Annotated in this window: 39 protein-coding genes and 4 pseudogenes; 5 read left to right on the top strand and 38 right to left on the bottom strand. The window is 39.6% G+C overall.

Going from position 1 to position 41,205, the window contains the following annotated elements:
- Positions 1 to 148: 148 nt before the first annotated feature.
- Complete coding sequence (locus ACFSR0_RS00695) at positions 149 to 1,435, bottom strand: hypothetical protein (RefSeq protein WP_379978896.1); 1,287 nt, start codon at positions 1,433 to 1,435, stop codon at positions 149 to 151.
- A 272-nt stretch (positions 1,436 to 1,707) separates the two neighbouring features.
- On the opposite strand from ACFSR0_RS00695, the gene ACFSR0_RS00690 reads away from it, so the two are divergent.
- The 3 genes from ACFSR0_RS00690 to ACFSR0_RS00680 all read left to right on the top strand — a co-directional run bounded on the left by ACFSR0_RS00690 (position 1,708) and on the right by ACFSR0_RS00680 (position 4,185).
- Complete coding sequence (locus ACFSR0_RS00690) at positions 1,708 to 1,986, top strand: PTS sugar transporter subunit IIB (RefSeq protein WP_007207934.1); 279 nt, start codon at positions 1,708 to 1,710, stop codon at positions 1,984 to 1,986.
- A gap of 22 nt (positions 1,987 to 2,008) precedes the next feature.
- Positions 2,009 to 3,277 carry a PTS ascorbate transporter subunit IIC gene (locus ACFSR0_RS00685; protein WP_379978894.1) on the top strand — a complete coding sequence of 423 codons (1,269 nt, stop codon included), beginning with the start codon at positions 2,009 to 2,011 and terminating at the stop codon, positions 3,275 to 3,277.
- 80 nt (positions 3,278 to 3,357) lie between these two features.
- Positions 3,358 to 4,185, top strand: coding sequence for an alpha/beta hydrolase (locus tag ACFSR0_RS00680; protein WP_379978892.1), 828 nt, complete (start codon positions 3,358 to 3,360; stop codon positions 4,183 to 4,185).
- Between the two features lie 125 nt (positions 4,186 to 4,310).
- Here the strand turns inward: ACFSR0_RS00680 and ACFSR0_RS00675 are convergent.
- The 29 genes and pseudogenes from ACFSR0_RS00675 to ACFSR0_RS00535 form a co-directional block, all read right to left on the bottom strand.
- A pseudogene (locus ACFSR0_RS00675) lies at positions 4,311 to 5,261 on the bottom strand (CehA/McbA family metallohydrolase).
- 12 nt (positions 5,262 to 5,273) lie between these two features.
- Entirely contained in the window at positions 5,274 to 5,717 is a 444-nt protein-coding gene (locus tag ACFSR0_RS00670) for a hypothetical protein (RefSeq protein ID WP_379978890.1), read from the bottom strand.
- A 57-nt stretch (positions 5,718 to 5,774) separates the two neighbouring features.
- On the bottom strand, positions 5,775 to 6,638 hold the full coding sequence (locus ACFSR0_RS00665; RefSeq protein ID WP_379978888.1) for an ABC transporter permease: 864 nt from the start codon (positions 6,636 to 6,638) through the stop codon (positions 5,775 to 5,777).
- A 23-nt stretch (positions 6,639 to 6,661) separates the two neighbouring features.
- Positions 6,662 to 7,831, bottom strand: coding sequence for an extracellular solute-binding protein (locus ACFSR0_RS00660; protein WP_379978886.1), 1,170 nt, complete (start codon positions 7,829 to 7,831; stop codon positions 6,662 to 6,664).
- A 9-nt stretch (positions 7,832 to 7,840) separates the two neighbouring features.
- Positions 7,841 to 8,800, bottom strand: a complete 960-nt coding sequence (locus ACFSR0_RS00655) for an ABC transporter ATP-binding protein (RefSeq protein WP_379978884.1) — start codon at positions 8,798 to 8,800, stop codon at positions 7,841 to 7,843.
- Positions 8,801 to 8,823: 23 nt separating this feature from the next.
- A complete protein-coding gene (locus ACFSR0_RS00650; RefSeq protein WP_379978882.1) occupies positions 8,824 to 9,660 on the bottom strand; it encodes an ABC transporter permease in 837 nt (278 codons plus the stop codon).
- Positions 9,657 to 10,307: a glycerophosphodiester phosphodiesterase gene (locus ACFSR0_RS00645; protein ID WP_379978880.1), complete on the bottom strand. Its 651-nt coding sequence runs from the start codon at positions 10,305 to 10,307 to the stop codon at positions 9,657 to 9,659. The genes ACFSR0_RS00650 and ACFSR0_RS00645 overlap by 4 nt, the downstream gene beginning before the upstream one ends.
- A gap of 195 nt (positions 10,308 to 10,502) precedes the next feature.
- Positions 10,503 to 11,147, bottom strand: coding sequence for an HAD family hydrolase (locus ACFSR0_RS00640; RefSeq protein ID WP_379978878.1), 645 nt, complete (start codon positions 11,145 to 11,147; stop codon positions 10,503 to 10,505).
- Entirely contained in the window at positions 11,144 to 13,228 is a 2,085-nt protein-coding gene (locus tag ACFSR0_RS00635) for a BglG family transcription antiterminator (RefSeq protein WP_379978876.1), read from the bottom strand. Before ACFSR0_RS00635 ends, ACFSR0_RS00640 begins: the two co-directional genes overlap by 4 nt.
- 25 nt (positions 13,229 to 13,253) lie before the next feature.
- Entirely contained in the window at positions 13,254 to 13,880 is a 627-nt protein-coding gene (locus ACFSR0_RS00630; protein WP_379978874.1) for a bifunctional 2-keto-4-hydroxyglutarate aldolase/2-keto-3-deoxy-6-phosphogluconate aldolase, read from the bottom strand.
- On the bottom strand, positions 13,868 to 14,785 hold the full coding sequence (gene dapA, locus ACFSR0_RS00625) for a 4-hydroxy-tetrahydrodipicolinate synthase (RefSeq protein WP_379978872.1): 918 nt from the start codon (positions 14,783 to 14,785) through the stop codon (positions 13,868 to 13,870). The genes ACFSR0_RS00630 and dapA overlap by 13 nt, the downstream gene beginning before the upstream one ends.
- Before the next feature lie 13 nt (positions 14,786 to 14,798).
- A complete protein-coding gene (locus ACFSR0_RS00620; RefSeq protein ID WP_379978870.1) occupies positions 14,799 to 15,410 on the bottom strand; it encodes an SIS domain-containing protein in 612 nt (203 codons plus the stop codon).
- Between the two features lie 516 nt (positions 15,411 to 15,926).
- Positions 15,927 to 16,208, bottom strand: a complete 282-nt coding sequence (locus tag ACFSR0_RS00615; protein WP_379978868.1) for a PTS sugar transporter subunit IIB — start codon at positions 16,206 to 16,208, stop codon at positions 15,927 to 15,929.
- The gene (locus ACFSR0_RS00610; RefSeq protein ID WP_379978898.1) at positions 16,198 to 16,665 is read right to left on the bottom strand and encodes a PTS sugar transporter subunit IIA; all 468 of its coding nucleotides are present in this window, start codon (positions 16,663 to 16,665) and stop codon (positions 16,198 to 16,200) included. Before ACFSR0_RS00610 ends, ACFSR0_RS00615 begins: the two co-directional genes overlap by 11 nt.
- Before the next feature lie 250 nt (positions 16,666 to 16,915).
- On the bottom strand, positions 16,916 to 17,809 hold the full coding sequence (locus tag ACFSR0_RS00605) for a DUF3114 domain-containing protein (protein ID WP_379978866.1): 894 nt from the start codon (positions 17,807 to 17,809) through the stop codon (positions 16,916 to 16,918).
- 115 nt (positions 17,810 to 17,924) lie between these two features.
- A complete protein-coding gene (locus ACFSR0_RS00600) occupies positions 17,925 to 18,569 on the bottom strand; it encodes a FusB/FusC family EF-G-binding protein (protein ID WP_379978864.1) in 645 nt (214 codons plus the stop codon).
- A 172-nt stretch (positions 18,570 to 18,741) separates the two neighbouring features.
- Positions 18,742 to 19,008: pseudogene (locus ACFSR0_RS00595) on the bottom strand (YccF domain-containing protein); the annotation flags it as partial.
- A gap of 7 nt (positions 19,009 to 19,015) precedes the next feature.
- A complete protein-coding gene (locus ACFSR0_RS00590; protein WP_379978862.1) occupies positions 19,016 to 19,369 on the bottom strand; it encodes a type II toxin-antitoxin system PemK/MazF family toxin in 354 nt (117 codons plus the stop codon).
- Entirely contained in the window at positions 19,369 to 19,626 is a 258-nt protein-coding gene (locus ACFSR0_RS00585; RefSeq protein ID WP_379978860.1) for an AbrB/MazE/SpoVT family DNA-binding domain-containing protein, read from the bottom strand. Before ACFSR0_RS00585 ends, ACFSR0_RS00590 begins: the two co-directional genes overlap by 1 nt.
- A gap of 116 nt (positions 19,627 to 19,742) precedes the next feature.
- Positions 19,743 to 19,970, bottom strand: a pseudogene (locus ACFSR0_RS00580) (hypothetical protein); the annotation flags it as partial.
- Between the two features lie 13 nt (positions 19,971 to 19,983).
- On the bottom strand, positions 19,984 to 20,553 hold the full coding sequence (locus ACFSR0_RS00575; RefSeq protein ID WP_379978858.1) for a DUF3991 domain-containing protein: 570 nt from the start codon (positions 20,551 to 20,553) through the stop codon (positions 19,984 to 19,986).
- A gap of 260 nt (positions 20,554 to 20,813) precedes the next feature.
- Positions 20,814 to 21,032 carry a hypothetical protein gene (locus tag ACFSR0_RS00570; protein ID WP_379978856.1) on the bottom strand — a complete coding sequence of 73 codons (219 nt, stop codon included), beginning with the start codon at positions 21,030 to 21,032 and terminating at the stop codon, positions 20,814 to 20,816.
- 34 nt (positions 21,033 to 21,066) lie between these two features.
- Complete coding sequence (locus tag ACFSR0_RS00565; protein ID WP_379978854.1) at positions 21,067 to 21,588, bottom strand: GNAT family N-acetyltransferase; 522 nt, start codon at positions 21,586 to 21,588, stop codon at positions 21,067 to 21,069.
- A gap of 261 nt (positions 21,589 to 21,849) precedes the next feature.
- Positions 21,850 to 23,226 (bottom strand): sensor histidine kinase, encoded by a 1,377-nt coding sequence (locus ACFSR0_RS00560; protein WP_379978852.1) that lies wholly within the window; start codon positions 23,224 to 23,226, stop codon positions 21,850 to 21,852.
- Positions 23,202 to 23,876, bottom strand: a complete 675-nt coding sequence (locus ACFSR0_RS00555; RefSeq protein ID WP_379978850.1) for a response regulator transcription factor — start codon at positions 23,874 to 23,876, stop codon at positions 23,202 to 23,204. The genes ACFSR0_RS00560 and ACFSR0_RS00555 overlap by 25 nt, the downstream gene beginning before the upstream one ends.
- Positions 23,877 to 23,912: 36 nt before the next feature.
- Positions 23,913 to 24,656, bottom strand: a complete 744-nt coding sequence (locus ACFSR0_RS00550; RefSeq protein ID WP_379978848.1) for a lantibiotic immunity ABC transporter MutG family permease subunit — start codon at positions 24,654 to 24,656, stop codon at positions 23,913 to 23,915.
- On the bottom strand, positions 24,653 to 25,387 hold the full coding sequence (locus ACFSR0_RS00545) for a lantibiotic immunity ABC transporter MutE/EpiE family permease subunit (protein ID WP_379978846.1): 735 nt from the start codon (positions 25,385 to 25,387) through the stop codon (positions 24,653 to 24,655). Before ACFSR0_RS00545 ends, ACFSR0_RS00550 begins: the two co-directional genes overlap by 4 nt.
- Positions 25,388 to 26,110 (bottom strand): lantibiotic protection ABC transporter ATP-binding protein, encoded by a 723-nt coding sequence (locus ACFSR0_RS00540; protein ID WP_379978844.1) that lies wholly within the window; start codon positions 26,108 to 26,110, stop codon positions 25,388 to 25,390.
- Between the two features lie 137 nt (positions 26,111 to 26,247).
- Positions 26,248 to 26,613, bottom strand: a complete 366-nt coding sequence (locus tag ACFSR0_RS00535; RefSeq protein ID WP_379978842.1) for a YccF domain-containing protein — start codon at positions 26,611 to 26,613, stop codon at positions 26,248 to 26,250.
- A 434-nt stretch (positions 26,614 to 27,047) separates the two neighbouring features.
- Here ACFSR0_RS00535 and ACFSR0_RS00530 point away from each other — a divergent pair.
- A pseudogene (locus tag ACFSR0_RS00530) lies at positions 27,048 to 28,434 on the top strand (L-lactate permease).
- A 124-nt stretch (positions 28,435 to 28,558) separates the two neighbouring features.
- Here the strand turns inward: ACFSR0_RS00530 and ACFSR0_RS00525 are convergent.
- From ACFSR0_RS00525 to ACFSR0_RS00490, 8 genes are all read right to left on the bottom strand, one after another.
- On the bottom strand, positions 28,559 to 29,794 hold the full coding sequence (locus ACFSR0_RS00525; RefSeq protein ID WP_379978840.1) for a TIGR02679 domain-containing protein: 1,236 nt from the start codon (positions 29,792 to 29,794) through the stop codon (positions 28,559 to 28,561).
- Positions 29,781 to 33,845 carry a TIGR02680 family protein gene (locus tag ACFSR0_RS00520; RefSeq protein WP_379978838.1) on the bottom strand — a complete coding sequence of 1,355 codons (4,065 nt, stop codon included), beginning with the start codon at positions 33,843 to 33,845 and terminating at the stop codon, positions 29,781 to 29,783. Before ACFSR0_RS00520 ends, ACFSR0_RS00525 begins: the two co-directional genes overlap by 14 nt.
- Positions 33,838 to 34,941, bottom strand: a complete 1,104-nt coding sequence (locus tag ACFSR0_RS00515; protein WP_379978836.1) for a TIGR02678 family protein — start codon at positions 34,939 to 34,941, stop codon at positions 33,838 to 33,840. The genes ACFSR0_RS00520 and ACFSR0_RS00515 overlap by 8 nt, the downstream gene beginning before the upstream one ends.
- A 14-nt stretch (positions 34,942 to 34,955) precedes the next feature.
- Positions 34,956 to 36,425, bottom strand: coding sequence for a TIGR02677 family protein (locus ACFSR0_RS00510; protein ID WP_379978834.1), 1,470 nt, complete (start codon positions 36,423 to 36,425; stop codon positions 34,956 to 34,958).
- A gap of 128 nt (positions 36,426 to 36,553) precedes the next feature.
- On the bottom strand, positions 36,554 to 36,988 hold the full coding sequence (locus ACFSR0_RS00505; protein ID WP_379978832.1) for a hypothetical protein: 435 nt from the start codon (positions 36,986 to 36,988) through the stop codon (positions 36,554 to 36,556).
- Between the two features lie 231 nt (positions 36,989 to 37,219).
- Positions 37,220 to 38,221, bottom strand: coding sequence for a 2-hydroxyacid dehydrogenase (locus tag ACFSR0_RS00500; protein ID WP_379978830.1), 1,002 nt, complete (start codon positions 38,219 to 38,221; stop codon positions 37,220 to 37,222).
- 26 nt (positions 38,222 to 38,247) lie between these two features.
- The gene (locus ACFSR0_RS00495) at positions 38,248 to 39,102 is read right to left on the bottom strand and encodes a class II fructose-bisphosphate aldolase (protein ID WP_379978828.1); all 855 of its coding nucleotides are present in this window, start codon (positions 39,100 to 39,102) and stop codon (positions 38,248 to 38,250) included.
- 18 nt (positions 39,103 to 39,120) lie between these two features.
- Positions 39,121 to 40,617, bottom strand: a complete 1,497-nt coding sequence (locus ACFSR0_RS00490; protein ID WP_379978826.1) for an FGGY-family carbohydrate kinase — start codon at positions 40,615 to 40,617, stop codon at positions 39,121 to 39,123.
- A 302-nt stretch (positions 40,618 to 40,919) separates the two neighbouring features.
- On the opposite strand from ACFSR0_RS00490, the gene ACFSR0_RS00485 reads away from it, so the two are divergent.
- The coding region (locus ACFSR0_RS00485) for a helix-turn-helix domain-containing protein (protein ID WP_379978824.1) at positions 40,920 to 41,205 on the top strand (286 nt) is incomplete at its 3' end.

Below are 41,205 nucleotides of genomic sequence, written 5' to 3'. Positions count from 1 at the left end.
GGATGTCAGAAAGGTGCTTAAAGTGACGCTTTTCTGTGGTATAATTGGTTTGAGTCATGTAGATACCTCTTTCATACTTATGGTTTTGACGCTTTTAAGTATAATGTATCTACATGATTTTTTTGTTTATTTCTTTATGCATTTCATTTTACAACTTACCAACCAAATTTTTTGTTAATTCTCGAATAAATTTCTTTGCTTCTTTCTTCTGCTTATTGTCTCGTATTGCATCAGCGGATAAATCTGTATGTGCCTCATTTTCTAATTTTTTCAGGTATTCATCTTCTACTGCTCCGCCCATCAAGACGCCATTAAATGGTTTTCTCACATAATTCTTTAACTTGAAATCTACAATTTTCATCCCTATGCTACGAATAATACCAATTCTTGCTAGCTTAATTTCTTCATCTATTTGATAAAAAAACTTAAAATGATAGTTTTTATCATTTACGGTCATTTCAATATCTATAGGCTCTTTCTCTATAAAAGATTGTACATATAAAGGCGTAAAGACTTTCTTTACTTCACTCTTATTAGCGCAGTTTTCAGGATAAAATTGTTTATCGTTTATAATTTCTAGGATTGTTTCACCATTAATTTTTTGGGAGTACTCTTGTTCGCTCACGATTACTTCCACTTTTTTTTCTAATATAGAAACAAAAAAATTGTCACATACTGCACGAATAATTTTTTTTCTATCTGCATATTCTTCTTTTAAAAATGGAATAATAATTTTTAATCCTCTTGTATCTTTTTGAAAAATTTGAGTATGGTTAGTATTTTCATATGCCCGATACCCATCTTGTTCCCATTGCGCATAATAACCTGTCGATCGAAAATAAGCATCGTTGCAGTGATGCTCAATTAATTGAATGGTTCCACCAATATTTTTACGGTTGTATTCATCACAATTGGCAAAAAACATCAAGTGAATATCAGATGCTGCATTATTCGCAATTTTTCCAACTCCATGAGACCCCCCTCGAACAATCTCACGTTGATCATCTTCTTCAGAAATATGAATACCTTTCGTATAAGCAAATGTTTCATAGGTTGAGTATTCACTATTTTGCTTCTTTTCTATTGATAATCCTTTTGTGCATTCATCCTCAAAAGTCAGCACTCGCACTGTTTCCATTGACAGAGCTTCCTTCATATGAGCAATTGTCTCTCTTGTATAAAGATTTCCTCCAATTAATGAGTTAACATGTTCTTCAATTTGATCTATGCTGGGAATTTTATTTTTTTCTAACTCGTCTAAATGAATATGGATACGTGCAATTTCATCTGTATCGAGTAATCTGGCATCAATTGAATTCTGTAAATTCTCTCTGACCGTTCCTTCAGTTCCCATTAAGTGAAAATGTTCCAAAGTATTATCAAATGTTTGTGTCTCAATATTCGTTAACTCAGCAAAATGAAAGCTATTATCCATCTAATCATCCCCCACAATCATTCCATTTCTACGTACTTTTTTACTTATAATAATTAGATCACACATATGGATTTGCTTCAAGATTTTCGTTACTATCATTTTGCTTTAGGCATCTCTTTTTCATTCGCTACCCCTTAAGTTCACTTTTTGTTTTTCTCTTTTCAAAATAAGCACCAAATATCCATTGAGAATTGAAAACGTATTCTCTAGAATAAAGGTGTGAGGAGGAAGCTGAATCCTCTACTGAAAATTAAAGAAAGGAGGAAGAAGAAATGCACAAAGCATTGGTAGCCTGCCGAGCAGGAGTGGGATCAAGTTTGATGCTCAAGATTAAAGTAAATGAAGTCGTGAAAGAAAATCAATATCCTATTCAAGTGGAACATTCATCATTGGATGGATTAAATGGATTCGACGGGGATATGGTGATTACATTAATTGATGTCGCAGAAGAACTAGAACAAAAAGGGATTCCACAAAAAATTATTGGCATTCGTAATATAATGGACAAAAAAGAAATCAAAGAAAAACTAGATGCAGCATTACAAGGTTAATCAAAGAAAGGAGTAATTATTCATGGCTTTTACAATTAGTTTTTTAAGCACTCCCGCAGTCTTACTCGGGTTGGTTGCCTTCATTGGGTTAGTAGCTCAAAAGAAAAAAGGCACTGAAGTAATGACTGGGACATTTAAAACAATCATCGGTTTCATGATTTTTAGTTCTGGTGGATCCATCATGACTGGCGCACTACAAAACTTCAACACGATGTTCCAAAAAGGGTTCCATATTGTTGGGGTTGTTGCTTCACCTGAAGCAGCGACGGCCTTAGCTCAATCGCAATTTGCATTTGTTACAAGTTGTACCTTAATTTTAGGGTTCGTGATGAACTTGGTATTTGCCCGTATTACACCATTTAAAAATATTTTCTTCACAACAGGTCATAGTTTATTCTTTGCTTGTGTTCTTGCATTGATTTTAAAAGCACACAAAATCGCAGATATTCCTGCAATAATCATTGGTGGTTTAATCTTAGGGTTTGTCTCTGCCGCTCTTCCACAACTTTGTCAACCATTTATGCGTGAAATGACTGGTGGCGATGCCCAAGCAATTGGACACTTCAACATGATTGGGTATGCACTAGCTGGTTACATTGGCAAAATTTTCAAAAAACACAAAGACAAAACAACAGAACATATTAATTTCCCTGGTTGGTTGTCTGTTTTCCGTGACTTCTTAATGGGCGTAGCCATTGTTATGTTATTCTTATTCTATTTATCAGCATTCAAAGCTGGTCCTGCTGAAGTTCAAAAGCTTGCAGGTAGCACTCATTGGTTAGTGTTCCCTCTAATTCAAGCCTTCACGTTCACAGCCGGCATGTCTATCTTGATGACAGGGGTTCGGATGTTCTTATCAGAAATTACTGCTGCATTCGTTGCCGTTTCTGAAAAATTCATTCCAAATTCTCGTCCAGCTCTAGATGTACCAACTGTATTCCCTTACGCTCCAACTGCTGTTATTGTTGGCTTCATTTCATCTTATGTTGCTGGCTTGTTGGGCGTACTAGTAATGGTTCTTTTAAAATTCCCAGTAGTCATCATTCCAGCAGCCCACATTTGCTTCTTCTCAGGTGGTACAGCGGGCGTATTTGGTAATTCAACTGGTGGTTGGCGTGGTGCTATCGCAGGATCGTTTGTTGCTGGTTTATTATTAGCATTCTTACCAGTGCTTCTTTACCCAGTGTATGGTTCACTTGGTATCCAAGGCTCAACCTTCCCGAATATCGACTACAACGTCATCGGTAACTTATTAAACGGTATTCTAACTATATTCCATATTGGCGGTTAATTTTTTCCAACAATGGATTCTAGGAAAAGAAGTGCACCCCGCTTCTTTTCCTTTTTTTCTTTAAAAAGGAGATAACTACAATGAAAATTTTACCTATCACTATCGAAGATACCCAAAATAAACTCATCGTTCAGGCGGTGGGGTATGTGATGGATACCATCCCAGAAATTGATCCTGATCGCAGGCGACCAGCTGTTATTATTTGTCCTGGAGGTGGCTACCATCGTCTCTCTCCTCGTGAATCGGAACCCGTCGCTATACAGATGCTTGCATTAGGGTACCAAGTATTTCTTTTGGAATATAGCGTTGATGACGAGTCATTTTATCCAAAACAACTTTTTCAATTGGCTCATTTGGTCCGTTACGTGCGCAAACATGCAAAAGAATTTGCGATTGATCCAAATAAAATCATTGTTGCTGGCTTTTCAGCTGGTGGTCATTTGGCTGCGCATCTAGGTACGTGTTGGCACAAACAACTGTTGACCACTCATCTAGGAGGATCGCCTGAAGCCTGGCGCCCAAATGGTCTATTGTTGTCCTATGCGGTCTTGACAACAGGACCATTTACCCATCAGCATTCAATGGAACATCTTTTAGGTGAGCATCAGGAATGGCGTCCTTTGGTTTCACCTGCAGAGCAAGTAACTGCCAATGTTCCACCTTGCTTTATTTGGCATACTGTAGAAGACTCTGTTGTGCCAGTTGAGAATGCCCTTCTTTTCGCAGTGGCTTTGCGGCAAAAAAACGTTCCTTTTGAGTTGCATATTTACCCGCACGGTCCACATGGTCTTTCATTGGCAACCGAGGAGACCAAACATCACGAGATGAATCGGGTTCAACCGGAAGATGCCTCATGGTTGGCATTATTTGCAACATGGATGCAGACATCCATTCTCAAAAATACCTGAGTGCTTCGTTTCTCTAAAATCCAAACTAAGACCCCAAAAAGTTAGACCAAAAATCTAACTTTTTGAGGTCACTATAAAGAACGTAGCATGCTCTCTTTCTCTTGGGGGGCTTTTTGTAGACCATTTTAGCGAATATAAATTGGATTCAATATGCACAAGCGTTGGTTTGCTTGCTTTTTTCCACTTCCCCAGAGTTCGATTCGTAAGTAGCCAGGCTTGGTCATGATGCGTTGGGTTTCCTGTTGGTTGAATGTGATCGACCGTTCAAAAACCAATGTCTCATTTAAAAAGGCCTTGATTTTTCGAGGAATAAAGCCAAATTGTTTTAATTTTGCTTGTTCCGTTGGCATAATTTTATAAACGATCTGTAATTCTCCGACTTTGACAGTGTCGCCCATTGTATATTGCTTGCCAAATTGTTCAAATCTTGCTTCGATCCTAGGGCCTAATGTGAGGTAATAATTTCCTTTCTTGATATTTCGCAATGCACAGTCACGTGTTCGTTCCTCGATGCCTAAGTACGTAATTGCTGTATTTTCATCTATTTTTTCAGGACGATGCCAATCCCTACCCGCGCTTGCAGCGAGCTGGTAGCCTTGTTGCAACAACTCAATCCACCAATTATAGGCTTGTTCACTGCGAAAGCTTTCATCGGGTGCGACACGATTCCACACTTCAATAAAGTCAATCAAGGTGTAATCTTCGATAACAAAATCCCAATGACAGCCTGTTCAGATTGGGTTTCCTATCGAAAAAGGATGCGCAATTCCCGCGATACCATTCGCCTGTTTGATTTTTTTTAAAGACGCATCAATCGTTTCAATCTGTGCCTCACGCCAATCAACCATCTCACTAAGCCCCATTGTTAATAAATGACCAAAAAAGGTGGTCCACTCCATTCCCGGTAGAATGGTCAGTTGCGTTTGGTGAATTTTATCGGCTTCAATAACTGGCGCCATGGTATTATGGTCGGTGATTGCTAAGACCTCATAACCAAATGCGCTTGCTTCTTTTACTAGCTCGCTAGTCGAAAAATCCCCATCGCTGTGTTTGGTATGGGCATGAAATTCTGTCAAAACATACTCCACTTACTTCACCCCACTTATAACGATTTCTGCACAAACATTATCAGATTGAATACAATGCGCATTCAATTGAATTTCCCATTCACCTGGAAGAACTGGTTGTGCTAAAAAGCCAAATGAACTCACTTCATGGCTGATTGTGATTAATTGATGCGCTTGTTTATGATGATAACACCCTAAATACATATTTTGATAACTTAACGATAGTGTTAGTAGATTGAACAGTGGCAAAAAAGTCCGTACTGGAGGTTGCTCTCCGACCGGAAAATAAATAGCTAGAGCAGCCAAAATAGCTTGACTTGCCAGATTTTCCGCAACAACTTGTGGTTCATAGTCAAATTGAATCTGAAGCTGGGTGTAGGTTTTGGTTACTAGAAAGGGAACTTTAATATGTGTTTGATGATTTTTCTCGCTCAACTTTAAGGTTTGTCGTAAAATTTCTTCCATTCCTATTGCTCCTATCAGAAAAGGAGTGACTCGCTACCCCGATCCACTCCCTCCTTCTTATTTTGCTTTTTTCATATTTGTGCGAATATAAACGGCAGCAGACAGGGAACAGAGTAAAAACATGATGACGGAGAGTGCCGCTGTTTTCTCATAGTCCATATAGCTGTTAAATTGATCGTACAAGGCAATTCCTAACATTTTTGGATAGTTGCCCCCCATCAAAAATGGCGTTGTAAATGAGCCAACATTGCCCATAAAGACAAATGTCATTGCCACAATCACTTCTTTGGCAGTCTGGGGAAGAATAATTTTTCTTAAAATTTGCCAAGAATTGGCTCCAATATCTTTGGCCGCTTCAATCGCCGCTGGTTTGACTGTAGCTAAACTAGCTAAGATTAATAAAGCAACAAACGGAATATTAAACCACAGATTCATCAAGATAATCCCAGATGCATGGTACATCAATCCAGGCTTGTAATCGTAGCCGAACAAACGACTGATGCGATTGAGCACCCCCGCATCGCGAATCATCATGATGACCGAATACACTGCAACCAGTCCTGGAATAAATCGCGGAATAATATTCAAGGTTGCCACAATTTTTGCGAATCTCGATTGACTAAAACGAATATAAAGAGCGAGTAGATAACCAAAAACTAGCGCCAACACAACGGTAATCACCACAATTTTCAAAGTAAAGGCAAGATTTGCCAATTGGGTTTTATCTGTCAAAAAATAGTGATAATTTGCCAATGTAAAGTCCTTCGTTTGGTTGGTCTGAAAACTTCGGATAACTGTCGTCACAATCGGGTAGACGATAAAGAGCACGACAACGCTAAAAGCGGGTAGAATCAATAGGTAGGGGACTAGCCTTTGGGTCCACTTCACACGTTTTTTGCTGGTTGTCTTTGCTGGCGACATCTCTATCATGGCTTCCTTACTAATCATTTGGTCAACGTTCCAATCTTTTGATCCCATTCTTCATTTAATTCCGTTCCTAAATTGCCAATACTAGCTGTCCGGAAAGAATCTATTTTTAAGTCTTTTAAATATTTGCTATTATCAGAAGATAGATTGGAACTATCGATCACGGGAATAGCTGCCATGCTATCTAGCAGAATTTGTTGGGCTTCTTTTGTTAGCATGAAGTTCATCACTGCTTCAGCCCCTTTTTTATTCGAGCCAATACTTGGAATTGCCAACGTATCCACATTGCCAGTAAATCCTGGGTTAAGTTGAGTCATTTTCACTGTATCTGGTAACGTTCCATTGGCAAGATTCGTAATCAACATATCCGCCCAAGCTGGAATCATGTCGACTTCACCATTGACTAGCAAATCAAGTGTCCCTTGATTTTTGTTTGGATAGACGACTTTTCCGCCTGATTGATACATGGAATCATTCAGATCTGCTAACAAATCAAAGCCTTTTTCCCACTGGCTTTTCCATTTTTCATCAGAGGAATTCATCGCTTCTTCTGGCAAGAAATTGTAGATAGCTGTTTGCACAAAAGATCCACCAGCCCCACCAGATCCTGGGGTATTATAAGCAAATTTTCCTGGATGGTCTTTGATCCATTGGTACAATGCTTCAGCCGTGGTTGGAGGTGTTTTCACTTTTGCTGAATCATACGCCAAGACGACCGTTGTGCCACGATACGGTACCAAAACCCCTTCACCTGCTGAAATTTTTGTTTGGACATTTTTTAAATTGGGAATCTTATCTTGGTCATACTTTTCAAAAATATCTGCCCCGCCTTCTTGCACATAGGCGCTGTATTCCGCATCAGAAACCAAAATCAAATCATAATCGGTTTTCTTTTGATTCGCTTTTTTGGCGGCAACAATCCGATCACTTAAGCTTTGCGTGCCTGTTCCCGAAGTGATAAACTGCAAATTTAATTTGTATTCTTTTCCATCAGAACTCTTATTAAAAGCTTCCACGATTTTTTGCATCCCTAATTTCACATTATCTGATCCTCCAGCCCAAAGTGTCACTTTCGTTGGTTCACTGCTAGTTGCTTCGCTAGCTGAACTTTCCCCACATGCGGCAAAAATCCCTGTTGTGACTGCAAGTGTCGTACCCAAAACCAACATTTTTTTCCAATTTTTCATAGTGTCCTCCTAGTAGACATGATAATTTGTAATGGTGAAAAAGAGTGGTTGATCCTTTTGAAACTGTCTGGCTTGTTCTTTATTTGAAAAGAATTTGAGTTCTTGATTTTGATAGGTCGCATAAATGATTGAATAATGGCCCGCATTCATAATATGGGCTACTTTGGCCTCATGGTCCCCTCTGTCTACCGATAAAAAACTATCTTCTGGACGAAAGGCTGTAACCTTCCCTGAAGCGGCAGGCAAAAAGTTCATTTCCCCGATAAACGAGGCTGTATAGCGATTCATTGGCGTTTCATAAATTTCTGAAGGTGTTCCGATTTGGGCAATTTTGCCCTTTTCCATCACTACAATGCGATCAGACAAGGACATTGCTTCTTCCTGATCGTGGGTGACAAAGACAACCGTTACCTTTGTTTGATCTTGGATACGCTTCAGTTCTTCTCGCATTTGTTGACGAATTTTTGCATCTAGTGCCGAAAATGGCTCATCTAACAACAGCACTGCTGGTTCCAGCAATAAGGAGCGTCCGATTGCAATTCGTTGTTGTTGCCCACCAGACAATTGACTCGGGTATTTTTTTTCAACGCCGGGTAACTTAAGCAAGTCCAACATCTCTTCGATTCGTTGCCGAATCTCTGCTTTTTTTAGTTTCCGTAATTTGAGGCCAAAGGAAAAATTTTCGTAAACGGTCATATGATCCCAAAGGTTATAGCCTTGAAAGACCATGCTTGTTGGTCGTTTATCAGCGGACAAATGCGTCACATCTCTCCCATCAATCAAAATCTTCCCCGAATCGATTGACTGAAAGCCACCTAGGCAACGCAATATCGTGCTTTTCCCACAACCAGATGGTCCCAGTAACGTAAGAATTTCACCCGAACGAATAGCTAAATCAATTTCGGAGACACCATCGCCATTGGCATAAACTTTGGACATTTGTTTAATTTCTACTTTTGTTTCACTCACTTCACTGAGCCTCCTTGTCTTCATTACATTTGGATGCCACCGGAGAACAAATCTTTCCCAAATAATTTTCGGCAAAGCCAAAGAATGGCAATGGTTGGAATAATCAATAGTAAAGAAAAAACAGCTCCAGCCATGGGTGGATAATCTAAGATAACGCCGTACATCGATGTAGCCATTGTTTTAATTTGGGGGAAGCCGACCAATAAAGTTCCCTGAGCTTCTTCAAGCGAACCAAGAAAGGTATACATTCCTGCTACAGCAATTCCTGGCATAGCGGTTGGCAAGGTAATTTTCAAGAATGTGCGAATGGGACCGGCTCCAATATCTCGCGCAGCTTCTTCTTGCTGACGATGAACGTTTTGAAACGCACTCGAAGGAATCCAAATCATAAAAATCATCGTATTTAAAATATGAACAATCATGACTCCCGCCAACGTTCCCATCAGTTGAAATTTATAAAAAAGAATTCCTAGTGCCGTGTACAGTCCTATCTTGGGGAAAGCATTTGATAATAAAAAGGAAAACAAAATCAGACGTTTTCCCCTAAATTCAAACCGAGCCAGCGCATAGGCAGCTGGGATACAGATAAGCATCGATAGAAGCGTCGCTAAAACAGCAATCAGAAAGGAATTCAAAATGGATTGAATCAAATCAGGTTGGGTCAAAACAAACCGCCACCATTGAAAGCCAAATTTCGTTGGCAAAACGTGAGGTGCTTGATACGTATTTGCAAAGGCAAGCATGAACGTGTTGAGCAGTGGCCCATAAAAGAAAAACAAAAATCCCACAAAAACCAAAAACTCAAAAAACCGTTGCTTCCCTAGTAGATAATAGAGTCGCTTGGGATGGAGGTATTTCATTGGACAACCTCCTGCCTCACTTGGAAATATTTCCAAGCATTCCGTGTAGTAACATTGTAAACATTTTGCTCTTCCAAATAAGAAAGAGCTTGTAATTCGTTTACTGTCCACAAAGAAAGACCAATATGGTGCTTTTGTGCAAAAGCAATTAACGGTTCCGTGTAACATTGATACGGAAGATTTAATCTAGTCGCTCCTCGAGCAACTAGATAATTGGCTGCATCCAAAACCGTTTGTTCGGTCCATTGGTTCCAGGAAAGCACCTGTTCAAGTCCATTCTCAATATTCATCAAAATGTGATCTGGCCATTTACTTAGGTAATAGACATCAACAGTTCCACTCAAAAGAATTTGTGCCCAAAGGTGATATTCTTCTGCCAGTTTCTTGATTCGCATTTCGAGCCCGGGCTCTTTTAAATCACAATTAAGCAACAAATCCGTCCCTTGCATGAACACAAAGACATCGCTTAGTAAGGTGTCTGCTTGCCCGCGAATCTCATCGTGCCGTAAAATGAGTTGCCTTGTCTCGCTATCATAACGAACATCGACTTCAATGGCCTCAATCGGTTTATTCGAAAAAAAACGGACAAATTCTAGACTATTTTCTGGCGTTCCGTCACTCCCAGAATGTGCAGTAATCATTGTCATTGATTTCTTATGCCTCCCTTTCAATTGAAGTGTAGAAAACTACTATTAATTTCCAATAAATTTTATGTAAATTCTATTTGTTGTTTCTGTAAATAAAAAGAAGGCCTTCACCTGTGTGTTTCGTGCAACAAAAAAAGACCATGTTTCCACGATCTTTTGCTGGTATTTTTTTCACGGTTCAAAAACTGCTTTGCTTTAGAAATATTGGTGTATTAGTTCTTCCGGTTTATGAAAGCGACTGTCTGCCTGCGTTTGGTCCATGTTGACTTTTCTAGTAAATGCTGTTTCTTTGGCTGCTACGGTTAACCCAGCCTCTTTGGCAGCCTCAATGCCAATGGCTGAGTCTTCGATCACCAGCATGTCCTTTTTTTGAATCAGCGGAAATTTTTCAATAGTCTTTAAATAAATATCTGGATTTGGCTTATTATAGGCCACTTCCTCACCAGACAAGATTGCATCGAATGTTTTCGTTAACCCAATATCCGCCAAACATTTTTCAATCAACAAACGGGGAGCAGAAGATGCTAAAGCACAGGCAATCGCTTTTGGATGCAGCCACTGAACAAATTGAATCATTTGTGCATCACAGATTGCCTGATAGTCCATCAAATGGGCTCGCACATCTTCGCGATAGATGGTTAACCACCGTTCTCGTTTTTCGGTGTCTGTTGGAATCAAGGCTTGCCAAATATCATTGGCATTTGAACCAACCATTTTATCTAGTTGTTGATCTGTTAGTTGAAACTGATGCCGTTGGAAAAACCGTTTACGCCGTTCATAATGGACACGTTCCGAATCAACTAACACGCCATCCATATCAAATATGACCAATTGAATCACGCTTCTTCACCAACTCCTTTTTCATGCTCTACAATATAGGCAAACACAGTTTCAGGATTATCTGTTGTTTGTAATAATTCAAAGAATGCACCGTCTTCTAAAAAATGGACCAATTGCGCAATGGCTTTTAAATGCTGCTGGTTGTCCACGGCAGATAGCACCATCATATAGCGCATTTCACGCCCATTTTCTAATAGAATGGGTGTTTCAAGAATTCCCAGGCTTAGCCCAATTTCATTGGCTCCATACATTGGTTTGGTATGAGGCAAAGCTACTCCATCGGTAATCATCATCCAACTTTTCCGCTCTGCTGCTGAATGAATAATTTCAGCCAAATAATTTTCTGTAACAATCCCTTCAGTCAGTAACGGGGCAGCACTTTGTTGAACTGCTTGTGCATAGGTCGTTGCTGGTAAATGAAATTGAATGAATGCTTTCTTTAAAACATCTGAAAGATTCAACTCGCCTTTTTCGTAGACAACATCTTTTTGCACAGGTTCATTAATCAGCAGTTCCGATAATTCTTTTTCAAGATGATTGCGATTTTTGATTGTTGCATATTTTTCAATCACTGACATCAAATCCGAGATTTTCGGAAAATTAAGCATGGCTGTTTGAGTGGTTGCATAGACGCTTCGCAACAGGTGGTAACGCTCAGCTGGCGTCAGAATTGGATTGACAATAAAGACTGGTTTGTTTGCCGTATACAAACGGACATTGGGCTCTGTTGAAAAAATGTAGTCGTACTCTTCGTGAATTGTTTCTAAAATATCCGTATCAAAAGGACCTAAGAACACGAATTCCGGAAAAAGCGATTTCAATTCATTTAAAACAATTGCTGAGCTTCCAATGCCACTCGGACAGACAACGATTCCTACATTTTTGCTGGCCGCCTTCTTTTCCTCAAACTGATGAATGGCTGCAACAAAGTGCATGGTCAAAAAGGCAATTTCTTCTTCCGGTATCGGATCTTCGAAAAGTGCCGAGATTGGTTTCAACACTTCTTCGACAATTTTTATCATATCAGGGTAGGTTGCTTGAATACGTTCTGTAAAATAATTGATAATCGGAATACGGAAAAACAAGCGATAGTACACGGAACGAAAATGCCCATATAATTTCTCAATCACTTTTTCCTCATCCGTAAAACGAATACCTGACAATAACTCGAAACGATTGGTCATCCTTGTGACAATTTCCAAAATAATTGAACGATCAAAGGTTTGTTCATGAACATTCCCTACAGATAAACTCAAAATCCATGAACAAATGTATTTTTTGGCCTCTTCATTTTCAATTTGATACGTGGCTAATAATTCGGTTGCCAAATCATATTCTTTCATTTGATGAAAAAATTCAAGATGGTACGTTTTATTTGAGATTTGATTGGCAATTCCTAAACGTGGAAGCAATAGTTGAAAGGTATAGCAAAATTCACGTAGGCGATTTTCTACCAGTTGAATTTGGTATTTTTTTAACAAATCAGCTACATTTTTTTGCAGCCCATCAAAGTCGGCAATGTTTTCATGAAACAAGAAGTAGTCATACAAAAAGCTGCCCGTTGGTTGGTTAAAATCAATCAGAATGTTGCGCATCAGTAACGCCCGAATTTGCCATTCGTCACCGGCCAAATAATAGCCGATGGTTCGATTATTCAATACGGCGATGTTCTCATTCGCTAGCGTTTCTTCCAAATGCTTCATATCTTGAAGAAATGTCGTTTTTCCAACTTCAAGAGTGTCCAAAAAATGTGGAACAGATACATAGGATTCATACCGATACAACAGCATTAAGAAAATATATGTTTCTCTTTCAGGACCATCTAGCAAATAAGAATGGTAGATGGTGTGATTCAAGAAGCATTGGACAATATAATCCTTGGTCTCATTTGATAATGAAAGAAACCGTCCTTCTAATTGAAGAGGGGGAATCGACGCATCGATTAAAAATTCATTGGCTTTTTCTATGGCATACAATACTTGTCGCTTTGACAAGTCCATCATTTGGATGAGTTGATTAAGGGATACCTCTTTTTCCTCAACACATTTTTTCATGATGTAGACCGATTTTCGATCAAGCATCGTTCCCACTTCCTTTCGTTATTTGTTACTTCGCTTTCTCAACAGCCGTGCGCAGAGCTTTTGCATTCGCTGCAATTGTCTCTTTTGACCCTTTTGTCAAAAGACTACCAACACCCATGCAATCTACTCCATTTTCAACCCATTCGTCAACATTTTCCAAGGTTACGCCTCCTGATGAGAGAATTGAGACATAAGGCAGTGGCGTTTTAATGGTTTTTACTAACGATGGTCCATAATAGTTTGAGATTGGGAAGGCTTTAACCATATCCGCACCAGCTTCTAATGCTTCAATCAATTCTGTCATGGTCGTACATCCTGGCATATAAGGAATTTGATAACGATTGCAAAGGCGAGCGACTTCTGCACTAAAGGTTGGGGCAATCACAAATTTCGCACCTCGTAAAATAGCATCGCGTGCCGTTGGTGCATCCAGTACTGTTCCTGCTCCTAATAATACCTTATCTCCATAAGCTTGGCTTAATTGTTGAATGATTTCACCTGCATTGGCATTGGTATAACTAATTTCTAAAATACTAACTCCGCCTGCTAGACACCCTTCCACAATTTCTGATCCGCGTTCAAAGGTTTCCACGCGCACAACGGCCATAATTTTTTCTGCATGAATACGGTTTAATGTTGTTAATTTTTCCATGTTTCTTTCACCTCAAATTCTTCGACTTCTTGATAAGAAACCAAAACTTCTCTGATTTTAGCACGGTCCTCAGTGTTGATTACCGATTGAACAGGTAGACAGGGTTTACCCACAGGTAGTTGAATCATGTTTAATGCTTCCTTCAAAACAGCAGGCACACTGCCAAGTTTCAATACACTGCGGAATGCATTGATACTTTCTTGTAACAGTTCTGCTTTTTCAATATCATCTGCTAAAAAAGCTTCATAAATACCCACATCGGTTTTCGTCAATACATTAGAAGTTGCAGCTACTGCGCCGGTTGCACCTAATTGTAAGGCTTTCAAAATACGAGAATCCGATCCGACTAAGACGTCAAACGCTTCTTCTTTGACTAATTCAAGATACGTTTCCATTTGATCTAAATGACCACTGCTGTCTTTCATTCCTATGATATTAGGATGTTTTGCTAGCCGCGCAACGGTTGTTGGTTCGATATTTAATTGCGTATTAGCTGGAATATTGTACAAAATAATTGGTAATGGACTCGCATCGGCAATTGTTTCATAGTGCTGAATCAACTCTTCTTGTGTTATATGGATCAAGTAAGGAGTAATAACAGATAATGCATCCACACCTCTTGTTGCCATTTCTTTGGCCAATTCTACAACTTCATTCGTACTGATACCACCAACACCCGCATATACCGGTACCCGACCAGCCGCAGCTTTGACCGCATACTCGGCTAAGTTTAATTTTTGCTCTTTGGTTAGGCTATAAAATTCCCCGTTCGTTCCCAAAACGAAAAGGCCTGCCACACCATTGGTAATCAAATGCTCCGCTAAGGCTGCCACACCTACTTCAGAAATTGCTCCTTTTTCATCGAGAGGTGTAGCCATTGCGGTAATAATTCCTTTTAATTTCATGTCATTTTCCTCCTTAGGCATGTCCAATTTCTTCACGCGCTTGTGCACCTAACGCACCACCTGGATGCCACATCGCATATTTTTCCATGGTAAACGCGGTGTCTTCTTGCAAAAGAATGGACAGACATTGTAAAACAATGATTTCTGCAACAATTGAAAGCCGCGGTGGTTTGTTTGTGTCATCACCCTCGTTTTGAACACCTGCAAATAAAAACGCATCTGCATTTGTTGCTAGCCAAGAGGAAGGATTGCCCGTTACTGCGATTATTTGAACGCCCATCCGTTGCAAGGCTTCGACCGTATTACGTAATTCAATCGTATTGCCACTATTCGAGATAGCAATCACAATGTCTTCTGATACTACTTGCCCAGCTGATCCATGAACTGCTTCGGTTCCATCTAAAAAGTAACACGGCGTTCCAGTGGAAGAAAACAAAGCACACATATATTCTGCGACATGACTTGGTTTTCCTATACCAGTGATATGGAGACGACCGTGTTGTTCTCTGGCAGCACCAATCAATTGGCGGGCACGATTTAATTGTTCTTCATCAATACTTTTTAAGAATTGTGTCAATTCCGTTTCAACATGTTTTGTATAAATTTGTAATGCTTGTTCATTCATGAGAAAGAACCTCCTTTTTGATTGAATCAAACGTTTGAAATACCGTTTGGTTTCTATCGGGAAAAGGAAAGGTGACTCTTCTCCGTTACTGTCATTTTTCGTATTTTTTTGTCCTGAGAAACCAACAAAAATCCAATTGTGGTGGCTCAGAAGTATGGTATAATCAAAAAAGGTAAGGGTTTCCTTTACTTAAATTTCCTATTTTTAGGAAATTGTGCACTGGATAATGCTGACAGCCTTTTCGTGATGTTGCGCTAGCACTAGGCCAACCACCAGTTGAATATTCTTTCTCTTCCGTGCCACCTGAGAATAGCAAAGAAAGAGAAAGAATGACAGGAACGATGAAGAGTGAACGACCATTCACTTATTGCCTAACAAACGTATAGTTCAAAACGAATGATTTTAATGATTGCGGTGATTAAAATAGGAGCGTTGTTTGGCAGGGTCCAGTGTTTCTTTTGTCTCGTTTGCAATCAACTGCAAACGAGTTTTTTTTCAGTAACACCAGAATTCCACCTACTCTGCTAATGCTTCTAACAACTTCGTCTTAATTTCTTCTTTGTCAACAATGTTACGAATTCCCACAACTTTATACGGAACCTTCTTTTCTTCTAGTTCTTGTGCCACGTCAATTAGTGTAATGACCATATCGCCATCAAACCCATTTAGGCCATCTAGGGAGGAATGTTCTACAATTAACTGCAGATTGTTTTCTTTGACTACTTCGTTTACTTTAATTTTTAACATCAAGCTAGAACCAACTCCAGCACGACATGCGACCAATGCTTTATGCATCATGTTGCTCATTCCCTTCATATTTAGTCAATAATGCAATAAATTCTTCTTTGGATGTCACCGTATCTAACCCTTCGACAAATAAAGGATTGCCCAGTAATTCAGCCAATTTTGATAACATTTGGATATGTTTGGTACTATCGGTTGCACTTAATGGAAAGAGATATTTCACAGGATCATTCGCCACGTTACCAGAGACAACAGGCTGTTTTAATTTCGTAAAGCCTAACCCCATTTTTAAAGCCCCTGCTTCACTATCTGCATGAGGTAAGGCAATATGGGTGGTAATCACGATATACGGTCCCGTTTCACGGTAAATTGAAAGAATTTTTTCTACATAACTTGGTTTAACATATTCTTGTGTCACTAGAGGTTCCATTGATTTTCGAATCGCATCCTCAAAATTTTCTGCTTCCACATCTATTTGGATTAACGATTCATCGACTGACTGCAATTTCATCATCGCTTTCCTCCTTTCACTATCATTTTAAGAAATCGTTTCCTTTTATTCAATCAACTTTTGGCACGCATTTTGGACATCCTTGTACAAATGTTGGACTTTTGTCGTACTCACTTATGACCTTAATTTATGACAGTTCATTAATTATTTTCAACTGTGTAACTATCCAAAAAAATAATTTGTCGACAACAAAAAACTACCCAAATGCAAGAGCTTCACATACGTGTCTGCTTCTGCTGATTCAGATAGTTTATTTTCCCCAAAATCGTAGCCATCGCGGTCGCATTTGTCTGCGCCAATACTTGCCAAAGCCGGCGTTTCGTCTGCGGCGCTGGCAGTCGCTAACAAATGCCTCATAGACTGTCGGCTTCTCTTCTAGTGGGATTTGGCGCCAAGCAATAAGATCCACTTGACCTTTTTTGACAATATCTGCATAGCGCCCACCTTTGTCGAAATCAGGCTCACTCTTCCATTTTCGACAAACGATACGCCGCAAACGCAGATCAGGTGGATGATCGACATCCAAATAGCGATGGGCTTTGCTAAATGTCGCGCGATCGAGATGATGCCCGTGCGGCACACCATAATTAAACGACTCCGTATTCGCCACATCGCCACATTCAGTTACTTGATATACTTTAGGATTCGCATCGTAGCCATCTTCTTTAAGCTTCAGATCATTCCATTGACTGACAAAGCGCCCTGTTTGACTATCCAAAATGAATTCACTCATGCGCGCAGTATTGTACCGCCAGCCACCTGTGTTTCTTTTGGGCACCAAGACTTTCATATTCCGCGGATAATCAAACGGCCCCATTGTACGATTATGATAATTGGCCCCTACCGAGAAATCAATACCCACCTTGGTGTGAGCGGCATAGGCGACAAGCTTATCGAAGTCACTTGCGCCTGAATAGTGGCGACGAATGTACTGGATATTTTGCCGATCGAGATAGCTTCGAAAGAGATGCAGCTTATGCCCTAGCTCATCTTGGTTTAAGCCTAGATCCCCTTTGTAGGCGCGTTGGACACTCTTTCGTAAACACGCATACCATTCACTATGTGGCGGCAGCTCTGCTAGCTTTCCTGTACCAGTCAGCTGTAACATGCCATCGTCATCAATCCAAGCGCCTAGTTGCTCCATCATTCGTGCAAGCTTTTCCTTTTCGCTCAGGCCACAGGTGCGGTACCACTGGAGATAGGCGAGCGAGCCGACGACGGGACTAGTTTCTTCACTCATTGCACTACCTCCTGTCCGTTTACTTCTCGTATGTGACCGTCTCCCAAAAGCGCTCTAGCGTTTCTAGTTGTGTCACTTGTTGATTGCATTGCTCGCTGTTACTACAAATGTAATTGCCTTTTTTTGTATAGGTACCGTCTGCCGAGGCTTTCGTCGTCGCTAAAAACAAGCCGACCGTACTGATTTGATTGCAGATGGCACAGTGTCCTTTTTGTACATCTGAGCGGAAGCTGCCGTATACACCTTGCAAGCGGCCCTCTTTTTCGCATAGCAAGTACTTGCGATTCGTTCCCGGATCATTCCATCCTAAAAAAGTCATCGTGCGAAAGTCTAGGCTATCCACCGGTGGGTAATACATCTTCTTCACCTTGCGAAATATTTTATCGATTTGCTTAGCAGATGGCTGCTTCATCGGCACCACAAATGCTTGTAGTTCATCAAATACCGCTTCAAATTGCTTGCGCGTCAAATTGGTATCCATCAAGACTGGCCAATAAGCTGCTAAGTCAGGATGCCGCTGAAAGAGCTCACCTGTCCGCTCTTTCATTAATGCTTGTAGTGACTGAATCACTTGCTTATCATTGACTGAATGATAGGCATTGACCAATTCAGATAATTGTTGCTTACTATACCAATATTCATAGGGTTGTAGTTGTTCTTTCATTTGTTTTCCTCATTTCTAGTCCTTTGAGGAAACTCTTTCCTTCAAAGAACGTCATTTTGTGCTAGTGTTCTTTGATCGTACGATACAAGATGCGTTTGCCATCCTGATCCCCTCCTTATGATTCATATACCGGTAGTAGCATAGCGACTTTTGCGCTATTACGCAAGTAAAATCATCTTACTCGCTCGATCCGCGCGCCAAATGGCATAAATGATACTTGCGCCAGCTTCAATGATTGACCAGCAAAAGGAATCCCGATAATCGTAATGCATAGGATCACTGCACTAATCAGATGTCCGACCGCTAACCAGAAGCCAGAAAGAATGATCCATAAAATATTCAATAAAAAACTCGTATTCGTATGCTCATAGATCACTTCTTTGCCAAATGGTGCTAAACTCATCGTCGCGATTTTAAAACATTGCAAGCCAATCGGCAAAGAACCTTTATTTATCTGGTTGTTCACTATACAATAGTTTTATTTTTTCCAAACATTCTATCACAACTTTTTTAGGCGCTGTTTCCACAAAGTAAAACCCTCTTGTTTGAACGTCTACCATTCGATGATGTTCTAAAAGTATTTCCCCTTGAATTTTTGTACTTTTTGGTAAAGGTACATGCAAAGGAAACGATTTTGTTTTTGACGTAATTGGTGCAACACCAATCATATACGCCATATATTTATTCGTGTCAGTTAACATGATACATGGGCGTTTTCCACGTTGCTCATGCCCTTTAGTCGGGTCAAAGTCTAAATAAAAAATATCTCCTTGGCGCAAGTCTCGATAATCTTTTTTCATTAGATGATTTCTCTCCCAACATTTTCGCTCCATTCGTAACGGTCGCTCTCTCCTAAAGGTTCACCGTCGTACCCGATAAACAAATCATCCAATGTTTTTGGCTTTTCGTTAATTGGAACGAGTGTCATTTTTCCTTTACTAATAGTCATTTGCAGTCTGTTAGTAGTATCTGCACCTAATTGTTCTAAATCTGATTTAGAAAGGCGGATACCTGCTGAGTTTCCCCATTTCTTAATCTCTTTGATTGCAACTTTCATCACGATTCCTCCTTTGGCTCTTTCCTTTATTATATCATATTTTTCGCAAAGTGTATACATGTATATCCTTAATAAAAACGGAAAAACGACTTTATTTTTTTGGTCGCATTTCCGTTTTATTTCATTTTATTTTTTTGTTGAAATTGGAATCGCATTTCTTCATTCCAATCATTTTTTTCATTTCGCTTTGGTGGTAAATCATTCGTAAATTCAATGATGCCATTTTCTGATTGATAATGGTACGATGAAAGATAATCATAAAATTCTCGTCCCGCCATGTCGTTATCAAAACAACAATGCAAGCTTTCTAAATCTGCCCCATTTGCTTTTAAAATTTGAATAGCTGCTCGTAAAAAGTTAGCAGTTTTTTTTGCCTGCGCCTAATCCCTCATAGCTGACTAACCAAAAATCGCCGATTGAATGTAACTCAGACTCATACAACGTGTAATAGCTCAACAAGTCTATGGCAGATTCAAAAAAGTAAATATTTTTGGGTTGTCCCACTAGGTAATTGAATCCCCCATAAGTATCTTCTTCTGTGGTAGGTGCTATATATTTAAAATACGTTCTTTCTGTCCGATAACGCTTCTGTTGTTCCTTAGTCAATTTAACTGTACCTTGTTTGGAATAACCTACAACACACTGATTTTTTTTCCACTTGAAAATGACTTCTTGATAAACAGATTCTCTGATCAAGCCATTTTCAATAAATTTCTTTACAATTCTATTTGGTAACTTCCGCTCTTTCACTAAATAACGATGTGCCTGAAAAGTTGTCGGTTGTTCCTCTTCAGTATACGAAAAAGATTCTAAATACTCTTGTTCTTTCTGTACTGATTCAATTTTCCCGCCTTTTAAATCTTGTGATACCTTGATTCTAGCCTGTTCTTTCGTCATATCATACATAGCCATTAAATACTGAATCACGCCGCCAGTAACGTGTCGTGAATTCCATGTAACATAGTTGTATTTGAGGTTAATTTTTAAAGAATCATGATAGAGGTTACCCGCTCTCTAGGACTGTCTTTTTATGAGTATCTGCTTATAATAAATTGTCTACTAAATTTCTTCAAACTTTTAGAATAAGACTACAAATTACTACCAAACTCTCTAGAAATACAAAACTACAAGAAAACCAAAAAACGTATCAAAGATATAATGTAAATGGCAATTGGCGTCTTTTATTATTAGCCGGTGTCTAATTCAAATAAACGCTCTTGTGTCGCTGATTTAGGCTCTTCTGTCAGTTGATTAACAAGTTTTTGAACTATGCTATCCTGCAATGAAAATGAACGTACAAGCTCTCTCATGTAGCTCTCTTTTTGAGTAAAATAATTGAAGTTAATAGCGTTTGTCTGGTGGCTGATTGTTACAAAAAAAGATACGCGCTGCTGCCCATCTGTCATCAACAGATTCGTCATAAAGTAAAGCAAGCATTGGTTATGATTTTAGGTTTAAATTCATAAGTAAACCATCATAATACTTACCATCTTCAAGCATAAAATTCTTATATAATCCATATTCTTTGAATCCTAGTTTTTGATATAAATGGATGGCTCTGAGATTATCTGAACGAACTTCTAACTCCAAAATTTCCAAGTCAGTTGATTTAGCATATAAAATCAACTCGTTTAATAATCGAGAGCCAATTCCTTTCCCCCAATAGTTTTTTATAATAGATAGACCAAACGAGGCTCTATGTTGGATTTTCTCTCTATTTAACGCTCTTAAATTAGCAGTTCCTATAATTTCATTCTTTTTTACCGCGACTAGAAATATACTATTTGGACTTTCTAACATCCTTTTTAGTATCGTTTCCTCGTTTTCGATACGTAAGGCCAAAGCATCCTTCGACGTCATTAATAGATTGCCAGTTTCTTTGGTTACTATTTTGAGAAAATCTACCACCGCTGCTGCATCTTCAATCTGCGCTTCTCTAATCATGATTTCTTCTTTATTCATTTTACGCTTCCCTTATGTGTTCACAGTTTGAATCCGTTGTATAATTTATTTTAATGTACAAAGCCAAATAGCCAAAGATATCATCCAAGATTCCAGCTATGTCTGGGAAGAAAAAGTTATGAATTGGTCACAAATGCGCTAAGCTTATCAAAATACTCATCACTTTTGCTGAATAGACGGATCTGGATTCATTTCATCTGTCATCAGCAACGATTCTTCTACTCCTCACCCATGAAAGGCAGCGTCATTTGACAACTTATGTCAAGTGAGCTGCCCATTCATGGGTGTCTTTACACATGGTAGTTCGATACAAACCTTCCCACCAACCGCACTATTGGTGACCATCAATTTTCCTTGATGTTCTGTGACCACTTCATTGGCAAACCATAACCCAATGCCCGTATGGCCATCGCTTTTGCGCGCACAATCTTCCCGCCAAAAGCGTTCGCAAGCATGTTGAAGCGCCGCAGCAGAAAAACCATCACCCCCATCAACAACCTCTATCTGGAAGGTAGTTTGGTCTTTGATGGCAAAAGAGACGAAAATTTTTCCTTCATTTGGCGTATGCTCAATGGCATTACGAACAATATTCGTAAACATGCGCAATAAACGATCGTACTTGACCACGCAAACCAATCCTTGACTCTCGTTAATGGTTTGGTTCGTCGTAATCAAAGTACTCATTTCTTTGGCCTTGGTTGCGAATTTATTGGTCAAAGCACTGACTGGTACCCTTTCAGACCGTTCATCTACACCAACAGAAGCCGTTAACATTAAATCCACATAATCTTTGGCATGATTGCTATTCTTTTCAATGATTTGCACACAGTTTTGCTGCTCAACGGACAATGAATCTTCTAGTAACAAGGCCGTATACCCTTTAATTAAAGTCAATGGTGTTTTTAAATCATGCGCCAAGGCAACCATCTCCAGTTGTCTACGTTGCTCTGCTAACCATTGAGAACGCAAGGATGCTGCCAAGGTCTTTCTCATCGTGTCCATCGTTTGTAAGGCATCATCAAATTCATTTATTTCACTATGAATGGGTTCAAAATCGAGTGTTTGTCGAGCAATGTTCTCACTAAATTGTGCAAAATGCGCTAAATTTTGCACAATTTTTTTTCTTAAGTTCCGCATGCTGAAAAACAAAGTGCTAACTAAAATAAGCAAACACAGTCCGATTGAGAGGTATTCATAGCGAGGAAAATACTGTTGCATTGTCTGATTGACATATTGAATACGATAATCATATTGAAAAATGACCGTTGTTTGGTTCGGATAGGTATAACTCGCAGTCCCTGTTGTCGTTGTATCCAACTGCCGATAGCTTTCAATCAAACGTTCTCGTTGTTTTTTATCCGCATTGGTTTGTTTGATCATGCCATCGCGATTAAATAGTGCATACGTAATTGTTTGAGGAAGCCCTTTGTTACTGAATGCGTCTTTCATTTTTTGTTGCTCAATAAATTGATTAACGGCTTGTTCCGAATAATTTGCATAATGAATCACCCCTCTACTTTGGAGAATCGTCATACTCGCAAACCAACAGAAAAGAACCAACCCTGCAGTCATAAGATTCATGATGCCGAAACGAATCAATAAATAGGACAAACTTACCTTACGTCGGTGCGTTTCCACTTGTATCCCACCCCCCAAACCGTCTCAATCGGCTTTAAATGAAATAGCTTTAACTTTGCGCGAATATTTTTGACATGTTCGGTAATCGCCGTTGCATCGCCTGACGCATCCAACCCAAAGACCGCTTCATAGAGTTGTTCTTTGGTATAAACTTGCCCCGGATGTGCCGAAAGGTGTTCAGCAATAGCAAACTCACTTTTCGTAAACGGAATGCGCTCATCCTTTTTAAACGCCACCAACTCAAGTAAATCAAAGCGAATCGAGTCCCTCAGATACGCGTGTGTCACTTGGCGATTTTCTCTGCGCAAGTGAGCCGCAACTCTTGCTCGTAGCTCAGATAATTCAAACGGTTTCTTGATGTAGTCATCTGCTCCTAGTTCAAAGCCTCTAGTTAATGCAGCCATTTCCGTTTTCGCTGTTAAAAATAAAATCGGTCCATCATAAAAATGACGCACCCTTTTTACAAATGAAAAGCCATCCTCACTTGACATCATCACATCAACCAAGAGCAATTGATACATTCGACACCTCTCGATGGTTATTGCTGATGCATATTGTTCAGTATCAACGGCATAGCCCTCTCGCTCCAATGCGGATTTGATTAATTGCAGCATATCTGCATCATCATCAATAACTAAAATTCGAACCATCTTTTTCTCCCATCTTTTTCTATCTGGACGAAGAAACTAATCAAGCGTTTTTCTTCCTTCCCAATGTTGAAACCACTTATAGACAAAACAAATCATTGCCATCGTCATCACAAACATTATACCGAATAGTCCATACCCAGGAAAAGAGTCGGTACTCGAGATAGGATAAAAAGCATGGGTCCATAGTATCACTAGCCGTGCTCCCCAAGCATTTGGAAAAAACGGCCAGATACCATCGCCCAAGCCCGTCATCAACAAGGCCGATACCAGTAATTCAAAAGTCGCTACTCCTAAATTGACATTACGACCAATATTTAACATTAACCAAGTATGCAGAAAATATGAAAACACCGCACATAGCCAAAGCAGGATGGCAATCGTCACTAAATAAGCAAGTGAAAGTACCGAACTATTCGCTAGCAAAGAGAGCACGCCCCCTAAACCAACTGTCGTTAACAGACAAGCGAGGAGACTGAACCCCAGCAGATAGACCAATTTTGCCGTCAAAGCTTTCGAACGAGAGGGTGCAGAAAGGAACCAGTACCCATTACTTGCTGCCATTTCCTGGGAAAAAACCACATCACACACCACCGCAATCACCATCGGGTAACAAAGTGCCATGCCCGAAAAAAAAGTGCAACTAAATGCGAGAAGAGCGTAATGCGTCACCTTAAAATATGCACTAAAACAAAGAATTCCTGCAAGTGGTACTAAGAGATGAAGCCAGAAGAACCGAGTCGTTTGTAGCTTTATTCGCTCTGCTTTGATTTGGTTGATCATACCATCTGCTCCTTACGAAAAAGGCGTTTTTGAAAAACAACTACTTCGCCCACAAATAAACACCCTGTAATCAACAACCCTGGAAGAAGAACAGTTTTATTATTCAAAGAACTTGTCACATCTAAAGGAAGACCATTTGGATTCAACCCCAGAATTGGAGCCATTAACCGAGCCGTAATCGAAAATGGCCAACACCAAAGTTTGGTGCCCGAGAAAGACTGCGAGCTAAAAAAGACGTTCAAGCCAAAAAGAAGCAGAAAGGATGCAATTGCTTGAAAACGGACAGTTAGGTAAATCCCTAATGGAATTTGCCAACACATCGTAAGCGTCATAACCAATGTTGCCAATAGGATGGTCTCAATGGAATACTGTTGTTCAAAACCAAAACCTACCATCATCGCCAACCCTCCAATAATCAAATTGGCGACAAAGAGATAGCTACACCCCAAAATCACTTTCGCCATCATTGCTTTTCTAGGTTCAAATGGCAACAATAAAATTGGTAAAAATTGCACTTGCTTGTCAATGACCACCACATCGATAGCTATTAACGCAACGCATGCCGGTAAGACCAGCATATACCACCAATTGAATACGCCCATCTGCGCATTGACCCCGCCCAGCAATACCACTGCCAGCAAGGTACACACGATTGGAAATAACCAGATGAACGTTCGCACACCCCTTCTTCGCCCCTTCACCCATTCCGCTTTGACCAAGTTTCGCATCATTTACGCTTCCTCCTCCTTCGCATATTCTTTGACAATCTTCAAAAATAATTTTTCTAGGGATTCTGTGCTAGCAGGCAAGGCACCTTCATATCCCAAATGTCCATTCACCAGTATACCAATCTCATCTACTGTCTGTTCCACCTCTGACAAAATATGACTTGAAAAAACAACCGTTATTCCTTGAGCAGGCAATGACCGAATAAGCTTTCTGAGTGACTGAATGCCTAAAGGATCCAATCCATTGGTCGGTTCATCTAGGATGAGTAACTTCGGTCGATTCAACAACGCCAATGCAATGCCTAAGCGTTGCTTCATCCCCATCGAAAAATGACGAGCCTTTTTCTTACCAGTCTGATTCAAGTCAACGATGACCAACACTTCAGCAATTCGCTCCGTTGGCAAACCCAGTGCAGTCGTTCGAACCAATAAATTTTCATAGGCAGTTAAATTCCCATATAAGGGTGGACTTTCAATCAATGCACCAATCTCATTCAAATCGGATCGCTGCCAACGATGACCCTGAAAATAAATTTCTCCAGCAGTTGGCTTCGCAATGCCGGTCATCATTTTAAGCGTCGTCGATTTCCCTGCCCCATTTGGTCCTAATAACCCATATACCTTGTTTTCGGGGATTGTTAAATGAATATCCTGTACCACTGTGTTCTCACCATATTTTTTGGTCAATTTTTGAGTTGTCAAACAAACCTTTTTTTCTTTTATCATTCCATTCTCGCTCCTCTCATTTTTCACTATACGAGAACTTTCTAAGGAAACTCTAAGGAACCGTCAAAAAAAAGAAAAAACCCTTGCTCCTTTCAACGGAGGAAGAGTTTCTACTGATATTCGATTCATTTGCTTCATCAGGAACGTACGATTTTGGCGCCAAATGGCATGAACGACAATTGCGCCAATTTCAGTGATTGCCCCGCAAAAGGAATGCCTACAATCGTAAGACACAATAAAACGGCACTGACAAGGTGGCCCACTGCTAGCCAAAAACCAGATAAAAAAATCCACAACACATTCAATAGAAAGCTCGTGTTTGTGTGTTCATAAACGACCTCTTTACCAAAGGGGGCCAAGCTCATTGAAGCGATTTTGAAACATTGTAGGCCAATCGGAATGCCAATAATCGTAATACTCCAGAGAATGCCTGCAAGCATCCAGGCCAACCATCCATATAAGCCGCCAAAAATGAACCAGATTACATTGCCAAGACAGCTCATTTCATCCCCTACTTTCTTTTCTTCATAAGTGATTCTGCTTTCTTTAAGTATACCATACTTCCCAAATTGCCCTCTCAGCTGAACATCTCAGTCTGGCCAACAAAAAAGTTTGTTCACAGTCAAGATCTATCCAAACCCATTTGGTAATATCTTCCAATAAAAATGAACAAATTCCAGGCTTTTTTTTCACATCCAAACTTTACTAGACTATTTCTAAACTAGCATAGATGATTCCTGAGCAACTTTGTATCCGTTCTCTTCTTATTCCTTGTCAAAACCATGGTGCTATTTTTTGATTTCGACGATCAATAACCCGGATAACGTAACCAAGCCTGCTCAGTCATTTCACGAGGAGGGATTTTTTTGTAAAAAAATCATCATTTGCCATTGCGCACTAAGAAAAAAGAAACGCTACATTAGAAAGGATGGAAGCTATGTCACAAGGTTTACTCACATTACTTGCTATCATCCCCATTATTTGGTTGGTTCTCTCACTAGGTGCTTTTTAAATGTGTGGGGACCTCACTTGCTTCATTGCTTTGATCATCACGATTATCTTGAGTATGATTGGGTTTCATTTCAGTGCAACCGAAAGCTTATCCGCCGCTTTAGAAGGCATTGTGATGGCATTGTAGCCTATTATTTATGTAATTATTAATTATTGCAGCTGTCTTCACGTATAATGTCAGTTCAGAATCAGGCGGTATGAATACCATCAAAGGAATGCTAATCTCCATTACTAGTGACATGCGAATTCTTGTGCTCTTACTTGCTTTGGGCTTCGGTGATTTTTTAGAAGCCATTGCCGGTTTTGGAACCGCCGTCGCGATTCCAGCCAGTATTTTAGCCGTACTTGGCATGTCGCCAGTGAAAGCAGCCATTATTTTTTTAAAGGTGGAAGTTTTCGCTCGATAAAAGAGGTTTTCTGGATTACCCTTGCTTCAGGGCTAGCATTTTCTGTTCCTGAAATTTTCGTTTCAAAGTATTTAGGTGCAGAGTTACCTTCCATCGCAGGTTCTTTGATTTGCATCGTAACCATTATCGTCCTTGTCAAATGGATTGATCCAAAAGAAGAACAACCAACCAACCGTCCCAAAGTTACTGCAAAGGAAGGACTAATTGCTTGGTTACCATTCATTCTCGTCTTTGCCTTTATTATGCTGACTTCCTCATTGGTACCGGCAATTCATAACCGTCTAGGTAGCATCCAAAGCTCCTTTACAATTTTTCAAGGAGCACACGCCAAACCTTATGTTATCAGCTGGGTTACTTCCCCTGGTACATTAATTATTTTGGCCACTATTTTGGGTGGCCTGTTCCAAGGCATCCCCTTAACAAAGAGCGTTCAAATTTTATGGCATACAACCAAACAAATGACCAAGACTATGGTCACCGTTGCTTCCATCGTTGCCTTATCAAAAATTATGGGTTATAGCGGGATGGTCAACACCATCGCCTTGAGCCTTGAGCCTCGTGCTTGTCACTGGAAGTTTTTATCCCTTCATTTCGCCAATTATCGGAGCGTTGGGTACGTTTATTACCGGTAGCGACACCTCTGCAAATGTCCTTTTTGGTGAACTACAAGTAAAAGCCGCCCACAGCTTAGATGTCAGTCCCTATTGGTTAGCCGGCGCCAACATGGCTGGAGCCACCGCAGGAAAAATGATTTCTCCTCAAAGCATCGCCGTTGCAACCGGCGCGACAGGACTCGTCGGCGAAGAAGGAACGATTTTAAAACAAGCCATGAAATTCTGTGCCATTTATACCTTAATTATTTGCTTTGTTATTTTCGCTTTAGGGAAACTATTTGGCCAAATTTAATTTATTGGATAGTGAACATTAACGACGCATCGCAACAGAGAATCTTATTCCCTTGTTGTGATGCGTCGTTTTTACAAACTTTCAGCTTGACAGATGCGCTAATGAAACAAAGCATCTTGCTACTTTACTTGGTTGCCTCTAATAAAAGTTGAACTTCTTCAATCAATTCTGGAATAAATCCTTCTTGCGAGGCAATTTTTCTAGTATCGATAATCTCTTGAGCAATACGCTTTAAATTTCCATCTTTGATTTGTCTTAATTGTTTCAAACGGATGGATAAATCTGCATCCGTCTCCGTTTTAAATTGATGATAATTTTTCTCATTCATTCCAACAATACGACCATATTGAGGAGACAAATTCAGCAATTTCTGCGCCATCACTAACCCCTCAGGATCCATATCACCGACATACAGCAAGGTTGTCTGACTCTCAACTAGTTTACGTAATAGTACAATGACAGCATACGTAAATTGACCACTTGAACAAACAATGGCAAGGTCAGGCAGTTGTTCTAATAGAATTGAATACACGCCCGAATTTTCAACAACTAGTACGTGTCTTCCTTTTGCTGGTTTGATAGTATCTACTCTCAAGATTTCTTTTAAGGGGACATTCCATGAACAATGCTCATCACATGCCGCTTGCCAAAGTCGATGCGGTCGCCCTCCAACCGTTGCTTGCAACCCTCGAATGGCCACCGCATTCTTACTATCATCTTTTAAAAGATAAAAATGATTGAGGAGTTGGTTTTTTTCCTCGATGGTAGTAAGTTCTGAAAACTGTAAGCCACTAATTCCTGCTAACATCTGTAATAAAAGCCTTCCTGCTGGTTGTCCCTCATCAAAGGCGTGTGGATTTTTCGTAACATCGTACGCGTAAACAGGCATACGGGTATACGTTTTGGGTAACTGCTCTAAACCTGCTTGAACTATTTGAAATACGGTTAAGTCCTTTTGTTTAAACCATTCTTTAAGTTGTTTTTCACTAAGTAGCTTTACAAATTGGGGGTTAACTTGATCAAGTTCGTTTAAAAAATGTGTGTATGCTTCTTGTTCCTGAGCAACTACTGTGGTTCGAGTTACTAAAGGTTCCGCCATTAGTTCAACAAATTCAGTCAAATCCATTTGAAACGAACTGGCTTCTAACGCATTGGCAAACGCATGAATATTCAGTGATTTTTTCGTCTGCCATTCAATTAGTGTGAGACCAAGCATGCGATAGAGAGGTTCTTGATCGACCTGTTCTAATTGCTTTTTCCCAAGTGTTTGACCGAATCGTTCATTTACATAATACCTTTGCCAAAGAATTGTCGCAATTCGCCTAAACACTGGTTGATTAAAAAAATCATTTGCTTGCATGACTCAATTCACCTACTCGCATTTCTTTTCGATGACCATTCCAATAATAGCAAATAGCTGTCACAAGATTCATATTTTGTGGCCGTAATAGTTCATAAACCATCAACGAAGAAACCGTTGGATAATCACCAAACAAAGCTTGCGAGTTCATTACATAATTAAAGTCAAGCTGTTCGCAGGCCTTGAATAGTTCCCCAATATTTTTATCATCAATACCCGCAAAGGCTTCATCTAACGTGATCACCTTAGGACAGTCTTCCTTACGAGCATCTCGATAACGCGATGCTACAGCCGTGAACAGTGGCAAATACATCGCAACGGCTTTTTCTCCACCACTAAATTGGTTGAATTTGCGATCAGTCAGAACTTGTGTTTGATACCCTTCATTCGCCCGTTTGTAGCGTAATTCAAAGGCAAACCAGTCTCGATAATCTAACACTTGAGCAATCGCTTGGAATAGCGTGTTCCGTTCATCTGGATTTTTTTGCACTTGTTCCTGTGCGTAGTGGACTTTTTCTTGGAAATGACGAGCGATTGCTTCTCGATCTGCTTCTGTCAACAATTCCGTTTGTTTTTGTAGTAGCGCAACCAAGCGCACTGTGCCCAAATCTTGTTCCGACATACTCGTAAGGGGCTTCCATTTAATCGAGAGCGTTAATCCTGAAGAATTTTCTTGGTCTAATAAAAGTTGGTTCATTTGTTGAACCCAAGTCATTGCCATTTCAATTTTTTTGCGTAAAATGGTTCCCACTGATTCGAGTATCACTCGTTTGAAGAGTTGTTCATCATCTTTTTTCAACAATTCCTTCAATGTTAGTTGCTGCTCATTGAGTTGTGTCAATAAATCCATAACATGTAGCTTTTGCCCTTCAAATTGAAAACTAGCTTCTTTATAGTGATTAAATGCTCCAAATTCACTAATTGCTTGCTCATCTTGATTATTGATTTCGATACCAGTTTGATTCAGGAGCTGTGGTTGATAACTTTGTAGCTGATCTGCCAAATAATTAAATTGACTAATGACTTTGCTCTCTAACTCTTTCGCTCGTTTGCTATTCGGCTCGCGCTTTTCGACTTTGGCAAAAGCTGCTAGCTCCTCTAACGGTAGACCTGTTCTTATGTGAAGGAGTTGTTGCCAGTGTGATTCTTGATTCTCTAAAGTTGCTTGCTGGGCTTCAAGTGCTGCAAGTTTAGTGGTGTAACTACTTTCTTCTCCAGTTAAGCGCAATTGCGTCTGGCCAAGTTGATCTTGAGCCTGTCTGCGTTGGTGTTGTTCATCTTTACTTTGAGACAGCCGTTGCTGCAATTCTTCAACATTAACAAGCTGCTGCTGGGCAAGATTTTCTTGTAATAGGCTCGTATTTTTGGCTTGATCCTGCGTAAATTCCATCAATTCTTGCGTCAAATCAAGTGTGTCTTCTTCTTGTTGATCAATATATTCTTGTGTTTTTTGTATTAATGCTTTTTTATTTTGACTGTCTTTCGCATAATGATAAATATCCTGAACATTGGCTGCATAATTCTGACTATATCTAACGGCTTCCTCATAGCTTGTCAAATTCAATTGAATTTGATCCTGTTGTGTATGCGCATGTATTTGCACCTGAAGATCCGTTATCTCCGCTCGAAGTGCCTCCGCTTGTTGCTTTAATTTTTCTAAGCTGGCTGTTTCTTCTATTTTTTCAAAGGTTTTCTTTTGAAGGTAGGCAATTGCTTGATAAACCTCTGAGCCTGTCGGGTGTTGTTCAAAGGCGACCATCATATGCTGTTCTTCCGCTTGCAACTTAACCAGCTGCTGCTCTAGTTGTTGCTGTTCTTCTTCTATCTCCTGCAGCTGTTTTTCTAGCAAGGCAAGCTGGTGTTGGCGATATCGTTCTTGATTGGTAGCCCCAATATAACTTGCTTGATAGTCCTTGGCTGCTGCTCCTCGTAAATTAGCTAGCTGATAGGTTCCATCTTTCGTAATCATGGGTACGCCATCTTGCACTTCATCAAGTACAATGCTTTGCAGCACATCTGCAACAATGGCCTGCAACTCTGGAGGCGTATCTGGTGTAATCGTCAAAATATCCGCAAGTGTGCTCGTAAAAAATTGAGGAGCAGGTAAAATTTGTACATCATCATCTACCTGTAATCCTTCTTTGCTAATTAAACTGTCCAAAATACCAGAAGCCAATAACGCACCTTCAATTGAATTGCATACCTGTGTATCAATATTCTTTTGGAAATCAACCGCTTGGTAAAAGCAAATATAAGGTTGCGCTAGTGTTTGACGATTAGCACTACGCTCTGCGCTTCGCTTAGGCTCAGGTATCTTTGTGTGCTTCCATTGTTCCATCTCTTCTCTAATCTGATGGTCCAAAGCAGCAAGTTCCGTTTGACGATTTTCTAAAGGAATCCTTTGCCCACGTTTTTCGAAAATTGCATGTTGATAACTTTTTTGAATCGGCTCCATAATGACATGCTCTGGCAGTTCTTCTTCTGCTAATTGATCAACTTGATACAAAAATTGTTGATAGCCCTCGTCATCAATGACAAAAGGCAACTTATCACGCCATTGATCCACTGCACTTTTCCATTTTTCAATCTCAGAAATACGAAGTTGTTCCCATTGGCGAATATCCCTCAGCAGCTCATCAATGATTTGTTGTTTTTCACCAATCGTCCTACTCAAGGTTCTATTTTTTTCTGTCAAATGGGCCATCTCTTTTAATTCTTGAATCACATTGCCATAATGTGTTTGTTTCTTGAGTATTTCAGAACGCCAGTAACGATAATCCTCTTCTTGCGGTTGTTCCTTTAATTTTTGACTGTATTGTTGATTCAAGGAATGTACGCTCAACACATCAAGATATTGTTCATTATCCGCCAGTACTTCATCCAATTCTTTAATTAACTGCTCATCGGCTAATAAATACGTTTCCAATTGCTGCTTTTCACGCAAAACAGCTTGTTGCTTTTGCTGAAGTTGCTTTTGTTTTTCTTTGACAAGTCTTGCCAGCTGAATGCCTTGTTCCTTTAATTCTTGCCCACGTGCAACCAAATGAAAGCCTTCATGCTGACTCAATTCAGAAATACTTTTTTCAAGCACTTGTAGGCGTAAATCATTGTCAGCCATCTTTTTTTGCGTTTCCACTAATGATTGTTGTACCTCAGCAATCATGCGCCGTAATTCTGTTTGCGTCGTAAATAAGGATTCTTTTTTTCTATATAGTTCGTACCAATGGCTGGCGACTTGTCCCGTAAGCTCTTGTTGCAATTCTTGATAAACCCGAGAAAATTTAGCCAACTCGCGTGTTTCATTTTGTAAGTCTTCCAAACGTTCTCGATGCCCATCTAGCTGCTCAATGGTTCGAGAAAGAGAGAGCAACTCATCTTCTTTTAGTTTAGGAAGTGAATCTCTTAAAATACCATAAATAACAGATGGACGATATTCTTTTGACAATTTGGGTGAACGAAGGTTAATCAATAAGGCAATCAACTCATCAAATTGTTCCATTGTTTCAAAACCAAAAATCGTTGCATTCACATACTCTTTGTATTCTTTCTGTGATTCAAATACCCGTCCCTTGCCTTCCAAGCGATTTTTTAACTTCTTCTTAGAGAATGGTTGCATCTCGTCCACACGGATCATTTCGAAAAGCTCAATATCGATGCCTATTCTTTGATTGTTTTCAAGCGCAAAAAACCATTTATTCAGACGATTGCCTCGATCAGAGACTGACAACCCAATACCAATTGTTAGATATTCCTCACGATTACGTCGCTTCACCTCTAAAAAAAGATAGCCCGTACCATCATCACGATTTGAAACGCCCTTTTCACCTAATAAATAATCTTCCATTTTACGATCTCTAGAACCAAAGGAATCCAGACGATATGCACTCGTATCCCCATCAAATAAAACGGGAAATAAACTTTGCATGGTCAATGATTTTCCTGAACCATTCGTTCCTCGAAGCAACATGTGTCCATTAGCAAACTCAAAAATTTGATTCTGGTAATACCAAAAATTGAGTAGCCCTACTCGATTCAGAACCCAGTTATTCATTTTCTTTCCTCATTTCTGCAATCATTCGACCAAATGTCGGATAAATGTTTATCTGTTGTTGTTCCAACACAAGAACTTGCCAGCTCTCTCCTCTTCGCAACAATGCCTGGCTCAATTGTGTAAGGGTCATCTCTTTAAATTCTTTCGACCAGTACGCTTGATACTTTTCCTGTAAATCAAGCAACAATTGATTCCACTCTTCTATTGATAGAACGATGAATCCTTCAAAATTAGCCGCTAGCTCTGCACTTCTCAGGCAAGTTGCCAGTTGAATTAAAACATCATCAACAACTTGCCTACTCGGAAAGCTTTCTTTGGCCCCATCACGGCGCTCCGTTGTAAATGCGGCATAATCGCGATACAATTCAAAATGAAATTCAGTATTTTCTTCTAAAAAATCTTCCATATAGCGGGCATAGTTTCTCAAGCGGCTAAACTCTTCTTCGGTTTCTTCTTTTCTTAAAATGACAGGTTCCATCATCAACCGCTGATAAATCAGCTGATTTGCTTCCAATCCCCGATTAGCCTGTAAATCCTCCCAGAAATCAGTAAACTCAGCATATTGAGAATAGGATTGCGGCGCTCTAGCTAAAAAAGAGCGGGCTTGTGGTGTGGTGGTAAATAATATTTCTTGGTTTTGTTCCGACTGCTCAAAATAACTCGTATCGCCTTGAATCGTCTCAATTAATCGTAAGGAAATAAGTTTTTTTAGGACTCGTACCAAGCCTTTCCGTTGATTATAGTTCGTCCAATCTAACACCACTTCATTTGGCGTTAACAAATCCAAACTGCGAATCAGTTCATCCAACATAAACGGTGTTTCAGCCTCCAAGTCTTCAATAAAGGCCATCGCTAAACAAAACAAGACATAATCTGTTGTTTCCTGAAAGCCAATTTCCCCCATCCATGGTGCAAGACGGTGCGGCCGTTTTAATAATTGAATATAATGTGGACGAATAATCAAATTCATCCCAAACCGTTGCCGCAATTCTTTTTTCAATGGTGCTTGATACCGTCGAAGAAACTGGTATTCTTCTGGAGAATCTTCTCGAATAATCCAAAAATGTTCAAATAACAGCTGTAAAGCCTGACTCATTAATGCGCCCTCCATTAATTTATCACCATCCTAACTGCAGGCATCTCCAAGACACCATCCTCACATGGGACCGTAATCCGTTCCACTTGAGAGACGGACACGACCACTGTAAAATCAAATTCTGTCGTAATCACTTGTTGATAATGCGTTTTCCCCGACTGACCAACGGTTTGTTTGGTCGCAATCGCTTGACTAATCCACTTTAAAAAAACTTTTCTTGAAGTCGCATCCAATTCAACAACTTCATGAAAATCCAGTACATTCTCATGAAAATAATTCTTGATTTTCTGTTGTCGCTGCAGTACTTCTCGTTGATACTGTTGCATTTGTTCGATTTGAACTGTACGATCAAGTCGCACACTGGAAACTTTGCGATCATTGCGGCTTCCTTTTCCCCGATTATTCAATGAGATAATTGCAGGTGCCAATTCCCAACTATTTTCTCGCTTACTACTCGCTTCACTGGTTTCGGTAACAAAATAGTGCCGCGTATGGTCGATACCAAAAATAGCAGCATACATTTCTTTTGCTTGATCAAGATTATCCGCCTTAGCAAACCAAGTTGCTAAGTGTCGATAATCTTTTTTACGACTTTGATATTGATGAATTTCCTGACTAAAGTAGTAAATCAAACCAGTAATTTTAGAAATCATCTGATCTGTCTGCTTCAGCAAGTTATCATATTCACTCGGCCGATCTGAACTGTCAATAAACCAATGACCAAGAGCCGCCAACTCTCCTTGAATTTGCTCAGCAACCTCCTCACGGCTCATCCCATGCATTGCCGGAATTTCTTGTTCTTTTTGATACGCTTCTTCAATTAATTGTTCTTGATTGATTTGATCTAATTTTTTGATAACTCTCACAAAAGAAAAATATAAACTCTGGACACTACTGATAAACTCTCGCAAATAGTTAACAAATTTGTCCTTGTAGATTAAAAATTCCTCTGTTTTCATCCGACTATCCACTTCTGGGCTAGTGATATAGCCAATATAATTTGATGTATCTTCTCCTATTTTTTTGAACTCTTCTCGGATGAACGTCCAGGTTTCAATTAATGAATACTCCTTGTCCACAAATTCTTCCAATAAATCCAATAAGCGACGAAAACTTTGTTCATTCAAAGCGCCTCGAACAGAGTGTTCCCGGTGTGTCATTTGATAAACCATCTCTTCCACCAGTACCCCATCCTCAGAAATCTGATACCGAAAATTTTTATTACGATACTCTTCAATTGATTTTGGTCGAATCATTTCTTGTTGCTTTAACAAATTCCCCCAAGCAACTAGATTCTCTAAATCATTATCCAAATCTAACTCCGAGTAGGTTCCTGGATATTCCCGCTGCATCATCTTCAGCAACTCAGGACGGTAAATCGTCCCCTGCATTTGTCGATGACGTTTATAAAGGAAACGCATTAATAAGCGATACCGACCAACATTTTCGACATTCAAATAATTGGTGACAAATATTCTCTCCATAGTTGGCTCCTTTTAGTTATAAATATTCCTTATTCTATCATATCCCTCTTTTTTTTTGACAAGTTCTTAAAAGAAACCGATTCAAAAAAAGAAAACCCTACACTTGACAGAGTTTCCATTTCGAATAATTATGAAAGAAACTGTAACAATTGTTCTGCAGCCTCTTCGATTGATAGAAAGGACGTATCAATTCGTAACTGCGCTGCTTCTTTATCAAATAGCCCATGATTCCGTTCCAACATACGACAAACAGGTTCAGGCAACTGTCCATTCATCCGCTTGGAAAAACGCGTTTTTTTCGTTGCTAAATCAGCCGTAATGATAATTCTTTGCGCATGCTCCGGTAAAAAGTGCAATTGGCTGTCCTCACTAATCACATAAACAAGCAATTGATCCGTTGGCTTAGCCAAAAGCTCTGTAAATAATTTTGCTGCTTCCTGTTCGTTTTTAGCCATACGTAAGTAATCTTTTCCGATAAAAACGGTTGCTCCCTTCTCCCTTTGCAACCTATCTGCCAATGTAGACTTTCCAGTACAACTCTCACCTATCAATGCAACAATCATTTTCGCCCTCTTTTCTTTATTCCTTTTTTATTGACACTGTTATTATAGCAAACCTTTGACCCTTTGTAGTGACTTACTCTCACTTAAAACAAAAATGTCCCCCCTCTTTTTAAAAGTGGACATATTTTTGCTTTCTTTTGTCTTTTGAAGAAACACTACCAAAAAAATAAGAACATTGACGAACATGTCTTTCGTCAACGCTCTTATTTTTTACTCATCAGTAATTGGTCTTTATGGCAACCATTGCTGATAAATTTCTAACCATCTATAGGGCGTTTGTTGGAATGCATCTCTCGTTGAACCTGCAATGTGAGGTGTACAGACAACATTATCCAAAGCGAGGAAAGGGTGTCCTTTCGGTAACGGTTCTAAATCAAAAGTATCCAATGCTGCTCCCGCGAGTTGACAACGCTCCAAGCTCTTGATTAAGGCCTCTTCATCAATTAATCCCGACCGTGCCGTATTAATCAAATAACTAGTTGATTTCATTAGAGCCAGCTCTTTTGCACCAATAAGATGCTTTGTTTCTTCCGTCAAACGCGCGTGTAGGCTTACCACATCAGACTTAGATAGAAGCGTCTGCAAATCAACAAATACAATTCCCGTTGGTGGATTTTCTGGCGGAAACGGTTCGTACACATAAATAGTTTGCGCCCCTATTCCACGTAATAATTGAACAACTAGCTGTCCTATTTGGCCGAACCCAACAATCCCAAAAGCTAAATAAGGAAATTCACGAGACGAATCAATCCGTTCAGGGTGCTTTCGCCATTGAGCTTTCGACTGCAAATCGACAAACGTTTGACCAATGTTGCGGAGTGTAGCAAACATCATCCCTATTGTGAACTCAGCCACTGCACGAGCATTCCGACCACTAGTATTCACTATTTCAATATTGAATTGTCTAGCGGTTTTCTCATCAACGTTTTCTATGCCACCTCTGCAAACACCAATCACTTTTAAGTTTGGACAAGCTTTAATTAACTCTTGACTAACTGGATAAAAGTGTACAAGTAATAATTCTGGATCCGCAGCAATAATTTGCTGATCGATATTGGCTGAAAATGGTTGGTTCGGTCCGTTCTGTTCAATCAATAAGTTTATTTTTTGTAGCTCTTCAATAGATGTCACAGGCCACTGCATAGCAGAGACGTCAAAAGAATTATTTTGATAAAAGGGTGCCTTCATCCAATCTACTGGAATCAATAAGTCTCCCACGGCTACAGTTCTCAATGAATTACTCCCCCTACTGTATGTGTTTAATATTTCGCATTGGAACCTGTCATATGCATTTTGTGTTTCACTGCTTCTCCCAAAACTTTACTAATTGAACGGTGCAGATCAGCTGGTAGACAATCGATTCGTTCATTCTCTTTTAAGGCTTCTTCGTATCCTTTACGGTTTGCAATTCTTAAGTCCGCAAATAAATTAATTTTGGCAATTCCATGTTTGAATGCTTCTTGTAATTGATCTTCTGGTGTTCCTGATCCTCCGTGTAGCACTAAAGGTACTTTAGAGATCGCATTAATTTCTTCCAGTCTTTGAATATCCAAATCTGGTAATGACTCATATATTCCATGTGCAGTACCAATCGAAACGGCCAAACAGTCAACATTTGTCAATTCAACAAATTTTTTCACCTCTTCTGGCGAGGTTAATTGAATTTCAGCTTCATCTTCATTCCCACCAAGCTCTTTACCAGCAACGTGCCCTAGTTCTGCTTCTACCGAAACATTGTATTGATGTGCGTACTCAACCACTTTTTTTGTATTGGCCACATTTTCTTCAAATGGCAGTACTGAACCATCATACATAACCGAACTAAACCCATTTTGGATTGCCCGTTTAATTAATTCGAAATCTGTCGCATGATCTAAATGCAAGGCAATTGGTACACGATAACGACTGGAAACCCCTTTTACAACTGAAGTGATATAATCCATACCCTTCCCGACTAAGTCACTCTCTAACGCCATTAAAATAATAGGAGATCCTTCTGCTTCTGCTGTATCCAAAATCGTCCGAATCATATGGTTTTCAGTAATATCAATTGCTGGAATTGCATATTTTTCTGCTCTTGCTTTCTTCAACATTCCGTTTAAATTCTCATACATGGTTCATTCCTCCAATTTTTATTGATGCCAAGTTGGTCGCAAAATATTTTCATATTCTCGATAATTTTGGTATTTTTTGTTGTAAATTTCTTGATTTTCTTTATTTGGTAAATACGTATCCATTTTGTTTAAATGCATACTCTGTTCAACAGCATCATCAATATCCTCATAGACCCCCGCGGCAACTCCTGCACATAGCGCTGCACCTAAACAGCCTAATTCTTGTACTTTCACAACTTCAATTGGTTTTTGTAAAATATCAGCAAACATTTGTAACCATTCTTTTGAATTGACTACACCACCAGCTAAGCGAATCTTCTCAATGTCCACACCACCGAATTGAATAAGGTAATCAATGTGATGTTTATGACGAAAGACAATTCCTTCATAAACCGAACGAATCAATTGGGCACGTGTATTCCAAGCCTTCATTCCTAAAAAGCAGGCTTTTTGTTCACTTCCATAAAGAAACGGTAGAAAAATAACATCTTCTTCAGACGGTGTCGTTTCACGTACACATTGATTACTGTAATCATAAATCGATTGACCATCCGGTAATTGCACATCTTTTAGAACCTCTTGTAGGAACCACTCTAAATTACTTGCGGATGTCGGACTCGCTTCTGTGACTAAATATTTATTAGGTGGGAAAGACGTACACATAAAAATTTCCTTTGATACGACTGGCGTATTTTGCACAATTTGATTAATGGACCAAGTTCCAGCAATAACCGACATGACTTTGTCTTGGACTGCCCCCGTAGCTAGGGTCATTGCATGAATATCATGCATTCCTCCTGCAACTGGTGTGCCTTCTTTTAACCCTGTCAGTTCTGCTACTTCCTTAGTGATGTATCCACTGATATCCGTTGCTTTTTTATTTTCTGGTAATTTATTAATCAGAGACTCCAGTCCATATTCTTTTAATAAATTGAGATCATACGTATTATTTTCAACATCCATTAGTCCTGTGGCAGTCATATCAGTCAATTCCCCATAAGGATTGCCAGTCAACCGATATTTTACATAGTCCTTGCACATAAAAATATAATCTGTTTCAGTCAAAACTTCTGGTTTATTTTCCAAAAACCATTTTAGAATCGCCGTTGGTTGACCATGCCATACTTGCTGATGCGTTTTTGGCAATACTCGATCGAAGGTGCCATCTTCAATCCATTTTTCAGCATATCTCGTTCCACGGCTATCCGTACTGATAATTCCGTTATATGCTGGAGAACCGTCCTTTTTTGTTAAATACAGTCCATTCCCGTGTCCAGTTACACCGACACCAACAATATCCTCAGGCTGAACGCCACTATTTTGGACGATATCTTGTATCACTTTAATATTCGCTTGCCACAATTGTTCACTATCTCGACTAGTATGCCCTGGGACATTTGAAAACATCCCAATCTTTTGCGTAGCTAAATAGATTTCGTTTCCTTGTGCATCATACAGAGCACCCTTTATTGTTGTCCCACCGTTATCTAGTCCTAAAAAAACTTTTTTTGCCAATGAACTCTACTCCTCTCATAAAAAAAGAACCGTCTCTAATGAATAGAGGATAGAGTCCCCCCACTCACTAGACAAACGGTTCTTTTCAACACCAGATTATTTTGTTTTTGGTTTTGTTCAGTTCTTTTGAATCAATGCTGACATCAATATAACCTTTATTGAAAACGTTGTCAATGTTTTTTTCACAAAAAATTTTTTCTGGTAAGTTGTAAAATGAAATGCATAAAGAAATAAACAAAAAAATCATGTAGATACGTTATACTTAAAAGCGTCAAAACCATAAGTATGAAAGAGGTATCTACATGACTCAAACCAATTATACCACAGAAAAGCGTCACTTTAAGCACCTTTCTGACATCCAACGTGGAAAATTAGAACAAATGGCAAAATGTGGCACCTATACACAAGCTGAAATGGCGTGCGAATTAGGAGTCAGTCAATCGACTGTTTCTCGCGAATTGAGACGCGGAAAAACGCGCCAACCTGACTATCAACGCAACTATTACGAACAGTATATTGCCGTCTCAGGTGCACGAGTCTATAAAGAAAATCGCACAAACTCGCATGCGAGAGATCATCATAAGTATT

The sequence above is a fragment of the Enterococcus camelliae genome, assembly GCF_042685105.1.
Lineage (GTDB): Bacteria > Bacillota > Bacilli > Lactobacillales > Enterococcaceae > Enterococcus_G > Enterococcus_G camelliae.
Note: the sequence above shows the minus strand (reverse complement) of the source record. Positions and strands in the feature narration are given on the sequence as shown.

Coding starts and splice junctions, on each gene's coding strand:
- ACFSR0_RS00695 (WP_379978896.1), bottom strand. CDS start 1,435: ATGGATAATAGCTTTCATTTTGCTGAGTTAACGAATATTGAGACACAA.
- ACFSR0_RS00690 (WP_007207934.1), top strand. CDS start 1,708: ATGCACAAAGCATTGGTAGCCTGCCGAGCAGGAGTGGGATCAAGTTTG.
- ACFSR0_RS00685 (WP_379978894.1), top strand. CDS start 2,009: ATGGCTTTTACAATTAGTTTTTTAAGCACTCCCGCAGTCTTACTCGGG.
- ACFSR0_RS00680 (WP_379978892.1), top strand. CDS start 3,358: ATGAAAATTTTACCTATCACTATCGAAGATACCCAAAATAAACTCATC.
- ACFSR0_RS00670 (WP_379978890.1), bottom strand. CDS start 5,717: ATGGAAGAAATTTTACGACAAACCTTAAAGTTGAGCGAGAAAAATCAT.
- ACFSR0_RS00665 (WP_379978888.1), bottom strand. CDS start 6,638: ATGTCGCCAGCAAAGACAACCAGCAAAAAACGTGTGAAGTGGACCCAA.
- ACFSR0_RS00660 (WP_379978886.1), bottom strand. CDS start 7,831: ATGAAAAATTGGAAAAAAATGTTGGTTTTGGGTACGACACTTGCAGTC.
- ACFSR0_RS00650 (WP_379978882.1), bottom strand. CDS start 9,660: ATGAAATACCTCCATCCCAAGCGACTCTATTATCTACTAGGGAAGCAA.
- ACFSR0_RS00645 (WP_379978880.1), bottom strand. CDS start 10,307: ATGACAATGATTACTGCACATTCTGGGAGTGACGGAACGCCAGAAAAT.
- ACFSR0_RS00635 (WP_379978876.1), bottom strand. CDS start 13,228: ATGCTTGATCGAAAATCGGTCTACATCATGAAAAAATGTGTTGAGGAA.
- ACFSR0_RS00630 (WP_379978874.1), bottom strand. CDS start 13,880: ATGGAAAAATTAACAACATTAAACCGTATTCATGCAGAAAAAATTATG.
- dapA (WP_379978872.1), bottom strand. CDS start 14,785: ATGAAATTAAAAGGAATTATTACCGCAATGGCTACACCTCTCGATGAA.
- ACFSR0_RS00620 (WP_379978870.1), bottom strand. CDS start 15,410: ATGAATGAACAAGCATTACAAATTTATACAAAACATGTTGAAACGGAA.
- ACFSR0_RS00615 (WP_379978868.1), bottom strand. CDS start 16,208: ATGATGCATAAAGCATTGGTCGCATGTCGTGCTGGAGTTGGTTCTAGC.
- ACFSR0_RS00610 (WP_379978898.1), bottom strand. CDS start 16,665: ATGAAATTGCAGTCAGTCGATGAATCGTTAATCCAAATAGATGTGGAA.
- ACFSR0_RS00605 (WP_379978866.1), bottom strand. CDS start 17,809: ATGGAGCAACTAGGCGCTTGGATTGATGACGATGGCATGTTACAGCTG.
- ACFSR0_RS00600 (WP_379978864.1), bottom strand. CDS start 18,569: ATGAAAGAACAACTACAACCCTATGAATATTGGTATAGTAAGCAACAA.
- ACFSR0_RS00590 (WP_379978862.1), bottom strand. CDS start 19,369: ATGAAAAAAGATTATCGAGACTTGCGCCAAGGAGATATTTTTTATTTA.
- ACFSR0_RS00585 (WP_379978860.1), bottom strand. CDS start 19,626: ATGAAAGTTGCAATCAAAGAGATTAAGAAATGGGGAAACTCAGCAGGT.
- ACFSR0_RS00570 (WP_379978856.1), bottom strand. CDS start 21,032: ATGACAGATGGGCAGCAGCGCGTATCTTTTTTTGTAACAATCAGCCAC.
- ACFSR0_RS00565 (WP_379978854.1), bottom strand. CDS start 21,588: ATGAATAAAGAAGAAATCATGATTAGAGAAGCGCAGATTGAAGATGCA.
- ACFSR0_RS00555 (WP_379978850.1), bottom strand. CDS start 23,876: ATGGTTCGAATTTTAGTTATTGATGATGATGCAGATATGCTGCAATTA.
- ACFSR0_RS00550 (WP_379978848.1), bottom strand. CDS start 24,656: ATGATCAACCAAATCAAAGCAGAGCGAATAAAGCTACAAACGACTCGG.
- ACFSR0_RS00545 (WP_379978846.1), bottom strand. CDS start 25,387: ATGATGCGAAACTTGGTCAAAGCGGAATGGGTGAAGGGGCGAAGAAGG.
- ACFSR0_RS00540 (WP_379978844.1), bottom strand. CDS start 26,110: ATGATAAAAGAAAAAAAGGTTTGTTTGACAACTCAAAAATTGACCAAA.
- ACFSR0_RS00535 (WP_379978842.1), bottom strand. CDS start 26,613: ATGAGCTGTCTTGGCAATGTAATCTGGTTCATTTTTGGCGGCTTATAT.
- ACFSR0_RS00525 (WP_379978840.1), bottom strand. CDS start 29,794: ATGCAAGCAAATGATTTTTTTAATCAACCAGTGTTTAGGCGAATTGCG.
- ACFSR0_RS00520 (WP_379978838.1), bottom strand. CDS start 33,845: ATGAATAACTGGGTTCTGAATCGAGTAGGGCTACTCAATTTTTGGTAT.
- ACFSR0_RS00515 (WP_379978836.1), bottom strand. CDS start 34,941: ATGAGTCAGGCTTTACAGCTGTTATTTGAACATTTTTGGATTATTCGA.
- ACFSR0_RS00510 (WP_379978834.1), bottom strand. CDS start 36,425: ATGGAGAGAATATTTGTCACCAATTATTTGAATGTCGAAAATGTTGGT.
- ACFSR0_RS00505 (WP_379978832.1), bottom strand. CDS start 36,988: ATGATTGTTGCATTGATAGGTGAGAGTTGTACTGGAAAGTCTACATTG.
- ACFSR0_RS00495 (WP_379978828.1), bottom strand. CDS start 39,102: ATGTATGAGAATTTAAACGGAATGTTGAAGAAAGCAAGAGCAGAAAAA.